General features: G+C 60.7%; 55 protein-coding genes and 4 pseudogenes. 47 read left to right on the plus strand and 12 right to left on the minus strand.

The features are described 5' to 3' along the window. Positions 1–783: 783 nt before the first annotated feature. The gene (gene rne, locus TU82_RS00005) at positions 784–3,936 is read right to left on the minus strand and encodes a ribonuclease E (protein ID WP_057721110.1); all 3,153 of its coding nucleotides are present in this window, start codon (positions 3,934–3,936) and stop codon (positions 784–786) included. Between the two features lie 758 nt (positions 3,937–4,694). Between rne and rluC the strand changes: the two genes are divergently transcribed. From rluC to TU82_RS00020, 3 genes are read left to right on the plus strand one after another with little or no spacing between them, the layout of a single operon-like run. Beyond that, positions 4,695–5,654: a 23S rRNA pseudouridine(955/2504/2580) synthase RluC gene (rluC, locus tag TU82_RS00010; protein WP_056861649.1), complete on the plus strand. Its 960-nt coding sequence runs from the start codon at positions 4,695–4,697 to the stop codon at positions 5,652–5,654. After that, positions 5,641–6,303 (plus strand): HAD-IA family hydrolase, encoded by a 663-nt coding sequence (locus tag TU82_RS00015; protein WP_057721111.1) that lies wholly within the window; start codon positions 5,641–5,643, stop codon positions 6,301–6,303. Before rluC ends, TU82_RS00015 begins: the two co-directional genes overlap by 14 nt. A 23-nt stretch (positions 6,304–6,326) precedes the next feature. Then, entirely contained in the window at positions 6,327–7,310 is a 984-nt protein-coding gene (locus tag TU82_RS00020; RefSeq protein ID WP_057721112.1) for a S49 family peptidase, read from the plus strand. A gap of 132 nt (positions 7,311–7,442) precedes the next feature. Here TU82_RS00020 and TU82_RS00025 read toward each other — a convergent pair. From TU82_RS00025 to TU82_RS00035, 3 genes and pseudogenes are all read right to left on the minus strand, one after another. Next, positions 7,443–7,700: pseudogene (locus tag TU82_RS00025) on the minus strand (Maf family protein); the annotation flags it as partial. Between the two features lie 174 nt (positions 7,701–7,874). Beyond that, a pseudogene (locus TU82_RS27405) lies at positions 7,875–8,132 on the minus strand (Maf family protein); the annotation flags it as partial. A 174-nt stretch (positions 8,133–8,306) separates the two neighbouring features. Beyond that, positions 8,307–8,885, minus strand: coding sequence for a Maf family protein (locus tag TU82_RS00035; protein ID WP_057721114.1), 579 nt, complete (start codon positions 8,883–8,885; stop codon positions 8,307–8,309). A 105-nt stretch (positions 8,886–8,990) separates the two neighbouring features. On the opposite strand from TU82_RS00035, the gene TU82_RS00040 reads away from it, so the two are divergent. From TU82_RS00040 to TU82_RS00135, 20 genes are all read left to right on the plus strand, one after another. After that, entirely contained in the window at positions 8,991–9,521 is a 531-nt protein-coding gene (locus TU82_RS00040) for a YceD family protein (protein WP_057721115.1), read from the plus strand. 13 nt (positions 9,522–9,534) lie between these two features. Continuing rightward, positions 9,535–9,717 carry a 50S ribosomal protein L32 gene (gene rpmF / locus TU82_RS00045; RefSeq protein ID WP_003179396.1) on the plus strand — a complete coding sequence of 61 codons (183 nt, stop codon included), beginning with the start codon at positions 9,535–9,537 and terminating at the stop codon, positions 9,715–9,717. 4 nt (positions 9,718–9,721) lie between these two features. Further along, positions 9,722–10,732 (plus strand): phosphate acyltransferase PlsX, encoded by a 1,011-nt coding sequence (plsX, locus tag TU82_RS00050; protein WP_082631937.1) that lies wholly within the window; start codon positions 9,722–9,724, stop codon positions 10,730–10,732. A gap of 126 nt (positions 10,733–10,858) precedes the next feature. After that, the gene (gene fabD / locus TU82_RS00055; protein WP_057721117.1) at positions 10,859–11,797 is read left to right on the plus strand and encodes an ACP S-malonyltransferase; all 939 of its coding nucleotides are present in this window, start codon (positions 10,859–10,861) and stop codon (positions 11,795–11,797) included. Positions 11,798–11,821: 24 nt separating this feature from the next. Next, positions 11,822–12,565, plus strand: coding sequence for a 3-oxoacyl-ACP reductase FabG (gene fabG / locus TU82_RS00060; protein WP_057721118.1), 744 nt, complete (start codon positions 11,822–11,824; stop codon positions 12,563–12,565). A gap of 191 nt (positions 12,566–12,756) precedes the next feature. Continuing rightward, positions 12,757–12,993: an acyl carrier protein gene (gene acpP, locus TU82_RS00065; protein ID WP_003175607.1), complete on the plus strand. Its 237-nt coding sequence runs from the start codon at positions 12,757–12,759 to the stop codon at positions 12,991–12,993. 128 nt (positions 12,994–13,121) lie between these two features. Then, on the plus strand, positions 13,122–14,366 hold the full coding sequence (gene fabF / locus TU82_RS00070; protein WP_057721119.1) for a beta-ketoacyl-ACP synthase II: 1,245 nt from the start codon (positions 13,122–13,124) through the stop codon (positions 14,364–14,366). Beyond that, complete coding sequence (pabC, locus tag TU82_RS00075; protein WP_057721120.1) at positions 14,366–15,181, plus strand: aminodeoxychorismate lyase; 816 nt, start codon at positions 14,366–14,368, stop codon at positions 15,179–15,181. Before fabF ends, pabC begins: the two co-directional genes overlap by 1 nt. Beyond that, positions 15,182–16,303 carry an endolytic transglycosylase MltG gene (gene mltG / locus TU82_RS00080; protein ID WP_057721121.1) on the plus strand — a complete coding sequence of 374 codons (1,122 nt, stop codon included), beginning with the start codon at positions 15,182–15,184 and terminating at the stop codon, positions 16,301–16,303. Positions 16,304–16,322: 19 nt separating this feature from the next. Further along, entirely contained in the window at positions 16,323–16,955 is a 633-nt protein-coding gene (tmk, locus tag TU82_RS00085; protein WP_057721122.1) for a dTMP kinase, read from the plus strand. Beyond that, positions 16,948–17,937 carry a DNA polymerase III subunit delta' gene (locus TU82_RS00090; RefSeq protein ID WP_057721123.1) on the plus strand — a complete coding sequence of 330 codons (990 nt, stop codon included), beginning with the start codon at positions 16,948–16,950 and terminating at the stop codon, positions 17,935–17,937. The genes tmk and TU82_RS00090 overlap by 8 nt, the downstream gene beginning before the upstream one ends. 56 nt (positions 17,938–17,993) lie before the next feature. After that, positions 17,994–18,797, plus strand: a complete 804-nt coding sequence (locus TU82_RS00095) for a TatD family hydrolase (protein WP_057721124.1) — start codon at positions 17,994–17,996, stop codon at positions 18,795–18,797. Positions 18,798–19,370: 573 nt separating this feature from the next. Then, complete coding sequence (locus tag TU82_RS00100; RefSeq protein ID WP_057721125.1) at positions 19,371–20,024, plus strand: TetR/AcrR family transcriptional regulator; 654 nt, start codon at positions 19,371–19,373, stop codon at positions 20,022–20,024. A 116-nt stretch (positions 20,025–20,140) separates the two neighbouring features. Beyond that, positions 20,141–21,109, plus strand: coding sequence for a GTP 3',8-cyclase MoaA (locus TU82_RS00105; protein ID WP_057721126.1), 969 nt, complete (start codon positions 20,141–20,143; stop codon positions 21,107–21,109). Between the two features lie 225 nt (positions 21,110–21,334). After that, complete coding sequence (locus TU82_RS00110; protein WP_057721127.1) at positions 21,335–21,940, plus strand: DUF4823 domain-containing protein; 606 nt, start codon at positions 21,335–21,337, stop codon at positions 21,938–21,940. A gap of 15 nt (positions 21,941–21,955) precedes the next feature. Beyond that, on the plus strand, positions 21,956–22,516 hold the full coding sequence (locus TU82_RS00115) for a DUF1285 domain-containing protein (RefSeq protein WP_057721128.1): 561 nt from the start codon (positions 21,956–21,958) through the stop codon (positions 22,514–22,516). 69 nt (positions 22,517–22,585) lie between these two features. Next, a complete protein-coding gene (locus tag TU82_RS00120; RefSeq protein WP_057721129.1) occupies positions 22,586–23,299 on the plus strand; it encodes a GntR family transcriptional regulator in 714 nt (237 codons plus the stop codon). Continuing rightward, complete coding sequence (locus TU82_RS00125; protein WP_057721130.1) at positions 23,296–24,309, plus strand: ADP-ribosylglycohydrolase family protein; 1,014 nt, start codon at positions 23,296–23,298, stop codon at positions 24,307–24,309. Before TU82_RS00120 ends, TU82_RS00125 begins: the two co-directional genes overlap by 4 nt. Positions 24,310–24,363: 54 nt before the next feature. After that, the gene (locus TU82_RS00130) at positions 24,364–25,830 is read left to right on the plus strand and encodes a purine-cytosine permease family protein (RefSeq protein ID WP_057721131.1); all 1,467 of its coding nucleotides are present in this window, start codon (positions 24,364–24,366) and stop codon (positions 25,828–25,830) included. Beyond that, entirely contained in the window at positions 25,823–26,740 is a 918-nt protein-coding gene (locus TU82_RS00135; RefSeq protein WP_057721877.1) for a PfkB family carbohydrate kinase, read from the plus strand. Before TU82_RS00130 ends, TU82_RS00135 begins: the two co-directional genes overlap by 8 nt. Before the next feature lie 54 nt (positions 26,741–26,794). Here the strand turns inward: TU82_RS00135 and TU82_RS00140 are convergent, their stop codons facing one another. Genes TU82_RS00140 through TU82_RS00150 form a run of 3 tightly spaced genes read right to left on the minus strand, consistent with a single transcriptional unit; the run spans position 26,795 to position 27,871 of the window. Next, the gene (locus TU82_RS00140) at positions 26,795–27,175 is read right to left on the minus strand and encodes a termination factor Rho (RefSeq protein ID WP_057721132.1); all 381 of its coding nucleotides are present in this window, start codon (positions 27,173–27,175) and stop codon (positions 26,795–26,797) included. A 48-nt stretch (positions 27,176–27,223) separates the two neighbouring features. Beyond that, the gene (locus TU82_RS00145; RefSeq protein ID WP_057721133.1) at positions 27,224–27,490 is read right to left on the minus strand and encodes a hypothetical protein; all 267 of its coding nucleotides are present in this window, start codon (positions 27,488–27,490) and stop codon (positions 27,224–27,226) included. Positions 27,491–27,532: 42 nt separating this feature from the next. Continuing rightward, positions 27,533–27,871 (minus strand): hypothetical protein, encoded by a 339-nt coding sequence (locus TU82_RS00150; protein ID WP_057721134.1) that lies wholly within the window; start codon positions 27,869–27,871, stop codon positions 27,533–27,535. A 191-nt stretch (positions 27,872–28,062) separates the two neighbouring features. Between TU82_RS00150 and TU82_RS00155 the strand changes: the two genes are divergently transcribed. The 6 genes from TU82_RS00155 to TU82_RS00180 all read left to right on the plus strand — a co-directional run bounded on the left by TU82_RS00155 (position 28,063) and on the right by TU82_RS00180 (position 33,998). After that, positions 28,063–28,542: a GNAT family N-acetyltransferase gene (locus TU82_RS00155; protein ID WP_057721135.1), complete on the plus strand. Its 480-nt coding sequence runs from the start codon at positions 28,063–28,065 to the stop codon at positions 28,540–28,542. A gap of 149 nt (positions 28,543–28,691) precedes the next feature. Continuing rightward, positions 28,692–29,513: an SDR family oxidoreductase gene (locus tag TU82_RS00160; protein ID WP_057721136.1), complete on the plus strand. Its 822-nt coding sequence runs from the start codon at positions 28,692–28,694 to the stop codon at positions 29,511–29,513. 32 nt (positions 29,514–29,545) lie between these two features. Next, positions 29,546–30,526, plus strand: coding sequence for a substrate-binding domain-containing protein (locus TU82_RS00165; RefSeq protein ID WP_156421621.1), 981 nt, complete (start codon positions 29,546–29,548; stop codon positions 30,524–30,526). Further along, complete coding sequence (araG, locus tag TU82_RS00170; RefSeq protein WP_057721138.1) at positions 30,523–32,022, plus strand: L-arabinose ABC transporter ATP-binding protein AraG; 1,500 nt, start codon at positions 30,523–30,525, stop codon at positions 32,020–32,022. The genes TU82_RS00165 and araG overlap by 4 nt, the downstream gene beginning before the upstream one ends. A gap of 19 nt (positions 32,023–32,041) precedes the next feature. Continuing rightward, complete coding sequence (gene araH, locus TU82_RS00175; RefSeq protein ID WP_057721139.1) at positions 32,042–33,007, plus strand: L-arabinose ABC transporter permease AraH; 966 nt, start codon at positions 32,042–32,044, stop codon at positions 33,005–33,007. Between the two features lie 187 nt (positions 33,008–33,194). Then, a complete protein-coding gene (locus TU82_RS00180; protein WP_057721140.1) occupies positions 33,195–33,998 on the plus strand; it encodes an IclR family transcriptional regulator in 804 nt (267 codons plus the stop codon). Here TU82_RS00180 and TU82_RS00185 read toward each other — a convergent pair whose 3' ends face one another. After that, positions 33,999–35,051, minus strand: a complete 1,053-nt coding sequence (locus tag TU82_RS00185) for an NAD(P)-dependent alcohol dehydrogenase (protein WP_057721878.1) — start codon at positions 35,049–35,051, stop codon at positions 33,999–34,001. Positions 35,052–35,232: 181 nt separating this feature from the next. Here TU82_RS00185 and TU82_RS00190 point away from each other — a divergent pair, with 181 nt between their 5' ends. Together TU82_RS00190 and TU82_RS00195 are read left to right on the plus strand one after the other, a co-directional pair. Beyond that, the gene (locus TU82_RS00190; protein ID WP_057721141.1) at positions 35,233–36,126 is read left to right on the plus strand and encodes an AraC family transcriptional regulator; all 894 of its coding nucleotides are present in this window, start codon (positions 35,233–35,235) and stop codon (positions 36,124–36,126) included. 38 nt (positions 36,127–36,164) lie between these two features. Beyond that, positions 36,165–38,681, plus strand: coding sequence for an OspG family effector kinase (locus TU82_RS00195; RefSeq protein ID WP_231982775.1), 2,517 nt, complete (start codon positions 36,165–36,167; stop codon positions 38,679–38,681). Positions 38,682–38,760: 79 nt separating this feature from the next. Here TU82_RS00195 and TU82_RS00200 read toward each other — a convergent pair whose 3' ends face one another. Continuing rightward, positions 38,761–40,425 carry an electron transfer flavoprotein-ubiquinone oxidoreductase gene (locus tag TU82_RS00200; RefSeq protein WP_057721142.1) on the minus strand — a complete coding sequence of 555 codons (1,665 nt, stop codon included), beginning with the start codon at positions 40,423–40,425 and terminating at the stop codon, positions 38,761–38,763. Between the two features lie 505 nt (positions 40,426–40,930). Between TU82_RS00200 and TU82_RS00205 the strand changes: the two genes are divergently transcribed. The 13 genes from TU82_RS00205 (at position 40,931) to TU82_RS00265 (ending at position 51,608) form a co-directional block, all read left to right on the plus strand. Next, complete coding sequence (locus TU82_RS00205; protein WP_024076934.1) at positions 40,931–41,680, plus strand: electron transfer flavoprotein subunit beta/FixA family protein; 750 nt, start codon at positions 40,931–40,933, stop codon at positions 41,678–41,680. A gap of 2 nt (positions 41,681–41,682) precedes the next feature. Beyond that, complete coding sequence (locus TU82_RS00210; RefSeq protein ID WP_057721143.1) at positions 41,683–42,612, plus strand: electron transfer flavoprotein subunit alpha/FixB family protein; 930 nt, start codon at positions 41,683–41,685, stop codon at positions 42,610–42,612. A gap of 72 nt (positions 42,613–42,684) precedes the next feature. Further along, positions 42,685–43,500, plus strand: a complete 816-nt coding sequence (locus TU82_RS00215) for a substrate-binding periplasmic protein (RefSeq protein WP_057721880.1) — start codon at positions 42,685–42,687, stop codon at positions 43,498–43,500. Between the two features lie 9 nt (positions 43,501–43,509). Further along, positions 43,510–43,872 carry a DUF4398 domain-containing protein gene (locus TU82_RS00220; RefSeq protein ID WP_057721144.1) on the plus strand — a complete coding sequence of 121 codons (363 nt, stop codon included), beginning with the start codon at positions 43,510–43,512 and terminating at the stop codon, positions 43,870–43,872. After that, positions 43,869–44,672: an OmpA family protein gene (locus tag TU82_RS00225; RefSeq protein WP_057721145.1), complete on the plus strand. Its 804-nt coding sequence runs from the start codon at positions 43,869–43,871 to the stop codon at positions 44,670–44,672. Before TU82_RS00220 ends, TU82_RS00225 begins: the two co-directional genes overlap by 4 nt. 252 nt (positions 44,673–44,924) lie before the next feature. Continuing rightward, the gene (locus tag TU82_RS00230) at positions 44,925–46,364 is read left to right on the plus strand and encodes an aminotransferase-like domain-containing protein (protein WP_057721146.1); all 1,440 of its coding nucleotides are present in this window, start codon (positions 44,925–44,927) and stop codon (positions 46,362–46,364) included. Positions 46,365–46,457: 93 nt separating this feature from the next. Further along, positions 46,458–46,949, plus strand: a complete 492-nt coding sequence (locus TU82_RS00235) for a hypothetical protein (RefSeq protein ID WP_057721147.1) — start codon at positions 46,458–46,460, stop codon at positions 46,947–46,949. A gap of 160 nt (positions 46,950–47,109) precedes the next feature. Beyond that, entirely contained in the window at positions 47,110–47,364 is a 255-nt protein-coding gene (locus TU82_RS00240; protein ID WP_057721148.1) for a YkgJ family cysteine cluster protein, read from the plus strand. Positions 47,365–47,405: 41 nt separating this feature from the next. Then, positions 47,406–48,011 (plus strand): START domain-containing protein, encoded by a 606-nt coding sequence (locus tag TU82_RS00245; protein WP_057721149.1) that lies wholly within the window; start codon positions 47,406–47,408, stop codon positions 48,009–48,011. 79 nt (positions 48,012–48,090) lie between these two features. Further along, positions 48,091–48,351, plus strand: a complete 261-nt coding sequence (locus TU82_RS00250) for a hypothetical protein (protein WP_057721150.1) — start codon at positions 48,091–48,093, stop codon at positions 48,349–48,351. A gap of 210 nt (positions 48,352–48,561) precedes the next feature. After that, complete coding sequence (locus TU82_RS00255; protein WP_057721151.1) at positions 48,562–48,903, plus strand: ribonuclease E inhibitor RraB; 342 nt, start codon at positions 48,562–48,564, stop codon at positions 48,901–48,903. Between the two features lie 453 nt (positions 48,904–49,356). Continuing rightward, on the plus strand, positions 49,357–50,766 hold the full coding sequence (locus TU82_RS00260) for a circularly permuted type 2 ATP-grasp protein (protein ID WP_057721152.1): 1,410 nt from the start codon (positions 49,357–49,359) through the stop codon (positions 50,764–50,766). A 38-nt stretch (positions 50,767–50,804) separates the two neighbouring features. Further along, entirely contained in the window at positions 50,805–51,608 is an 804-nt protein-coding gene (locus tag TU82_RS00265) for a transglutaminase family protein (RefSeq protein WP_057721153.1), read from the plus strand. A 201-nt stretch (positions 51,609–51,809) separates the two neighbouring features. Here the strand turns inward: TU82_RS00265 and TU82_RS00270 are convergent, their stop codons facing one another. Then, a complete protein-coding gene (locus TU82_RS00270; RefSeq protein ID WP_057721154.1) occupies positions 51,810–52,616 on the minus strand; it encodes a c-type cytochrome in 807 nt (268 codons plus the stop codon). A gap of 647 nt (positions 52,617–53,263) precedes the next feature. On the opposite strand from TU82_RS00270, the pseudogene TU82_RS29045 reads away from it, so the two are divergent. The 3 genes and pseudogenes from TU82_RS29045 to TU82_RS00275 all read left to right on the plus strand — a co-directional run. Next, positions 53,264–53,344, plus strand: a pseudogene (locus TU82_RS29045) (hypothetical protein); the annotation flags it as partial. After that, positions 53,335–53,636 (plus strand): annotated as a pseudogene (locus TU82_RS27410) (3-hydroxyacyl-CoA dehydrogenase); the annotation flags it as partial. The pseudogenes TU82_RS29045 and TU82_RS27410, both read left to right, overlap by 10 nt. 90 nt (positions 53,637–53,726) lie before the next feature. Continuing rightward, entirely contained in the window at positions 53,727–54,458 is a 732-nt protein-coding gene (locus TU82_RS00275) for an amidotransferase (protein ID WP_057721155.1), read from the plus strand. On the opposite strand, the gene TU82_RS00280 is transcribed toward TU82_RS00275, so the two are convergent. Together TU82_RS00280 and TU82_RS00285 are read right to left on the minus strand one after the other, a co-directional pair. Further along, a complete protein-coding gene (locus TU82_RS00280) occupies positions 54,436–55,407 on the minus strand; it encodes a magnesium and cobalt transport protein CorA (RefSeq protein ID WP_057721881.1) in 972 nt (323 codons plus the stop codon). The two genes, TU82_RS00275 and TU82_RS00280, sit on opposite strands and share 23 nt — an antisense overlap. 74 nt (positions 55,408–55,481) lie before the next feature. Further along, positions 55,482–56,204: a lysophospholipid acyltransferase family protein gene (locus TU82_RS00285; protein WP_057721156.1), complete on the minus strand. Its 723-nt coding sequence runs from the start codon at positions 56,202–56,204 to the stop codon at positions 55,482–55,484. Positions 56,205–56,303: the final 99 nt, after the last annotated feature.

Consider the following 56,303-nt stretch of genomic DNA (forward strand, 5'->3'; position numbering starts at 1 on the left):
ACGGTGTGCAACATCCCTCAAGCCAGCACTGCCTGCGCAATAGTCCTGCACCGCCGCGAGTTTTGCCTGTTCTGTATACTTAACCATGACACCCCCAAGTTGTGTCCAACCTTTGGGGGTCAGTTCAGAGCGTGGGAACGATCAATCATACGTCTGGGGCGAACACAGGGTTGTCAGCTACTGACATTGAACTCCACGCGCATGGCTGACAGCATCGCGCACGCCGTTGCGGCCAGTAGCGACGCTGAGGGTTGGTTGATAGTGCTGGGAGATATGATGTTGATGTGCCGGCTGGCCTGCAATGGGAGAGGGTACGCGTGCCTACGAGTTGAGGTGACGTCTTCCGATACTCAATTGCATGCGGTCTGATGGTTGCAATGCAGGGGCTCGCACTTAAATGAGGGCCTCTGGAATACGGCTCCAGAGCTCTTTCAATTGCAAGCACGGAGTACAAAGCCATGAAAGTCAATCCAGGCTCTTCACAACCCTTCATCCCTCCAGCGACTCAGTCCGCGTCTGCTTCCAGCACGTCGAATAATTCAAAACCCGAAGCCAAGGCAGAACCGAAAACTCAAGGGCATTCTTCGGAAAAAAGCAGGCCTATGATGCCGCTCAGTTCCGGGCAACGACTCCTTGAACAAGCGTCAAATCGTTACGATAAGATGTCGGGAGGCATGGGATGGTGAATGCGCATCGAATGTGATCACCCAGTTTTCCTTTTTTCGATTTGAATAAAAAGCCCCGCCTGATCACTCAGGCGGGGCTTTTTAATGGCTGATGGAATCAGACGAGGGGTTTAGGCTCGTGCTCTTCTTCCTGGGCCTTGTGCTCTAACGCAGCAGCAGCAGCGGCAGCCTCGGCTTCCTTGCGACGACGACGCACTTCACGTGGATCGTTCGGCGCACGGCCGTTTTCAGTCAGTGCGCTGGCAGGTGCAGTTTCAACCGCCGGGGCGGCGACTTCGTCTACCACGGGGGCTTCAACCACCGGCGCAGGCTCGATGACTGCCGTTGGTTCGATCACCGGGGCGGGCTCAACCACTGGGGCAGGCTCGGCAACCACGACTTCGGCAACCGGAGCCGGCGCTTCTTCGACCACCGGCGCTGGCGCTGGCGCTTCTACCGGTGCGGCAGGTTCGGCAGTCCACTGGAAGGCGGTCTGTTCTTCGCGAACTTCACGCACGGCCGGGGCGGCTTCTTCGACAGCCGGCGCTTCAACAACGGCTTCAACCACTGGCGCAGGCTCGACGACCGGTGCGACTTCAACGGCAACCACTTCGGCCACGGGTTGAGCGTCGCGAACCGGTGCCACTTCCACTTCCGGAACCACTGGGGTTTCGATTGGGGTAGTGGCTTCGACCGCCGGTGCTTCAACCACTGGGGTCTCGGCAGCGGGCGCTTCTACCGCGGCAGTCTCTTCGACAGCGGCGGTAGCGCGCTCGGCCTGTTCGTGAGCCTGGGCTTCAGCAGGGGCGCTGATGACCGAGCTGGCAACGGCAGCGGTCACGGCCAGGCCGGCAGCCAGGTCGGCACCGGTAGGCTCGTTGTTGGCAACTTCTGCGTTCTCGCCGGCTTCTTCCGAGCCTTCGATCACGTTGCCGTTGGCATCACGCTGACGCTCACGACGGTTGCTGCGACGACGCTGGCCACGGGAGCGGCGGCGTGGACGATCGCCTTCGGCGTTGTCCTGGCCTTCTTCCTGCAGTTGCTCTTCGCCGGTCAGCACTTCTTCTTCACTGGCGGCAGCGGCCTGTTCGGCGCGTGGTTGACGCTCTTCACGCGGGGCGCGTGGTTGACGCTCCTCGCGTGGTGCGCGCTCTTCACGCGGCTGGCGAGCCGGGCGTTCTTCGGTGGCAGCGGCTTCGGCTGCGGCGACGACAGGTGCCGCGTCCAGAGGCTCGCGCAGTTCACGTACACGCTCTTCACGTTCGCCGCGCGGCTTGCGATCTTCACGCGGGGCTCGTGGGGTGCGCGCACGCTCTTCGCGTGGTGCGCGTTCTTCACGGGCTACGGTCGGGGTTTCTTCACGGGCTTCGCGAGGTGCACGCTCTTCACGTGGCGCGCGCTCTTCACGCGGGGCACGTTCTTCGCGCGGCTTGCGCTCTTCGTCACGACGACCGTTGCGGTTACGGCTCTGCTGACGACCGTTGCGACGTTCTTCGTTACGCGCAGGGCGTTCGGCAACGGCTTTTTCAACCACAACCGGCGCGGCGGGCTCTTCCTTGGTGGCGAACAGGCTGACCAGCGACTTCACCAGGCCTTTGAACAGGCTTGGCTCAGGCATGGCGGCCGGCGCGGCAACCGGAGCAGCAGCTTCGGCCGGTACCGGTGCATTGGCGCGGGCCGGTGCGGTTTTCACGGCGGCTTCCTGGCGAACCAGGGTGCGGGTCGCGGCAGCTGGCTGGACTTCTTCGACTTCGGCAGCGGCAGCTGCGATTTCGTAGCTGGACTGGCCGCTGTGGGCTTCCGGGCTGTCATCACGCAGGCGCTGCACTTCAAAGTGCGGCGTCTCGAGGTGATCGTTCGGCAGGATGACGATACGGGCACGGGTGCGCAGTTCGATCTTGGTGATCGAGTTGCGTTTTTCGTTGAGCAGGAAGGCGGCGACCGGAATCGGCACTTGTGCGCGAACTTCGGCGGTGCGGTCCTTCAGGGCTTCTTCTTCGATCAGGCGCAGGATCGCGAGCGACAGCGATTCAACGTCACGGATGATGCCGGTGCCGTTGCAACGCGGGCAGACGATGCCGCTGCTCTCGCCCAGGGATGGACGCAGGCGCTGGCGGGACATTTCCAGCAGGCCGAAGCGCGAGATACGGCCCACTTGCACGCGGGCGCGGTCGGCTTCCAGGCATTCGCGGACTTTCTCTTCCACGGCGCGCTGGTTCTTGGCCGGGGTCATGTCGATGAAGTCGATCACGATCAGGCCGCCGATGTCACGCAGACGCAGCTGGCGGGCGATTTCTTCAGCCGCTTCCAGGTTGGTCTGCAGCGCGGTTTCTTCGATGTCGCTACCCTTCGTGGCGCGCGCCGAGTTGATGTCGATGGACACCAGGGCTTCGGTCGGGTCGATCACAATGGAGCCGCCGGAAGGCAGTTCGACCACACGCTGGAAGGCGGTCTCGATCTGGCTTTCGATCTGGAAACGGTTGAACAGCGGAACGCTGTCTTCGTACAGCTTGATCTTGCTGGCGTACTGCGGCATCACCTGGCGGATGAAGGTCAGGGCTTCGTCCTGGGCTTCAACGCTGTCGATCAGCACTTCGCCGATGTCCTGGCGCAGGTAATCGCGGATGGCGCGGATGATCACGTTGCTTTCCTGGTAGATCAGGAACGGCGCGGAACGGTCCAGGGACGCTTCCTTGATGGCGGTCCACAGCTGCAGCAGGTAGTCGAGGTCCCACTGCATTTCTTCGCTGCTGCGGCCAAGGCCGGCAGTGCGCACGATCAGGCCCATGTCGGCCGGTGCGATCAGTCCGTTCAGCGCTTCACGCAGTTCGTTGCGTTCTTCGCCTTCGATGCGACGGGAGATGCCGCCGGCACGCGGGTTGTTCGGCATCAGCACCAGATAACGGCCAGCCAGGCTGATGAAGGTGGTCAGGGCGGCGCCCTTGTTGCCACGTTCTTCTTTTTCGACCTGGACGATGACTTCCTGGCCTTCGCTCAGGACGTCCTTGATGTTCACGCGGCCTTCAGGGGCCTTCTTGAAGTACTCGCGGGAGATTTCCTTGAGGGGCAGGAAGCCGTGGCGCTCGGAGCCGAAATCGACAAAGGCAGCCTCAAGGCTTGGTTCGATGCGAGTAATACGGCCTTTATAGATGTTGGCCTTCTTTTGCTCGCGTGCACCGGACTCGATGTCCAGGTCGTAGAGGCGTTGGCCATCTACCAGTGCAACACGCAACTCTTCGGGTTGGGTTGCGTTAATCAGCATTCTTTTCATGTTGTACCGTCGGTTTCCGGGCTGCCGGAAACGGCGTTCGGCACACACGACTTCTCACGGTCGGTGTCAGGTGCGTCAAGAGTGGTTGGCCACTCCAGTGTCCAGCAAAACCTGCCAATTGGGCGGGTATCGCGACGGACGCGTCCTGCTTGTTAGCGGTGGTGACAAAGGCACCACTTCAACAAAAGCTAAGGTCAGGAGGAGGAATCAACCGGCGACTGTGGACGAGATGAAGCGTCTAAATATAAGCCTAGTGCTACACGGTCCGACGGTTGTGCATCTCCACCCTACACGTATCCCTGATAATTCGGGTGCTGCCGCGCGCAGAATCCGCAGCGGGTTGGCATTTACCGTGTTCTCCAAAGGGGAGTCCACGCTCATGGCTAAACAAGACTAGGTGTGGGCGACTGCGCTCTCACTCAGCTCTTAACAGGCGTTGTTTCCGAAGCATCCGCCATGGTCTGGCTCGAGACTGACTGCACTTTGTGAACTGGCCGTAAATATCGGCGCAAGACGCGAGTATTCACTCTGCGTACCGCGCTCGCTTCAGGCCTCATGTCACCTGCGCTTGTTACAATCCCAAGCCTTCCAGGGTGGCGAACGCCCCGTAGGACGGCCTCGCGTCCTGATGAATTGCGATGGTCAGGGCCGGCAGTTTGCCGCAAGTCCTCTGTCCAGGCCGCTTTTGGCGGCGTTCGCGACTATAGCAGCAATGATTAAGTGCTTCAAATCCATAAAAAATTGTTATCATCGCCGCCATGACCACTACCGCCCCCCAGACCCCCAGCGTCCAGCTGCTTGAGGTCTCGCCGGAATATGCCGGCCAACGCATCGATAATTTTCTCCTGGCCAGGCTCAAAGGCGTGCCCAAGACCTTGATCTACCGCATCTTGCGCAAAGGCGAGGTGCGGGTGAACAAGGGCCGGATCAAGCCCGAGTACAAGCTGCAGGCGGGCGATATCGTCCGTGTGCCGCCGGTGCGCGTGCCTGAGCGCGACGAGCCCGTGCCGCTGGCCCAGGGCCTGTTGCAGCGCCTGGAAGCGTCGATCGTGTTCGAAGATAACAAACTCATCGTGATCAACAAACCCTGCGGCATTGCCGTTCATGGCGGCAGCGGCCTGACGTTCGGTGTGATCGAAGCCTTCCGTCAGTTGCGCCCGGATGCCAAGGAGCTGGAGCTGGTCCATCGCCTGGACCGCGACACTTCCGGCCTGTTGATGATCGCCAAGAAGCGCAGCATGTTGCGCCACCTGCACACCGCCCTGCGTGGCGACGGTGTGGACAAGCGCTACATGGCGCTGGTGCGTGGCAACTGGGCCAGCTCGATCAAGAGCGTGCGTGCGCCGTTGCAGAAGAGCAACCTGCGCTCCGGTGAACGCATGGTGGAAGTGGACGAGGAGGGCAAGGAGGCCCTGACCCTGTTCAAGGTGCTGCGCCGCTTCGGCGACTTTGCCACGATGGTCGAGGCCAAGCCGGTCACCGGGCGCACCCACCAGATTCGCGTACACACCCTGCATGCCGGTCACTGCATTGCCGGTGACACCAAATACGGCGACGAGGACTTCTCCAGGGAGATCCGCGACCTGGGCGGCAAGCGCCTGTTCCTGCACGCCTACATGCTGACCGTGCCTCTGCCCGATGGTGGCGAGCTGAAGTTGCAGGCACCGGTCGATGAGATGTGGGCCAAGACCGTGGAGCGTTTGAGTGTCGCACCTTGATTACAAGCTGCTGATTTTCGACTGGGACGGCACCCTGGCCAACTCCATTGGCCGCATCGTTGAGTCGATGCACGTGGCGTCGACCCGCTCAGGCTTCGAGTTGCGCAGCGACCTGGCGGTCAAGGGCATTATCGGCCTGGGCTTGCCTGAAGCGATTCGCACGCTGTATCCGCAGATATCCGACACCGAGCTGGTCGCTTTCCGCGAGCACTATGCCGATCACTACATTGCGCTGGAGGCCGAACCTTCGCCGCTGTTTGAGGGTGTGGTGCAGTCGCTGGAAGCGTTTCGTGCCGAGGGTTATCACCTGGCCGTCGCCACGGGCAAGGCGCGTCGCGGGCTGGATCGGGTGCTCAAGGCCCACGGCTGGGAAGACTATTTCGACATCACCCGCGCTGCCGATGAAACTGCCAGCAAGCCACACCCTCTGATGCTGGAGCAGATCCTGGCGCATTGCGGCGTATCGCCGCGCCAGGCCTTGATGGTGGGGGATGCCTCCTTTGACCTGATGATGGCGCGCAATGCGGGCATGGACAGCGTGGCGGTCAGCTATGGCGCCCAGTCTGCGCAGGCCCTGCAGCCCTACGAGCCCAGGGTCACGATCGATCATTTTTCGCAATTGCAGGCCTGGCTCAGCCGGGCCCAATGAGACTTTGCTGGGGTTGATGGCACATGAGTGACGAGTGGAAAACGCCGGAAAAGGCTGAAAGCGGTGATGGCAAAAGCTGGAAGCTGCTGGAGAAAACCCTTCTGGCCAGCGTGCAGGAGCAGCGCCGCGCGCGACGCTGGGGAATTTTCTTCAAGCTGCTGACCTTTACTTACCTGTTGCTCATGCTGGCGCTGTTCAGCCCGTTGATGGACATGGAAAAGAGCGCCACCCGTGGCAGCCACTACACCGCCTTGATCGAGGTGCGCGGGGTGATCGCTGACAAGGAGCCCGCCAGCGCCGACAATATCGTCAGCAGCCTGCGCGCCGCGTTCGAAGACCCCAAGGTCAAAGGCGTGATCCTGCGTGTCAACAGCCCGGGCGGCAGTCCGGTACAGTCGGGTTATGTGTACGACGAGATTCGTCGCCTGCGCGCGCTACATCCTGATATCAAGCTTTACGCGGTAATCTCTGATCTGGGAGCTTCGGGCGCTTATTACATTGCCAGTGCTGCCGACCAGATTTACGCGGATAAGGCCAGTCTGGTGGGCTCCATTGGCGTGACGGCAGCCGGTTACGGTTTTGTCGGCACCATGGAGAAGCTGGGTGTGGAGCGCCGCACCTACACCTCGGGCGAGCACAAGGCGTTCCTCGATCCGTTCCAGCCGCAGAAGGCGGATGAGACCGCGTTCTGGCAGGGCGTGCTCGACACCACCCATCGCCAGTTCATTGCCAGCGTCAAGCAAGGGCGTGGCGATCGGCTCAAGGATAAGGAGCATCCGGAACTGTTCTCCGGGCTCGTATGGTCGGGCGAGCAGGCGCTGCCGCTGGGCTTGATCGACGGCCTGGGCAGTGCCAGTTCGGTGGCGCGGGATGTGGTTGGCGAGAAAGAGCTGGTGGACTTTACGGTTGAGGAATCGCCGTTTGACCGGTTTTCCAAGAAGCTCGGCGCCAGCGTTGCGGAAAAGTTAGCGTTGTACATGGGCTTCCAGGGCCCGAGCCTGCGCTGATATCTCAAGCCAGCTGTAGATCAAAATGTGGGAGGGGGCTTGCCCCCGATGACGGTGTGTCAGCTATAGATAAGCTGGCTGATCCACCGCTATCGGGGGCAAGCCCCCTCCCACATTTGATCCATGGTGTATTTAAGGGATTTGTACGCCTTCGACTCGCAGCATATCCACCAGTCGAATCATTGGCAGTCCTATCAAACTGGTGGCATCCGGCCCGTCAGTGCTCTGGAACAGGCTCACACCCAGCCCCTCGGCCTTGAAGCTGCCTGCGCAGTCATAGGGTTGCTCGATCCGCAGATAACGCTCGATGCATTCAGTGTCCAGTTCGCGCATGTGCACCGTGAAGGGAACGCAGTCGACCTGGCAGTGCCCCGTCTCGTTGCGGAAAAGTTAGCGTTGTACATGGGCTCCCAGGGCCCGAGCCTGCGCTGATATCTCAAGCCAGCTGTAGATCAAAATGTGGGAGGGGGCTTGCCCCCGATGACGGTGTGTCAGCTATAGATAAGCTGGCTGATCCACCGCTATCGGGGGCAAGCCCCCTCCCACATTTGATCCATGGTGTATTTAAGGGATTTGTACGCCTTCGACTCGCAGCATATCCACCAGTCGAATCATTGGCAGTCCTATCAAACTGGTGGCATCCGGCCCGTCAGTGCTCTGGAACAGGCTCACACCCAGCCCCTCGGCCTTGAAGCTGCCTGCGCAGTCATAGGGTTGCTCGATCCGCAGATAACGCTCGATGCATTCAGCGTCCAGTTCGCGCATGTGCACCGTGAAGGGAACGCAGTCGACCTGGCAGTGCCCCGTCTCGTTGCGGAAAAGTTAGCGTTGTACATGGGCTTCCAGGGCCCGAGCCTGCGCTGATATCTCAGGCCAGCTGTAGATCAAAATGTGGGAGGGGGCTTGCCCCCGATGACGGTGTGTCAGCTATAGATAAGCTGGCTGATCCACCGCTATCGGGGGCAAGCCCCCTCCCACATTTGATCCATGGTGTATTTAAGGGATTTGTACGCCTTCGACCCGCAGCATATCCACCAGTCGAATCAGTGGCAGTCCTATCAAGCTGGTGGCATCCGGCCCGTCAGCGCTCTGGAACAGGCTCACGCCCAGCCCCTCGGCCTTGAAGCTGCCTGCGCAGTCATAGGGTTGCTCGATCCGCAGATAACGCTCGATGCATTCAGCGTCCAGTTCGCGCATGTGCACCGTAAAAGGAACGCAGTCGACCTGGCAGTGCCCCGTCTCGCTATTGAGCAGTGCCAGGCCTGTGAGAAAGCTCACGCGCTTGCCGCTGGCCGCCAATAGTTGGTCGCGGGCGTTCTCGAACGTGTGAGGCTTGCCGATAATGCGGCCTTCCAGCGCGGCGACCTGATCCGAGCCGATGATCAGATGTCCCGGATGACTGGCCGCCAAGGCGCGCGCTTTCTGTTCGGCCAGGCGCTTGACCAGCTCCACGGCGGGTTCGTTGTCACGATGGCTTTCATCGATATCCGGCGAGCTGCAGGTGAACGGCAGGTGCAGGCGGCTCAGTAATTCCCGGCGATAAACCGAGCTGGACGCGAGTAATAAAGGCAGCATATACGTCTCCTCAAGACAGCCGCCGATTCTAGCGGCGTGACCGGCTGACGCACAGGGCTGAATTTCCTTTGACATGGCCGGGTGCATCCCTATAATGCTGCGCCTATGTTGAATGACCCGATTCCACCTCACGTTGACCCGCGCAAATTGGCTGATCGTGGCACTTCCCTTCAAGGTGAATTGCCGCTGGCCGATTTGGAGAGACTCTGCGACTCGCTTTCCGACACTGTCGGTGCGGTCCAGGCCAAATTCGTTTTTGAACGAGATGAACGTAAATCTGTGGTTATTCACAGCCTTATCGACACCGAAGTCAAAATGGTTTGCCAGCGTTGTCTTGAGCTGGTCACCCTGCCGATCCACAGCGAGTGCAGTTATGCCGTGGTGAAGGAGGGTGCGAATACCCAGTCGTTGCCGAAAGGTTATGACGTGCTGGAACTGGGCGAAGATCCTTTGGATCTGCATGCACTGATCGAGGAGGAGCTTTTGCTCGCCTTGCCCATTGTGCCTGCTCATCATCCGGAAGAATGCCAGCAGCCGGCGGGCCTCGATGACGAGCCCGAACCGAGCGAGGACGAGGTAACGCGGTCCAACCCGTTCAGTGTATTGGCGCAGTTAAAGCGTGACCCAAACGTTTAGGAGTTAATCAATTATGGCTGTTCAGCAGAACAAAAAATCCCGCTCCGCCCGTGACATGCGCCGTTCGCACGACGCTCTCGAGGCTAGCACCCTGTCCGTGGAAAAGACCACCGGTGAAGTTCACCTGCGTCACCACGTATCGCCAGAAGGCGTATACCGTGGCCGTAAAGTGATCGACAAGGGCGCTGACGAGTAATCACTTGTCTGCTCAAGTCATCGCGATTGACGCAATGGGCGGGGACTTCGGTCCCCGCAGCATTGTTCAGGCCTGCATTGCCAGCCTGTCTGCTACGCCCTCGCTACACCTGACCCTTGTCGGTCAACCCTCCTTACTTGAAGAACTGATTGCCAGCCATCCGGCGGTGGATCGCGCGCGCCTGACGGTTACCGCGGCCAGCGAAACCATCACCATGGACGAAAAACCGGCGGCGGCCCTGCGCGGCAAGCCTGACTCGTCCATGCGCGTGGCCCTGGAGCTGTTGCGCGACGCCAAGGTGCAGGCCTGTGTCAGCGCCGGCAATACCGGCGCCCTGATGGCCCTGTCGCGGCATGTGCTCAAGACCCTGCCGGGCATTGATCGGCCGGCGATGGTGGCGGCGATTCCCACGCAGCAAGGTTATTGCCAGTTGCTCGACCTGGGCGCGAACGTCGATTGCAGTGCAGAGCACCTGTTGCAGTTCGCCGTGATGGGCTCGGTGGCCGCCGAAGCGTTAGGGGTTGTGCGGCCAAGGGTGGCCCTGCTGAATATCGGCACCGAGGACATCAAGGGCAACCAGCAGGTCAAGCTGGCCGCCACCTTGCTGCAAGGTGCGCCGGGCTTGAACTACATCGGTTTTGTCGAGGGTGACGGGTTGTACCGGGGCGAAGCGGATGTGGTGGTATGTGACGGCTTCGTCGGTAATATCCTGCTCAAATCCAGCGAAGGCCTGGCGACCATGATCGCTGCGCGTATCGAAGCGTTGTTCAAGCAGAACCTGATGTCGCGTGCGGTCGGCGCCCTGGCGCTGCCGTTGATGCGCCGTCTGCAGGCCGACCTGGCCCCGGCGCGGCACAACGGCGCGAGTTTTCTGGGGTTGCAGGGCATTGTAGTGAAAAGCCATGGCTCGGCAGGTGTCGAGGGCTTTCAGAGCGCGATTGCGCGGGCCGTGATCGAGATCCAGGAAAACCTGCCGCACCGCTTGCGCGGCCGTCTTGAGGACCTGTTGCCTTAGGCGAATCGGCCCGGGAGTGCTTAAATGTGACCGGCCAGTTCAATTGACCATCCAATCTGTCAGTTTCGTGCGCGCCCACCGTAGGCACGCGCATTTTTGACGACCAGATCATTAGGGGCTTGTTACATGTCTACATCCCTCGCATTCGTCTTTCCAGGGCAGGGTTCGCAGTCCCTCGGCATGTTGGCCGAGCTGGGCGCGCAATACCCGCTGGTCCTGGATACCTTCAAGGAAGCTTCCGACGTCCTGGGTTATGACCTGTGGGCGCTGACCCAGCAGGGGCCGGAAGAGCAGCTCAATCAAACCGATAAGACCCAGCCGGCCATTCTGACCGCTTCGATCGCTCTGTGGCGCTTGTGGCTGGCCGAAGGCGGCGCGCGCCCGGCATTCGTCGCCGGTCACAGCCTGGGCGAATACAGCGCCCTGGTGGCGGCGGGCAGCCTGACCCTGGGTGAAGCGGTCAAGCTGGTCGAGCGTCGTGGCCAGTTGATGCAGGAGGCCGTTCCGGCCGGGCAGGGCGGCATGGCCGCTATCCTGGGCCTGGACGACGCCGTGGTGATCGAAGCCTGTGCCGAAGCGGCGCAGGGCGAAGTGGTCAGCGCGGTGAATTTCAACTCCCCCGGCCAGGTGGTCATCGCCGGTGCCAAGGCGGCGGTTGAACGCGCCATCGAAGGCTGCAAGGCCCGTGGTGCCAAGCGTGCGTTGCCGTTGCCGGTCAGCGTGCCGTCGCACTGCGAACTGATGCGCCCGGCGGCCGAGCGTTTTGCCGAGTCCATCGCCGCCATCAACTGGCAGGCGCCGCAGATCCCGCTGGTGCAGAACGTCAGCGCGGCGGTGGCCCCGGACCTGGAGACCCTCAAGCGCGACCTGCTGGAGCAACTCTACAAGCCGGTTCGCTGGGTTGAGTCGGTGCAGACCCTGGCCGCCAATGGCGCCATCGAACTGGTCGAGTGCGGCCCGGGCAAAGTCCTGGCCGGCCTCAACAAGCGCTGCGCCGATGGCGTATCGACCGCCAATCTCAATACCCCGGATGCCTTCGCTGCCGCCCGTGCGGCGCTGGCCTGATCCCCGAACTTAGGAGAAGCCTGCATGAGTCTGCAAGGTAAAGTTGCACTGGTTACCGGCGCAAGCCGTGGCATCGGCCAGGCCATCGCCCTGGAACTGGGCCGTCAGGGCGCCGTCGTGATCGGCACCGCCACCTCCGCCTCGGGTGCCGAGCGTATCGCCGCGACCCTCAAGGAAAACGGCGTGCAGGGCACGGGCCTGGAGCTGAACGTGACCAGTGACGAGTCCGTGGCGGCCGTGCTGGCCGCGATCACCGCTCAGTTCGGTGCGCCGGCGATTCTGGTGAACAATGCCGGTATCACCCGCGATAACCTGATGATGCGCATGAAAGACGACGAATGGTACGACGTGGTCGATACCAACCTGAACAGTCTGTTCCGCCTGTCCAAGGGCGTTTTGCGCGGCATGACCAAGGCGCGCTGGGGCCGAATTATCAATATTGGCTCCGTAGTGGGTGCCATGGGCAACGCCGGCCAAGTAAACTACGCTGCGGCCAAGGCCGGTCTGGAAGGTTTCAGCCGTGCACTGGCGCGTGAAGTCGGCTCGCGGTCGATTACGGTAAACTCGGTGGCCCCAGGGTTCATCGACACCGATATGACCCGCGAACTGCCCGAAGCACAGCGTGAAGCCTTGCTGACGCAGATTCCGCTGGGTCGTCTGGGCCAGGCTCAAGAGATCGCGAATGTGGTCACTTTTCTGGCATCCGACGGTGCGGCATACGTGACTGGGGCTACAATCCCGGTGAACGGCGGGATGTACATGAGTTAAATTGTGACGGATCGCTTCAAAAATATGTCATACGAGCTGTCTAAAATCCGTTATAAAGCTGCAACTTAATTTATAGGCAGGTGGTCGGGCGGGTACAGGGTGAAGCTTTCGGTTGAAAAACCGAAATGGCTTTCTATACACTTACCCACTGGCCAGCTGCCTGAATTTGTCCATTAGGAGTTAAACAAGGTATGAGCACCATCGAAGAGCGCGTCAAGAAAATCGTCGCCGAGCAACTGGGCGTTAAGGAAGAAGAAGTGGTCAACACGGCTTCCTTCGTAGAAGACCTGGGTGCCGATTCCCTTGACACCGTTGAGCTGGTGATGGCTCTGGAAGAGGAATTCGAGACCGAAATCCCGGACGAAGAAGCTGAAAAAATCACTACTGTTCAAGCTGCCATCGACTACGTTACTAGCCACCAGGCGTAATAGTTTGTAGTCGTCGCCTGCTGTCAGGGAAAAACCGCACTGCTGTAACGGCGTGCGGTTTTTTCTTTAAGCGGTGACGAAAAGTACGCTGCGAAGCAAAGTGTCGTCATTAGAAAAAGGAGAGTGCTGTGTCGCGTAGACGCGTCGTAGTCACCGGTATGGGTATGTTGTCGCCACTGGGCACGGATGTGCCAAGCAGTTGGCAGGGCATTCTGGCTGGCCACAGTGGTATCGGTCTGATCGAACACACGGACCTTTCTGCCTATTCCACCCGTTTTGGCGGCTCGGTAAAGGGTTTCAACGTCGAGCAATACCTCTCGCTCAAGGAATCGCGCAAGCTCGACCTGTTCATTCAATACGGCCTGGCAGCCGGTTTTCAGGCAGTGCGTAATGCCGGCCTGGAAGTCACCGACGCCAACCGTGAGCGTATCGGCGTGGCCATGGGTTCTGGGATTGGTGGTCTGACCAATATCGAAGAAACCAGCCGCACGCTGCACGATTCCGGCCCCCGTCGAATTTCACCGTTCTTCGTGCCGGGCTCGATCATCAATATGATTTCCGGTTTCCTGTCCATCCATCTGGGGGCACAGGGGCCTAACTACGCCATCGCAACGGCGTGCACCACGGGCACGCACTGCATCGGCATGGCGGCGCGCAATATCGCTTACGATGAAGCTGACGTGATGATCGCCGGTGGCGCCGAAATGGCGGCCTGCGGCCTGGGCATGGGCGGCTTCGGCGCGTCCCGTGCGCTGTCGACCCGCAACGATGAGCCGACCCGTGCCAGCCGTCCGTGGGACAAGGGCCGTGACGGTTTCGTGCTGTCCGACGGTGCCGGTGCCCTGGTACTGGAAGAGTTGGAGCATGCCAAGGCGCGCGGTGCCACCATCTATGCCGAGCTGATCGGTTTTGGCATGAGCGGCGACGCCTACCACATGACCTCGCCACCGTCCGACGGTGCCGGTGCTGCGCGCTGCATCACCAACGCCCTGCGCGATGCGAAGGTCAACGCAGACCAGGTGCAGTACATCAATGCCCATGGCACGTCGACGCCGACCGGCGACCTGGCGGAAGCCGAGGCCATCAAGTCGGTGTTCGGCGAGCACGCCTACAAGCTGGCGGTCAGCTCCACCAAATCCATGACCGGCCATCTGCTGGGCGCGGCGGGTGCGGTCGAGGCGATCTTCAGTGTGATGGCCATCAAGGACCAGGTCGCTCCGCCGACCATCAACCTCGATGAGCCGGACGAAGGCTGCGACCTGAACTTCGTGCCGCACGAAGCGCAACCGATGCCGATCGACGTGGTGATCTCCAACTCGTTCGGGTTTGGTGGCACCAACGGCTCATTGGTGTTCCGCCGGTTCGCCGAGTGATGCACAGCTGGGTCGACGGTCAGCCAGCGGACAGCGTGCCCCTGAAAGATCGTGGCCTGGCGTATGGCGACGGTGTGTTTGAAACCATCGCGGTCAAGGCCGGGCAGCCGCTGCTGCTCGACCGTCACCTGCAGCGCCTCGATGAGGGCTGCAGGCGCCTCGCATTGGTGGTGGATCACGCTCTGGTGCGCGGCGAAGTGCTGGCCTATGCCGCTGCCCTTGGCGATGGCGTGCTCAAGTTGATCCTGACCCGTGGCGACAGCCAGCGGGGTTACGGCATCAATCCCGATGCCGTTGTACGCCGTATCCTGCAGGGCGGTCCGCCCGCCACTTATCCCGACAGCCATGGAACCGACGGCATCCGCCTGTTCCCATGCGCCACCCGCCTGGCCGAACAACCGCTGCTGGCCGGCCTCAAACACCTGAACCGGCTTGAGCAGGTCATCGCCCGCGCCGAATGGCGGGATGCCGAGCATGCCGAAGGCTTGATGCTGGATAGGTCCGGGCGTGTCATCGAAGGCGTGTTCAGCAACCTGTTTCTGGTGCGCAACGGCGTGTTACTAACCGCTGATCTGACGCGTTGCGGCGTTGCCGGGGTGATGCGCGCCGAGATTCTGGCCCAGGCGCAAGCACTGGGCGTCCCGGTGGCCGTGGCCGACATCAGTCTTGAGCAGTTGCAACAGGCCGACGAAGTCTTCGTCTGCAACAGCATTTATGGCCTCTGGCCGGTATGCGAGTGCGCTGGGATGAGCTGGTCGGTTGGGCCGCTCACCCGTAAACTGCAGGGCATTGTTCGCGCACTATTGGATATCTGAGTGATACGAAAACTGGTTGTACTGCTGCTGATCGGTCTGTTCTCGGCGGCTTTGCTGTTGGGCTTTTGCGCCTGGAAATACAACGCTGCGCTGAAGCAGCCGTTGCATCTGACCCAGGAGCAGTTGCTCGATGTACCGGCAGGGGCGACGCCCACCGGCACCTTCAATCGTCTGGAAGCCGATGGCGTGCTCGACGGTGCCTTCTGGCTGCGTCTTTACTGGCGCTTGAACCTCGACGGCCAGCCGCTGCACAGCGGCGAATACCGCATGACCCCGGGCCTCACCGCCGAAGGCCTGATCGGCCTGTGGCAGCGTGGCGAAGTGGTGCAGTACAGCCTGACGCTGGTCGAAGGCTGGAACTTTCGCCAGGTACGCTCGGCCTTGGCCAAACACGAAAAGATCGTGCAGACCCTTGCCGGTCTCAGCGACAACGAAGTGATGGACAAGCTCGGCCACCCTGGCGTGTTCCCTGAAGGACGGTTCTTTCCGGACACCTACCGGTTTGTGCGTGGCATGACGGACGTCGAATTTCTGAAGAAAGCCTACAACCGCCTGGACGATGTGCTGGCCCAGGAGTGGAGCAGGCGCGCCGCTGATGTGCCTTACACCGAGCCTTATCAAGCGCTGATCATGGCCTCCCTGGTGGAAAAGGAGACCGGTGTGCCCGAAGAGCGCGGGCAAATTGCCGGTGTGTTCGTACGTCGCTTGAAGATGGGCATGATGTTGCAGACCGATCCCACGGTGATCTATGGCCTGGGTGAGCGCTACAACGGCAAGTTGACCCGCGCCCATCTCAAGGAGGCCAATCCTTACAACACTTACATGATCGCCGGCCTGCCGCCGACACCCATCGCCATGGTGGGCCGCGAGGCGATCCATGCCGCGCTCAATCCGGTGCCGGGCAGCAGCCTGTATTTCGTCGCCCGTGGCGATGGCAGCCATATTTTCTCGGATGACCTGGATGCGCATAATGCCGCCGTGCGCGAGTTTCAACTCAAGCGCCGCGCCGATTACCGTTCCAGCCCGGCACCGCAGGTCAAGCCGCTGGAAGGCACGGTGCCACCCGTTGACGTACCGGTAGAGCCCGCGCCGGACACCAGCGCCCCGCAAAGCCCGCAATGACTCTGACTAAGGACTGCCTGTGACTGGCTTGTTTATGACCCTGGAAGGCCCGGAAGGCGCCGGCAAAAGCACCAACCGCGACTACCTGGCCGAGCGCCTGCGCGCCGAGGGCATCGAAGTGGTGCTGACCCGTGAGCCCGGCGGTACGCCGCTGGCCGAGCGCATCCGTGAAGTATTGCTGGCGCCGGGTGACGAGCCGATGAATCCGGACACCGAGCTGCTGCTGGTGTTCGCCGCCCGTGCCCAGCATCTGGCCGAGGTGATTCGACCGGCCCTGACACGCGGTGCCGTGGTGATCTGCGACCGATTTACCGACTCCACCTACGCCTATCAGGGCGGTGGTCGTGGCTTGTGCCTGGAGCGTATCGCTGCCCTGGAAACCTTCGTACAGGGAGACCTGCGCCCCGACCTGACCCTGTTGTTCGACCTGCCGGTGGAAGTGGGCATGGCCCGCGCCAGCGCGCGCGGTCGCCTGGATCGCTTCGAGCTGGAAGGCCAGGCATTTTTCGACGCCGTGCGCACCGCGTTCCTCGAGCGGGCCAAGGCGGAGCCTGCGCGTTATCACCTGCTTGACGCAGCCCAGCCGCTGGCTCAAGTCCAGCAAGCCCTCGATGCGCTGTTGCCCACCCTGCTGGAGCGCGCCCGTGGCTGAAGCCTACCCGTGGCAGGACAGCCTCTGGCAGCAATTGGCCGGCCGTGCCCAGCATGCCCACGCCTATTTGTTGCACGGCCCGACAGGCATCGGCAAACGCGCCCTGGCCGAGCGTTTGATGGCCAGCCTGTTGTGCCAGCGCCCGGTTGACCTGCACGCCTGCGGCGCATGCAAATCCTGCCTGCTGCTCAAGGCCGGCAGCCACCCCGATAACTATGTGCTGGAACCTGAGGAAGCGGACAAAGCCATCAAGGTCGACCAGGTGCGCGACCTGGTCAGCTTCGTGGTGCAGACCGCGCAGATGGGCGGGCGCAAGGTGGTGCTGATCGAGCCGGTGGAGGCCATGAACATCAACGCCGCCAACGCCTTGCTCAAGAGTCTGGAAGAGCCGTCCGGCGACACCGTGCTGTTGCTGGTGAGCCATCAATCCAGCCGCTTGTTGCCGACCATTCGCAGCCGTTGCGTGCAACAGGCGTGTCCGTTGCCGAGCGAGGCCATGAGTCTGCAATGGCTGGCGCAGGCGCTGCCGGATTGCTCTGAGCAAGAACGGATCGAATTGCTGACGCTGGCCGCGGGCTCCCCGTTGACGGCAGTGAAGCTGCAGGCCCAAGGTGTGCGGGAGCAACGTGCGCTGGTCGTGGACGGAGTAAAGAAGCTGATCAAACAGGAACTGTCCGCCACGCAATTGGCCGAAAGTGCGTGGAAGGACATTCCCCTGCTGCTGCTGTTCGACTGGTTCTGCGACTGGTCCAGCCTGATCCTGCGCTACCAGTTGACCCAGGACGAAAACGGCCTGGGTTTGCCGGACATGCGCAAGGTGGTGCAGTACCTTGCGCAGAAAAGTGCCCAGGACAAGGTGCTGAGCATTCAGGACTGGATCCTCGCCCAGCGCCAGAAAGTGCTCGGCAAGGCCAACCTCAACCGCGTGCTGTTGCTTGAAGCATTGCTGGTCCAATGGGTCGGCTTGCTCGGCCGGCGTTAATTTCCTTGGCCTGCGGGTGTATCGTCGGCCAGACACTACTCAAGTTGTAATTGCCCATGCTAGTAGATTCCCATTGCCATCTCGACCGTCTTGATCTCGCCCAGCACAACGGCTCCCTGGACGCCGCCCTCGACGCTGCGCGCCAGCGCGGGGTAGGGCACTTCCTGTGCATCGGCGTAAGTGCCGAGAACGCCGCCGACGTCAAAGCCCTCGCTGATCGCTACGCCGACGTGGATTGTTCGGTGGGTATTCATCCGCTGGACCTCAAGCCCGGCGAAGCACCGGCCCTGGACTGGCTGCTCGGCGAACTCAATCACCCGCGCGTCGTCGCCATTGGCGAGACAGGCCTGGATTACCACTACGAACCCGAAGCCGCCGATCTGCAGCAGGCCTCATTCCGCCTGCACCTGCAGGCCGCGCAGCAGACAGGCAAGCCGGTGATTGTCCACACCCGTGGCGCCCGCGCCGATACCCTGGCGCTCTTGCGCGAAGCCGCGTTGCCGCAGGCCGGTGTGCTGCATTGCTTCACCGAAGATTGGGAGATGGCCAAGGCCGCCCTGGACCTGGGGTTCTATATTTCCTTGTCGGGCATCGTTACCTTCCGCAATGCCGACGCGTTGCGTGATGTGGCCCGCCAGGTGCCTGCCGACCGGCTGCTGGTGGAGACCGATTCGCCGTACCTGGCGCCGATCCCCCATCGTGGCAAGCCGAACCTGCCGGAATATGTGCGTGACGTTGCGGATTATCTGGCGATGCTGCGCGGTGAGTCCTACGAGCGCTTCGCCGAGCAGACGACCGAGAACTTCAAGCGTCTGTTTCCATTGGCCCATGTGGCCGGCGCTACTACGTCTGCGACGTAGCGCTGTCGCGCATCAAAGCGGCTTGCCTTGCACTGCAGGAGCGAGCTTGCTCGCGAAAAACGTCAACGATAACGCGTGCATCCTGGATAAACGCGGTGTCTATGAGTTCTTCGCGAGCAAGCTCGCTCCTACAGAAAATCGCAGGCAAAAAAAACCCGGGTTCTGGGGGGTGAATCCGGGCTAAGACCATTAGGAGTAAAACAAGGGCACACAGTCCGTCGGTACCCAGGTCGACGCTTCACTTGGGGGAGATGTCGCGCCGACAGTTGAAGTATTGATCACTCTCGGATTCAGTCCAGTCTCGATTGATCGTTTTTTAAACAAATTTGGAATACGCGCGCTTCCCTTGAGTTCTCATTGAACGGATGTGTGCGTTGGAATCTCGCGTATGGTTTATGACTGATATTCCATAAATCGTTGGCGTACTGAAAGTAAAGTGCATGCCGGGTTCACATAGGCGTTGCCCAACGACCGTTCAGTCGGGATAATCCCTCGCATCGGGTAAATCGTATCGCCACGTATCCGTGGCCTGCGCAACCCTTCCTATTTCCGACCTTTGCAGACCTCTTCCTCATGCATAAAGAACCCCGTAAGGTCCGTGAGTTTCGCCGCCGTGAGCAGGAAATTCTCGACACCGCACTCAAATTGTTCCTCGAACAAGGCGAAGACAGCGTCACCGTCGAGATGATCGCGGATGCCGTGGGTATCGGCAAAGGCACGATCTACAAGCACTTCAAGTCCAAGGCCGAGATTTACCTGCGCTTGATGCTCGACTATGAGCGTGACTTGAACGAGCTGCTGCATTCAGCCGATGTCGACAAGGACAAAGAGGCCCTGTCCCGCGCCTATTTCGAGTTCCGCATGCGCGATCCCCAGCGCTACCGCCTGTTTGACCGCCTGGAAGAAAAGGTCGTCAAGGGCCATCAGGTGCCGGAAATGGTCGAGGAACTGCACAAGATCCGTGCCTCCAACTTCGAACGCCTGACTTTGCTGATCAAGGGGCGTATCAGCGAAGGCAAGCTCGAAGATGTGCCTCCGTACTTCCACTACTGCGCCGCCTGGGCGCTGGTGCATGGCGCCGTGGCGCTGTATCACTCGCCGTTCTGGAGCAATGTGCTGGAAGACCAGGAAGGGTTCTTCCAGTTCCTGATGGACATTGGCGTGCGCATGGGCAACAAGCGCAAGCACAGTGCCGAGCCGCCGTCCGTGGAATCGCCGTCCACCTGATGATTGGCTGCCACGCGCAGTACCCCAGGAATATACTCAGGCAAGGACCCTTGCTAAAAGCTGATTTATCAGTCAGCTTTTAGCGCGCCCCGATTCATCCTCTGCCGGAGTGGTTCATGATCGTTGATCGTCAAGGCAGGCGATTTCGCAATTTGCGGATCAGCCTGACCTCAGCCTGCAATTACGCCTGTACCTATTGCGTGCCCAACGGCAAGCGGCTGGTGGCTGCCCAGGACGAACTCTCGGCCCAGGCCATGGCGCGAGGCGTGGCTTACCTGATCGAAGCGGCCGGCATCGAGCGCCTGCGGATTACCGGCGGTGAGCCGCTGGTGAGTCCCAAGCTGGAAGCCTTCATGGGCGCCGTAGGGCAGATGGGGCTCAGCGATATCAGCCTGACCACCAACGGCCAGTTGCTGGCGCGCAAGCTGCCGCTGCTGGTGGACGCCGGTATCCGGCGCATCAACGTGTCCCTCGACACCCTGGATGCCGACGCCTTCCGCAGTATCGCCCGCGGTGGCGACCTGGCCACCGTGCTCGAGGGCATGGACCAGGCCCGCGCGGCCGGGATCAAGATCAAGGTCAATATGGTGCCCTTGCGCGGCCAGAACCTGGACCAGGTGATGCCGCTGCTCGATTACTGCCTGGCCCGGGGCTACGAGCTGCGCTTTATCGAATTGATGCGCATGGGGCATCTGGCGAAAGACTCCAACGCCTTCCTGCAGCAGTTTGTGAGCCTGCAACAATTGCTCAGCCTGATCGGCGAACAGCATGAATACCTGCAAGCCAATGCGCCCGTCGACGCGACGGCGGTGCGCTATGAAGTGCCGGGCAAGGGTTTCTTTGGTGTGATCGCCAATGAAAGCGTGCCGTTCTGCCGCACCTGTTCACGGTTGCGGCTGTCGTCTACGGGGTGGTTGCATGGTTGCCTGTCTTCGAGCAATCGTCACTATGTCGGCGACCTGCTGGACCAGCCGCGCCATCAGGCACTGCCGGCGCTGCAAGGTCTGCTGATGAAGGCCCTGGGCGACAAGCAGGAAGTGGCCTTCTCGGGAGGCGCGACGGTGATGAAGATCATTGGCGGCTAACTTCTTTCAATGTGGATGGCGGTCTGTAGGAGCGAGCTTGCTCGCGAAAAACGTCAACGATGACGCGCGCCTTCTGAATGAGCGGTGCCTGTGGGTTTTCGCGAGCAAGCTCGCTCCTACAGGGCATCAGGGCTTGCTCCCTCCCACATTTAAATCAAGCTGGCGCAGATTCTGCATCTCACGCCCATTCGCCGGTTTTCCGTCACCGGCCTCTGGAGGAATAGGATGCGTAGTCTGGTTTTGTTGCTGGCGTCGTTGGCACTCAGTGGTTGCATGACCGTCAGCGATATGGCCGAAGGCACCCGCTATCAGATGAGCGACGCCGGCTTGCTCGACCACAGTGATACGCGCCGCACCGCTTCAATTCGTGTGCAGCCGGACTCCTTTATCTTTATTGCCCAGGGCGCTTTCGTGCCGCCTGGCAGCGCGTATCCGCGTCCGAACGTGGTGGCCGAGGAAGCCTTCAACGGCTTCGTTGAATATTTCCCCATGGTGCGCCGCGCCCGTCAGCCCGAAGGCCTCGAACAGGCCATGGCCGAAGCGCGCGCGGCGGGGGCTCATTACCTGCTGTATTGCCGTTTTGCGGCAGCCGATGACCGTATCGGCAACGCCGACGAGTGGACCGACCAGCAAGCCCTGGACCGCCTCGGCCTGGACAGCGGCGTGATCCAGATCATGTTGATCGAGACCAGTACCCAGTATTTGATTGATACTGCACGCATTCGCAGTCGTGGCGGTTTACTGACGTTCCACGACAACACGCCACAAGATCTGATTGCCCGGCCCCTGGCCCAGTACGCCCGAGGCTTGCTCGGCATGAGCAATCAGTAAGCCTGAGGAGACCCCATGACCGATACCGCCAAAGCCAATGATCTGTTGGCGCAACTGCCCAAAGGCAAAGGGCCGGCGCCGGTGCATCTATGGAACCCGGATTTCTGCGGCCATATCGACATGCGCATCGCCCGCGACGGCACCTGGTTCTATCAGGGCACGCCTATCGGGCGCAAACCCATGGTCAAGTTGTTCTCCAACATCATCCGCCGCGATGGCGATGATTATTTCCTGATCACACCGGTGGAAAAGGTCGGCATCACTGTGGATGACGCGCCGTTTGTCGCCGTCACGCTTGAGGTGCAAGGGCAGGGTGAGGGCCAGGTACTGCGGTTTACCACCAACGTCGACGAACAGATCGAGGCCGGCCCTGAGCATCCGCTGCGGGTGGTGATCGATCCGCTCACCGAGGAACCGGCGCCTTATCTGCGGGTGCGCAGCAATCTCGAAGCTCTGGTGCACCGCAACGCGTTTTACCAATTGGTCGAGCTGGCCGTGAGCCGTCCGATCAACGGTCAGAACTGGCTTGGCGTATGGAGCAGCGGGGAGTTTTTCCCGATTGGCCTGGAGCCCTGAGGCCTGGTTTTCGATCTCCCTGAATAATTCGCTTGCTGGAGACAGCGCCTTTCGGGTATCAATTTGTACATGATTAGACATGTTCGATTCGATAAGAAAAAACGCGTCGTCGACGAGCTCATCCGCCGTATCGAGGGTGGGGTGATGGCCGACGGTTTCCTGTTGCCGGGTGAGCATCAACTGGCCGAAGAGTTTGCGGTCAGTCGTGGCACGCTGCGCGAAGCGCTGGCCGAGCTCAAGCGGCGTAACTATATCGCCACCCAGAGCGGTGTCGGCTCAATCGTCACGTTTGACGGCATGGGGCTCGACCAGCGTCATGGTTGGGCCCAGGCCCTGGCGGACACCGGCGCGCAAGTCAGCACCGAGGTGCTGCGCTTCGAAGCGGTGACACGCCCGGACCTGTTCAGCCGTTTCGGCAGCGAGCAGTTCATTGCCCTCGATCGCCTGCGGCGCACCGCCGATGGGACGGCGGTGTCGCTGGAGCGCTCGCTGATGCCGGCCACCGGCGACTTGGAAAGCCTGCCGCGCATCGGCCTGATCGACCATTCCCTGACCATCACCCTGGCAGCCTACGGCTATGTGGGCGCCTCGGGTGATCAATGGATCGGCGCCGAGGCCCTGAGCGATGACGACGCCCAGTTACTCGGTCGTCCGGCCGGCACGGTATTTCTCAAGGCCTCGCGCACCACCTATGACCGTCGCGAGCGTTTCATGGAGCATGTTGAAAGCTTGCTTGACCCTGTGCACTTTCGTTTGCACCTGCAATTCGGGGCGTCCAAATGACTGCTGAAATCCGCGCGCTCGGCGCGTTTTATGGCCTGGCCCTGGGCGATGCGCTGGGCATGCCCACCCAATCCCTGAGCCGTGAGCAGGTCCGGCAGCGCTTCGGCGCCATCACCGCCCTGGAAGATGCCGGCCCCCACCAGCCCATCGCGCCAGATATGCCCGCCGGTTCCATCACCGATGACACCGAGCAGGCGATCCTGGTCGGTGAGTTGTTGGTGGAAGGCCGCGGCATGATCGAGCCCGGCGTACTCGCCCGACGCCTGATCGACTGGGAAGCGGCCATGCGCGCCAAGGGTTCCCAGGACCTGCTCGGGCCGTCCACCAAGCGGGCGATCGATATGATCCTGGCGGGGCACACCCCCGAAGAGTCCGGGCGCTATGGCACCACCAATGGCGCGGCCATGCGCATCACGCCGGTGGGCATCGCCGCCGATGTCAGCGACCCGGTACGGTTTATCCAGGCAGTGATCCAGGCCTGCCAGGTCACCCATAACACCAGCCTGGGCATTGCCAGCGCGGCGGCGGTCGCGGCGGTGGTCTCGGCCGGTATCAACGGCGTGGACCTGGGCGAAGCGCTGAACATCGGTACCCAGGTTGCGCAACAGGCCGAACATCACGGCCACTGGGTTGCCGGCGGACGCATGTCCACCCGCATCAGTTGGGCACGCACCCTGAGCGTCGGCAGCGGCGATACCGTCCTGTTCACCGACTTGCTCTATGAGTTGATTGGTACCTCTGTCGCTTCCCAGGAGTCGGTGGTGGTGTCGTTCGCCCTCGCCCAGCAGGTTGCGTCGGGCGATATGAACGCTTTCGAAGCGTTGTGCCTGGCCGCGAGCCTGGGCGGCGACACCGACACCATCGCCGCGATCCTCGGCGCCATGCTCGGCGCCTGTCTGGGGATGCAGTGCTGGCCCGGGCCGCTGATCGAGCAGGTCAAACAGGTCAACAGCCTGGATCTGCAAGGGCTGGTTCAGGACCTGCTCGCCTTGCGCCAGGCCTCACGTTGATCCGCATTGAAGCTTTGCCACAACCATAACAATACAGGCACCAGGAGCACCCTCATGAGCAGCACGTCTTCCGGCCAGAGCGCCGGGCAATTGGAAACGCGCGGCATCGAGCCGGTCCCGGAAGGCGAGTGCAACGGGCACCCGCTGCAGCTGTTCTGGGTCTGGTTCGCGGCCAATATCAGCATCCTCGGTTTGCCGCTGGGTGCCACGCTGGTTGCGTTTCGGGGCCTGGCCATCTGGCAGGCAATCATCGTCGCAATCCTCGGCGCGGCCGGTTCCTTCGCGGTGGTGGGCATTATTTCCATCGCCGGTCGCCGTGGCCGCGCGCCCAGCCTGACCTTGTCCCGCGCCATCTTCGGCGTGCGCGGCAATATCGGGCCGACCCTGGTGTCGCTGATGTCGCGCCTGGGCTGGGAAACGGTCAACACCACCACGGCCGCGTTCGTGTTGCTGTCGCTGTGCTCGATCCTGTTCGGTTCCCCGGTAGAGGCGAAAAGCGCACCGGTGCTCACCCTGATCTTCATTGCCCTCTTCGTGCTGCTGACCCTGGCCGTTTCCGGCCTGGGCCATGCCACCTTGCTGGTGATCCAGAAATGGGCCACCTACGTGTTCGGCGCGCTGAACATCCTGGTGGGCGGCTTTCTCTGCGCCACCATCGACTGGAGCGCGGTATTCAACGCCACCCCGGCGCCGCTGAGCGCCATGATCATCGGCGTCGGCACCATGGCGGCCGGTACCGGTATCGGCTGGGCCAATGCCGGTGCCGATATGTCGCGTTACCAGCACCGCAGCGTCACGGCAGTGCGCCTGGTGGCTTCCGCCGCGTTCGGCGCGGGCATACCGCTGGTGTTGCTGATCACCCTCGGTGGCCTGCTGTCGGTGGGTAACAACGACCTGGCCTCGGCCACGGATCCGATCATTGCGATCCGCGACATGCTGCCGACCTGGATGGCGGTGCCGTACCTGATCACCGCGTTCGGCGGGCTGCTGTTGTCGAACAACCTGTCGGTGTATTCAGCCGGCCTCACCACCCTGACCCTGGGCTTGAAGGTCAAGCGCGTGCACGCGGTGATCGTCGATATCGTGGCGATTTTTGCCGGCTCCATTTACTTCATGCTGATCGCCGACAGTTTCTACGGTCCGTTCATTACCTTCATCTCCTTGCTGGCAGTACCGATTACCGCCTGGGTGGGGATTTTCGTGGTCGACCTGATCCACCGTCATTACTACAGCCCCACGGATTTGCTGGATGTCAGCCCGAGCAGCGCCTATTGGTATCGCGGCGGTGTGGAATGGCGCGCCTTTGGCGCCTGGGCGCTGGCCATTGTGCTGGGGTTCAGCTTCACCACCATCGGCACCACCGCCGACAACATCTGGTTTGCCGGGCCGTTGTCCGATTCCTGGCTGGGCCATAACGGCCTCGGCTGGATTGTCACTTTCCTGGTGGCCGGCGGCGTATATGCCGTACTGGGCGGCGCTGCCGATCGACGTTCGGCGCCAGTCGAGCGCGCCAATGTCTAGATTGCTGCACACCGGCCAGGTCATCGTCGACCTGGTCATGGCTCTCGATAGCTTGCCGGCGAGCGGGGGCGATGTGTTGGCCAGGTCCGCCAGTTTCGAAGCCGGCGGTGGCTTCAACGTGATGGCCGCTGCACGGCGCAATGGCCTGCCGGTGGTCTACCTGGGGCGTCACGGCAGCGGCCGCTTTGGTGACCTGGCCCGCGCGGCGATGCAGGCAGAAGGTATTGAAATGGCACTGCCGGCCAGCGGCGGCCAGGACACCGGTGTGTGCGTGTCCCTGACCGAAGCCACCACGGAGCGCACGTTCATTTCCCATCTCGGCGCCGAGGGAGAGCTGAGTGCCGAGGACTTGGCCCACGCAGTGCCGCGCAGCGATGACTTTGTATATGTCAGCGGTTACAGCCTGCTGCTTGAGGGCAAGGCGCAGGCGTTGATCGACTGGTTGCTGGCGCTGCCGCGCGAGATCGTGGTGGTGTTCGATCCAGGCCCGCTGGTCAAGGCGCCGGACTCGGCCTTGATGCGCGCGCTGTTGCCGCGTATCGATATCTGGACCAGCAATGGTCCTGAAGCGCTGGCGTTTACCGGTGCACCGGACATCGCCGCTGCGCTGCCCGCGTTGAGTCGGCACCTGCCCGCCAACACGCTGTTGGTGGTGCGCGATGGGCCGAATGGATGCTGGGTGGGGCGTGTGGGGAGCATTGAGCACGTGCCGGGCTTCAAGGTGCAGGCGGTGGACAGCAATGGCGCGGGGGATGCGCATGCAGGGGTATTTATCGCCGGACTGGCGAACGGCTTGAACCCCGCCGAGGCGGCGCGTCGAGCGAATGCAGCGGCGGCATTGGCGGTGACACACTGGGGACCGGCGACTTCCCCTGGCACTGCTGAAGTCGATGCACTGCTCGCTGAATAAACACCAATCAAAATGTGGAAGGGAGCAAGCCCCCTCCCACATTTGGAACTCTATTCAGCCGGCCTTGCGCAGCGCCTGGATTAGCTCATCCTTGCGCATGCTCGAACGCCCGGGAATATTCCTGGCCCGCGCTTCCTTCATCAGGCTTTCCTTGGCTTGCGTTCCAAGCGACGCACGACTGCCGCGAGGATGCCCCTCACGGCTGGCGGCTGCGCGCTTGGCCGAATCCTGCCGGTCCTGGGTTTTCTTTGCCGGCGCCTTGCGCTGACCGGACCCGCCGGCTTTTTCGCCGCCGCCGGACTGCTTGTTGACGGTGGCCCAAGCACGGGCTTCGGCTTCGTCCTTGGACACGCCCTTGTGCTCATAACTGTCTTCGATATGAGCGGCCTTGCGTTTCTGTTCAGGGGTGTATTTGGCTTTGCTTCCACGAGGCATCGCTAAAACTCCTTCTGGCCCCGGTCGCAGGGCCAGACCAGAAATGAATCACTGCGCGCCTTGACCTTCAAGCTTGCGCGCTTCATCCACACCCGACGCGGTCAATTTGATCGGCAGGTTCAACGAGTATTCACCGGCGTCGTCGGTGGCCACATTCCCGTCCCTGATCAGCCCACGGTCCTGCAGGAACGCCAAGACACTGGCGACTTCTTTTTCACCGCGGTAGTTATCCAGCACCTCCTTGCCCAAACCTTGCGGATGAGCGTGCAGCAGGCGGGTGAGGACTTCCTTTTCAAGGTCTCTATCGACGTTCATGTGTACCTCTTCACTGGGAAATGATCGGGTGTCGAGCGTGCATCAAGGTGCAGGTTGTTTCGGTGCACCCGGCAGGTTCGAATCGTCGCCCTTATTGACCTTCGGCTCATTGACCGATGGGCCCATTTTGCCGTTGCCGACTGCAGCCGGCGCCTGGCGCTGGGTATCGTGGCCCTGGGTGTGCGGATCGGCGGCGTTGGTGTTGTCGATGATCGCGCCGCCGTTGGTGTCGAGGCCGGTGCCCATGGACTTCTGCGATTCGGTGGTCGCGTCAGGCGTCGGATCGGTTGGACCGGTCGACGAGGTGGCGGCAAACGCGCTCAGCGACGCGGCAGACAGCAGGCCAGTGAGGGCCAGGGCAGCAAACTTGGAATTTTTCATGAGGGTGTCTCCATATGATTAATGTCCTTACCCTTGATTGGTCAGCCGCACTTTGCTGTTTGTGCCTTGATGGCGACGAACGGTCTTACGCGGTCTGTAAGATTTTATGTAGTCGCGAGGAGGAAATTGCGCTGCAATCAGTCATCAAAGCGTCTTAGTATGTGGGCTTTGAACTTGCCCAAGGCGCGCCCATGACCATCGAGATTCGCCCCGCCGTCCCCAGCGATGCTACGCAGATCCTGACTTTCATCACTGAACTGGCCGAGTATGAAAAAGCCCGGCACGAAGTGATCGCCAGCGTGGCGGATATCGAACGCAGTCTGTTCAGCGAGGGCGCCACCGCCCACGGCCTGATCTGTTCGCGCGATGGCGTGCCGATTGGCTTTGCGGTGTTCTTTTTCAGTTATTCCACGTGGTTGGGCAGTAACTGCCTGTATCTGGAAGACCTCTATATCAACCCGGAACAGCGCGGCGGCGGGGCGGGCAAGAAGTTGCTGCGCCACCTCGCCAGTATCGCCTGCGACAACGGCTGCGGGCGCTTCGAGTGGAGCGTGCTGGACTGGAACGAGCCGGCAATTGCCTTCTACAAATCCATCGGCGCGCAGCCCCAGGAAGAGTGGGTGCGCTACCGCATGGAAGGCAATGCGCTGAGGGATTTTGCCCAAGGCTGATAGGCAGTTGGAACCGGCCCTATGCGGCCGGTTTTTTTATGGGTTCTCTCACATTGTGGGATGTAAATTTATATATTGAGATGTTTCAGGCTCCGGGTTTATAGTCGCCAGCATCAGCACTCACTACCAAAAATAAAACAGGTGAAGCGATGCAGGCACAACCGTTGTCCTTACCCGCCGTGCCCGAGCCCACTTACGGTGAGCGACTCAAGCACAAGGTGGTGATCATTACCGGCGCTGCGCAGGGCATTGGCGAGGCGATCGTGGCGTGCTTCCAGGCGCAGCAGGCACGGTTGGTGATCGCGGACATTCAAGGCGACAAGGTCGAGAAAGTTGCGGCCCATTGGCGCGAACGCGGCGCCGAGATTGTCGCGCAAGCCGTCGATATCACTTCCAAAGATCAATGGCAGGCCCTGGTCGATGTGGCCATCAAGCGCTTCGGCCGCGTGGACGTGCTGGTCAACTGCGCCGGGGTCAATGTGTTTCGCGACCCCCTGGAAATGACCGACGAGGACTGGCGCCGCTGCTTCGCCATCGATCTTGACGGCGCCTGGTACGGTTGCCGCGCGGTGCTGCCGCACATGATCGAGCAGGGCATCGGCAACATCATCAACATTGCGTCCACCCATTCCAGCCACATCATTCCCGGCTGCTTTCCCTATCCCGTCGCCAAGCACGGCCTGCTCGGCCTCACCCGCGCCCTTGGTATCGAATACGCATCCAAGGGCATCCGCGTGAATGCCATCGCCCCGGGCTATATCGAAACCCAGCTCAACGTCGACTACTGGAACGCTTTCCCCGATCCCCACGCGGAGCGTCAGCGGGCGTTCGACCTGCACCCGCCCAAGCGCATCGGCCAGCCCATCGAGGTGGCGATGACCGCGCTGTTCCTGGCGACCGACGAGGCGCCCTTTATCAATGCCACCTGCCTGATGATCGATGGTGGGCGGTCTGTGATGTACCACGACTGAATCGTTTTCCAATAACAACAATGAGGTGGTCCATGTTCAAGAAGACACTCGGCGCTGTGGCGCTTGCGTTGGCGTTCAGTGGGTTCGCATCCGCTGAAGAAGTGAAGATCGGTTTCCTGGTCAAGCAGGCCGAGGAACCGTGGTTCCAGACTGAATGGGCCTTCGCCGAAAAAGCCGGCAAGGAACACGGTTTCACCGTGATCAAGATCGCCGTACCCGACGGCGAGAAAACCCTTTCAGCCATCGACAGCCTGGCGGCCAACGGCGCCAAGGGCTTTGTTATCTGCCCTCCGGACGTGTCCCTGGGCCCGGCAATTGTCGCCAAGGCCAAGGCCAATGGCCTCAAAGTGATCGCCGTGGATGACCGTTTCGTCGACGCCAAAGGCGCCTTTATGGAAGACGTGCCGTACCTGGGCATGGCCGCGTTCGAAGTCGGCCAGAAGCAGGGCGCCGCCATGGCCGCTGAAGCGAAGAAACGCGGCTGGGACTGGAAGGACACCTACGCGGTGATCAACACCTTCAACGAACTCGACACCGGCAAGAAACGCACCGACGGCTCGATCAAATCCCTGGAAGAAGCCGGCATTCCCAAGGACCACATCCTTACCGCCGCGCTTAAAACCCTCGACGTGCCCGGCAGCATGGACGCCACCAACTCGGCCCTGGTCAAGTTGCCCAGCGGTGCGAAAAACCTGATCATCGGCGGCATGAACGACAACACCGTGCTCGGCGGCGTACGCGCCACTGAAAGCGCCGGCTTCAAGGCCGCCAACGTGATCGGCATCGGCATCAATGGCACCGACGCCATTGGTGAGCTCAAGAAGAAAGAAAGCGGCTTCTTCGGCTCCATGCTGCCCAGCCCGCATATCGAGGGTTACAACACCGCGCTGGCGATGTACGAGTGGGTCACCACCGGCAAGGAACCGGCCAAATACACCGCCATGGACGAAGTGACCTTGATCACCCGCGCCAACTTCCAGGAAGAACTGACCAAGATCGGCCTGTGGAAATGAGCGGCGCGGCCTTGCGTTTCAACGGCATCGGCAAGGAGTTTCCCGGTGTGAAAGCCCTGGCGCAGATCAGCTTTGAAGCGCGGCCGCACTCGGTACATGCGCTGATGGGCGAGAACGGCGCGGGCAAGTCGACGCTGTTGAAGATCCTCGGCGGCGCCTACATCCCCAGCAGCGGCACGGTGCAGATCGGCGAGCAGACCATGGCCTTCAAATGCGCTGCCGACAGCATTGCCAGCGGCGTCGCGGTGATTCACCAGGAGCTGCACCTGGTACCGGAAATGACCGTGGCCGAGAACCTGTTTCTCGGGCATATGCCGTCGCGCTTTGGTGTGGTCAACGCCGGTTTGCTGCGTCAGCAGGCGCTGGCATGTCTCAAGGGCCTGGCCGATGAAATCGATCCCCAGGAAAAGCTTGGCCGCCTGTCCCTGGGCCAGCGTCAATTGGTGGAAATCGCCAAGGCGCTGTCCCGTGGCGCCCATGTGATCGCCTTCGATGAGCCGACCAGCAGTTTGTCCGCCCGCGAAATCGATCGCTTGATGGCGATCATCACGCGCCTGCGCGATGAGGGCAAAGTGGTGCTCTACGTATCGCACCGCATGGAGGAGGTGTTCCGCATCTGCGACGCGGTGACGGTATTCAAGGACGGCCGCTTTGTGCGCACCTTCGAGGACATGAGTGCGCTGACCCACGATCAGTTGGTGACCTGCATGGTCGGCCGCGATATCCAGGACATCTACGATTACCGCCCGCGTGAGCAGGGCGAAGTCGCCCTGAAGGTCGACGGCCTGCTCGGCCCCGGCCTGCGCGAACCGATCAGTTTCAATGTGCGCAAAGGCGAAATCCTCGGGCTGTTCGGATTGGTAGGGGCAGGGCGCACGGAGCTGTTCCGGCTGCTCAGCGGCCTGGAGCGTGCCAGTGCCGGCAAGCTGCAACTGTGCGGTGAGTCGCTGCACCTGCGCACCCCGCGCGATGCCATCGCGGCCGGTGTGCTGCTGTGCCCCGAGGACCGCAAGAAGGAGGGCATCCTGCCGCTCGCCAGCGTCGCGGAAAACATCAATATCAGTGCCCGTGGCGCACATTCGGCGTTCGGCTGGCTGTTGCGCGATCGCTGGGAGAAGGGTAACGCCGACACACAGATCAAGGCGCTCAAAGTGAAAACGCCGAATGCCGGACAGAAGATCATGTACCTGTCCGGCGGCAACCAACAGAAAGCCATTCTGGGCCGCTGGCTGTCGATGCCGATGAAGGTGCTGCTGCTGGACGAACCCACGCGCGGCATCGACATCGGTGCCAAGTCGGAGATCTATCAGATCATTCACAACCTCGCCGCGCAGGGGATTGCCGTGATCGTGGTGTCCAGCGACCTGATGGAAGTCATGGGCATCTGTGACCGCATCCTGGTGATGAGCGAAGGCACCCTCACGGGCGAGCTACCCCGCGAACAGGCGGATGAAGCACGGCTGTTGCAACTGGCACTCCCGCGCACGCGGGCTTGAACAACAAGAGGGCACCGGTATGTCTCAGGTAAAAACGGCAAAAGGCTTCTGGCCAGGGTTCAACCAACGCAAGTTTCTCGATGACTGGGTGATGTTGTTGGCCGCCTTGGGCATCTTCGTGCTCAGCGCGTTGTTCATCGACAATTTCCTTTCACCCCTGAACATGCGCGGGCTGGGCCTGGCGATTTCCACCGTGGGCATCGCCGCGTGCACCATGCTGTTCTGCCTGGCGTCGGGGCACTTCGACTTGTCGGTGGGCTCGGTGATCGCCTGTGCCGGCGTGGTCGCGGGCATCGTGATCCGCGACACCGACAGCGTGATGCTCGGGGTGTCGGCGGCCCTGGCCATGGGCCTGGTGGTGGGATTGATCAATGGCATCGTCATCGCCAAGCTGCGCATCAACGCGCTGATCGCGACCCTGGCGACCATGCAGATCGTACGCGGCCTGGCCTACATCTTCTCCAACGGCAAGGCGGTGGGGGTGATGGATGAAGGCTTTTTCGTGTTCGGCAACGGCCAACTGCTGGGCGTGCCGGTGCCGATCATCATTACCGTGTTGTGCTTTATGTTCTTTGGCTGGCTGCTCAACTACACCACCTATGGGCGCAACACCATGGCCATTGGCGGTAACCAGGAAGCGGCGCTGCTGGCGGGGGTCAACGTTGATCGCACCAAGATCATCATCTTTGCCGTACACGGTCTGATCGGCGCGCTGGCCGGGGTGATCCTGGCCTCGCGCATGACCTCCGGCCAGCCGATGATCGGCCAGGGCTTCGAGCTGACTGTGATATCGGCGTGCGTGCTGGGCGGCGTGTCGTTGAGCGGCGGTATCGGCATGATCCGCCATGTGATTGCCGGGGTGTTGATTCTGGCGATCATCGAGAACGCGATGAACCTGAAGAACATCGACACGTTTTACCAGTACGTGATTCGCGGCTCGATCCTGTTGCTGGCGGTCATCATCGACCGCATGAAGCAACGCTGATCCCAAGCCATATGAGGATCAAAATGTGGGAGGGGGCTTGCCCCCGATAGCGGTCTATCAGTAGACAGATGTGCAAGCTGACCCACCGCTATCGGGGGCAAGCCCCCTCCCACAGTGGATCTCCTCTGTTCAGAAGGGCAGCTTTTGCCATAATGGCGCCGTTTTCGTACTTCCCAAAAGGCCCGATATGCAGGAAAACGCTCACTCTCCCGTCAAAGACGCAGCCCCCACCGGCACCCAGACCCTGCTGCGTGGCCTGGGCGTGGTGCAGGCGGTGGCGGCCGGTGCGCGGGATCTGAAAGAGATCGCCCGGCGTATCGGCACTACCCGCAGCACCACCCATCGCCTGGCCAGTTGCCTGGTGGAGGAGCGTTATCTGCGCGTGGTGCCGCAGGTCGGTTACCTGCTGGGGCCCAAGCTGATCGAGCTGGGGTTCCAGGCGCGCGAAGAGCTGCCGCTGGTCAACCTGGCGGTGCCTTATCTGGACGAGTTGTCAGCCCTCACCGGCGACACCATTCACCTGGCGATTCGCGAATATGACGAGGTGCTCTACCTGCACAAGAATCCCGGCCGCAATGGTCCGGAAATGCGCTCGCGGGTGGGTCACCGCATGCCGCTGGCGCGCACCGGTATCGGCAAGGCATTGATGCTCGACGACAGCGTGGAGGAATGGCAGCGCCTGTATCAGGTCAGCCTGCCGGCGGGGGGCAAGAACCTGCAATGGCCGCAGCACCCCGAACAGTCCTGGGCGCAGTTCGAGCAGCGCATGCATGAATACGTGGTGGGCGGGTATGCGTTCGATCTGGAAGACAACGAACCGTCGATCCGTTGCGTCGCGGCACCGGTGCGCGATGCCAGCCGGCGGATCGTCGCCGGCATCAGCATCGCCAGTACCTTGCCCTACATGCCGCTGGAGAAAATGGCCGAGCTGATCCCTGTGATCAAACAGGTCGCGGCCCGGCTCTCGGCGCAACTGGGCGCGAAGGCCTGATCAGGCCTTCAGGGTCGCCATGTCGATGACGAAGCGATACTTCACGTCTCCGGCGATCATGCGGGTGTAGGCCTCGTTGATCTGGCGGATGTCGAGCATCTCGATGTCGCAGGTAATGCCATGCTCGGCGCAGAAATCCAGGACTTCCTGGGTTTCGGCAATGCCGCCGATCAGCGAGCCGGCCAGCACTTTACGGCCCAATACCAGTTTGGCGGCGTTGACGGGTGGGTCCACAGGCTCGATCAGGCCGACCAGGATATGCACGCCGTCAAAGCGCAGCACGTCGAGGTAAGGGTTCAGGTCATGCTGCACCGGGATGGTGTCGAGCAGGAAGTCGAAGTGCCCGGCGGCGGCTTTCATCTGCTCGGCATCGGTGGACACGATCACATGGTCGGCGCCCTGGCGGCGGCCTTCTTCAGCCTTGCTCGCCGAGCGGGTGAACAGCGTCACTTCGGCGCCCATGGCCTTGGCGAACTTGATGCCCATATGGCCCAGGCCGCCCATGCCGAGAATCCCGACCTTGTCGCCGGCCTTCACGCCGTAGTGCTTGAGCGGCGAGTAGGTGGTGATGCCCGCGCAGAGAATCGGCGCGGCGCTGGCCAGGTCGAGCCTGGCCGGGATCTTCACCACGAAGTGTTCGCTGACCACGATGCTGTCGGAATAACCGCCCATGGTGTTGCTGCCGTCCACGCGGTCCGGGGTGGCGTAGGTCATGGTCGGGCCTTCGAGGCAGTATTGCTCCAGATCCGATTGGCAGGCGTCGCAGTGGCGGCACGAATCGACCATGCAGCCCACGCCGACCAGGTCACCGACCTTGTGCGCAGTAACACTGGCGCCGACGGCCGTGACCTTGCCGACGATTTCATGGCCGGGCATCAGCGGGTAGACCGCGATGCCCCATTCATTGCGCGCCTGGTGGATGTCGGAGTGGCACACGCCGCAGTAGAGAATCTCGATGGCCACGTCATCGGCGCGCGGGCTGCGGCGTTCAAACGACATGGGGGCGAGGGGAGTGGTGGCCGACTGGGCGGCGTAACCGATAGCGGTGTACATAGGGAAACCTCGCAACTGCATTGAAAAGTGAGGCGGGCCATTCTCCTCATCGACCTTGCGTGCGGCCATGGCGATTGCTCCGAGTCTTATGCCTATTCGTCCGGCAGTGCCCCCTGTTTGGATGCATGTGTCGCCAGACCTGCGATGATGTTCTTATCCCTTTTTCGCGAAGTTTTTTGCCATGCTGTTGACCCGCCATCTCGACGCCAACGCCACCCTGGTTTCCCTGATCGAGGGGCTTGCGTCCCGCGACGGCTTTTCGCCGACTCATCTGCCGGGCGTCAAGGTATTGCGCGCCAGCTGCGATGTGGCGCGTGGGCCGCAGATCTACGAGCCGAGCCTGATGTTCGTGGCCCAGGGCAGCAAGGTCGCCTACCTGGGCCCGCGTACGCTGGAGTACGGCGCCGGGCACTACCTGATCCAGGCCATGCCGGTGCCGTTCGAATGCGAGACGTTTGCCATGGCCCCCGGGGCGCCGTTGCTCGGCGTGACGGTCGGCATTGATCGGGTGGTGCTGGGTGAGTTGGTCATGGCCATGGGCATGCAAGCCGGACCACCGCCGGCGGCGCAGACCCTGGAGTCGATGAGTTCGGTGGTGCTCGATGACGCCATGCGCGGGTGCGTCGAACGGTTGTTGCAGTGCCTGCACGATCCGCTGGAGAGCCGGATCATGGGCCCGGCGCGGGTCCGCGAATTGTTATTCACCGCGTTACGCGGGCCACAGGCCGATGTGCTGCGTGCATTGGTGGAGCAGCAAGGGCAGTTTTCGCGGATTGCCACGTCCCTTAACCACCTGCATGCCCATTACGCCGAACCGCTGAATATCGAGACGCTGGCCGGTTTCGCGCACATGAGTGCGTCGACCTTTCACGAACACTTCAAGCGCTGCACGCTGTTGTCGCCGGTGCAGTATCTCAAGCGCCTGCGATTACTCAAGGCCCAGCAGCTGTTGCTGGTCGACGGCATGGGCGTGGCGCAGGCGGCGCATAGCGTGGGGTATCAGAGTACGTCGCAGTTCAGCCGGGAATATAAGCGTTACTTTCTGCGTAATCCTGGTGAAGAGCGAGCGGCCTGAATCTGCCGGGTAAGCCCGCCAAGTGAGCTTTATCGGCCATGCGGCTCGGTGTGATTGCAATACCTGATGACGGCTGCGGCACGGTGGTGGTGGAACTGCCCTCGCTCGTTTTGCACTCACGATTGCATCAGGCGAATAAACGTCCTGGGACTCAGGAAGTCTTCCACGTGAAAGTCCAGCCCCTCACTCATGCGGTTCTTGTAAGCACTCAACAAGCCGTTCCTTCGTCCCCGGCACGCACTGTCACCGCGGGTGAGGTTAACGGTGCGGTGGGCACGAGAGGGGATGTCGTAAAAAGCACGACATCCCTTCCTGACCCGAATCACGAACTTGATTTCTCCAAGCATGTGATTTACGGCTCGCTCGATGTAACGCCGCCCGGCGCGAGGTACACATTCGGCGAGCGCGAACAGCGAATCGATGCCTATGCCGGGCGCGTCGTCGCGCAGATCAAAACGATAGAAACGGGTGACGAAGGCCAGAGCAATATCAGGTTCCAGCACATTCGCCCGTTTCTGGAACCCGCAGGCTATTTCAGCGGTGGATTGCTGGCGGCGGGGTATGACCCTCATCAAACAATCACGGTGACGTTCAACGCGTATGTCAAGGAGCTCAATGGCGCCTCTCACTTGACTGATCAGGATGAGCGCACCTACTTCGCATGGCAAATCGCGGCCGGTGTCTTGAAGCACGATAAAGTAGCGCCGGGGGGACCGTTGAACGCCCAGGGCATGCAGATCAAGGCGCAAGATAGAAATACGATCAACGATCTCGAGTCGCTGGGCAGCAAACTTCAAAGTCATTGGGAGCAGGAAATATCCAGGCCGATGCGCGATTCCGATGGAGCTCTCGCAGCACGCTCGGGGAAAGCGGACGCCTATGTGGTCAAAGGAACATTGCAAAGCCTGCGTGACGACGAGGGCGTCTTTAGCCAGCTCACACCAGCAGGACAGAAAGCCGTCATTCGTACACTTGAAGAAAATGGAAACGTCGTTATCCCCAATATATACGGCTACCCTTTCGCCGGTTATGCCTTCGTTCCTTATGAAAATTATCACGGTGACTATGACCATCGGCCGCATGAAGGTTTGATGGTCGACCTCAAGCGCGGCACGGTCAGTGAACTGCACGGGGATGATGACTTTGCCAAATGGGCAGAAAGAAACCGCGCCAATGTAGTCAATGGCTTCAACGCCAGTGACAGGCAGGGCGGCAAAGACGCGCATTGGCCAAGGGCGGACTATGTCCTTGATACGCTGATCCACGGTAATGGCGCCACGTTCCCAGGCAGAAAGAATTTCTTCGCGGACAAGGCCTTGCCCGTTCGCGAGACATTCAATTACACGCAATCGAGAGACGACAATTATTACTTGAGATTTGGCGATCTGAAGAGCGGCATCGCCTCTCATTTCCAGGCGGTTAATGCAAAAAACGCGATGTGGGCCGACCAGACTGAGGTCTTTGGTGCGTCGCAACAGAACTGGAAGGCTGCCAAAGAGTTTTGGGGCAATACGTTCGGTTACCTGCCCGTCATCGGGAATACCGGCAACATTGTCTTTGGAGTCCATGACGCCATTAATGGCATGACACAAAACGATCGAGTGGGCGGCAGCGCCGCTGCGGTGATATCAGGCCTGCAACTGGTCCATGAAATTGCGACCGCGAAGGCAGACGCAGGGCTGGGAGAACCCTCGTTAGCCAATAGCGCTCCCGTTCAACACTACCGCTGGACATTTAACCCACAGACAAGCGACCTGGAGTTGCTGAGGGCATCCACTCCTGGCGCGTCCTTTCCAGGCATGCGGGAAATCGAGTTGGGTGGCAAAACCTATTACGCCGCCGATGCACCTGATGCCGGCGACGGCATGCACTACGTTTTGCGTGTAGTCGATCCGCACGATCCCGACAAGTTGGCCAGTAGCGCCATTGTTGCCAAGCCTGACGCGCAGGGCATCTGGCAGCGAAGAAGTGTCGTGGGCGGCGGGCTGGATGAACTCGAGGGCCGATTGAAGGACCCCGTCGGGTTTGGCTCCCGCGCGATGGTCTATGCAGACCCGGACGATGCCGACTATGTGATTAAAGTCACGTTCCCCCTGCCGGCTGCCGAGCGTGTGGCTGCAATGAAAAATGAGGTGGCGTTGTTCAACCGATATTATGGAGGGGAGCGTGCCACGTTCCTCGGCAGTAATGCAGCCGACACCGTTTCCTATATGCGTATGCCTAAAGTGCCGGGAGAATCGCTTGAGCAACTGATGGCGGGAGGGAAAGACTTGCCTGAGGGCTTGTCGGCCAGCGTGTTGAATATGCTGGTGGAGTTGGAAAGCGCAGGTATCGCTCACAATGATCTGGCAGCAAGGAATATCCTTTACGACGCCAACACTCAGCAGTGTTTTCCGGTGGATTTTGGTTCTGCCAGGGCCGCAGGGGGCAACTTGGCGCAGTCCGATGACCGCTACAGTATTTGGAATCTGAGGGAGGACATTCAACCGGATAACCAATCTTTTGAGGAGATGGTTGAGTTGTTGGAGGCGTTGAAGACGAATGCCGTCAGTTGAGCCGGCCGAATCGAAGAGGCTATCGATTCGGCCGGGGCACGTGGGTTCTGCAACCGCAGTGGGACTGTTACTGGCGGCTTTACATATTCGGGTAAGTCGGCCCGCCCGCACCTTCCGGCGTTACCCAGGTAATGTTCTGCGAAGGGTCCTTGATGTCACAGGTCTTGCAGTGCACGCAGTTCTGGGCGTTGATCTGGAAGCGCTTCTCGCCATCTTCTTTAGTCACCACTTCATACACGCCGGCCGGGCAGTAACGCTGCGCCGGCTCATCGTAGAGCGGCAGGTTGGTGCCGATCGGGATGCTCGGGTCTTTGAGCTTCAGGTGGCACGGCTGCTCTTCTTCGTGGTTGGTACCGGAGATGAACACCGAGCTCAGCTTGTCGAAGCTCAGCTTGCCGTCGGGTTTGGGGTAATCGATCTTCTGGCTGTCCTTGGCCAGCTTGAGGCAGGCGTAGTCAGGCTTGGTGTCGTGCAGGGTGAAAGGAATCCTGCCGCCAAAAATGTTCTGGTCGAGCCAGTTGAAGCCGCCGCCGATGATGGCGCCGAATTTGTGCACGGCCGGGCCGAAATTGCGGCTGGCGAAGAGTTCTTCGTACAGCCAGCTGGCCTTGAAGCTGTCGACATACGCGGTCAGTTCATCGCCGCCTTCGGATTCGGCAAACAGGCGGTCGGCTACCGCGTCGGCGGCGAGCATGCCGGACTTCATCGCGGTATGGCTGCCCTTGATCTTGGCGAAGTTCAGGGTGCCGAGGTCACAACCGATCAGCGCGCCACCCTTGAATACCATCTTGGGCAGCGAGTTCAGGCCGCCTTTGCAGATCGCACGGGCGCCGTAGCTGACGCGCTTGCCGCCTTCCAGGTATTGGGCCAGTACCGGGTGATGCTTGAGGCGCTGGAATTCATCGAACGGTGACAGGAAGGTGTTGCTGTAGGACAGGTCCACGATCAGGCCGACCACCACCTGGTTGTTTTCCAGGTGATACAGGAACGAGCCGCCGGTGTTCTCGTTACCCATGATGTCCAGCGGCCAGCCGGCGGTGTGCACCACCAGGCCCGGCTGATGCTTGGCCGGATCGATTTCCCAGATTTCCTTGAGGCCGATGCCGTAGTGCTGGGCATCGGCGTCGCTGTCCAGGTTGAAGCGCTGGATCAGTTGCTTGCCGATATGCCCGCGGCAGCCTTCGGCGAACAGGGTGTATTTGCCGCGCAACTCCATGCCCGGGGTGTACAGGCCCTCTTTGGGCTTGCCTTCGCGGTCGACACCCAGGTCGCCGGTGATGATGCCGCGCACCACGCCGTTTTCATCGAACAGCGCTTCCTGGGCGGCGAAGCCTGGGTAGATTTCCACGCCCAGGTTCTCGGCCTGCTGGGCCAGCCAGCGGCACAGATTGCCCAGGGAGATAATGTAGTTGCCTTCGTTGTGCATGGTCTTGGGCACAAAGAAGTCGGGAACCTTGGTGGAGGTATCGCTGCTGCGCAGTACATAGATGTCGTCGCGCATCACCTGCGTGTTGAGCGGGGCGCCCAGTGCTTTCCAGTCCGGGAACAGTTCGTTCAGGGCGCGTGGTTCGAACACGGCACCGGAGAGGATGTGTGCGCCGACTTCGGAGCCTTTCTCGACCACGCAGACGCTGATTTCCTTACCGGCTTCGGCGGCCTTCTGCTTCAGTCGGCAGGCGGCGGACAGGCCAGCCGGGCCGGCGCCGACGATGACCACGTCGAATTCCATGTATTCGCGTTCCACAGGCTATCTCCTACTCAAGGCTCAACAGGCTTTTTTTCTAATGGGTGGAGGTTCGGTGTCGGCATGCTGCAACGGCACGACCCACCTTTCTCTCTAGGTGGCGCATTATATCTACACCACTGGCAGCGTCCAATACAAACGTTTGTTTGAATTGCCCGCAGGCTAGGTAAATCAAAGCAACGCGGCTTATGACTGACCATTTTGCCGTATTGACCAGAATAGGCGTTCCGGTCAATATACGGTCGGTTTTGCGCTGACCGTAGGCAGACTGCTGGTTTCAAGAGCACGTCCAAAAGCAAGACAGGTGACGCGCGCGCAGCTATGGCGCGCAGTTTACACGCTGCGATTAAGAATGACTTCTCGGTCACCCCTGACGAACGGTCATTACTTCTCCATCGCTGGGTCATCCGCCGACCGTTTTGGAGGTGCCCTTGTGTGCCGATGAGCATCAACCGCCAGGTTCGCCTAGGCGACTTTCTTTTCACCGGAGAGTAACGAGGAATCCATGAAGGTTCTTGTAGCTGTCAAACGCGTTGTCGATTACAACGTGAAAGTTCGCGTCAAGGCGGACAATTCCGGCGTCGACCTTGCTAACGTCAAGATGTCGATGAACCCATTCTGTGAAATCGCCGTGGAAGAAGCCGTACGCCTGAAAGAGAAAGGCGTGGCGACCGAGATCGTCGTGGTTTCCATCGGCCCGACCACTGCCCAGGAGCAATTGCGTACCGCCCTGGCACTGGGCGCCGACCGCGCCATCCTGGTCGAGTCCGCTGAAGAGCTGACCTCCCTGGCCGTGGCCAAGTTGCTCAAGGCCGTTGTCGACAAGGAACAGCCGCAACTGGTGATCCTCGGCAAGCAAGCCATCGACAGCGACAACAACCAGACTGGCCAGATGCTGGCTGCACTGACCGGTTACGGTCAGGGCACCTTCGCTTCCAAAGTCGAAGTGAGCGGCGACAGCGTTGCGGTCACCCGTGAAATCGACGGCGGCGCGCAGACGGTTTCGCTGAAACTGCCGGCCATCGTCACCACCGACCTGCGTTTGAACGAGCCGCGCTATGCGTCCCTGCCGAACATCATGAAAGCCAAGAAGAAGCCGCTTGAAGTGCTGACTCCGGATGCTTTGGGCGTTTCCACCGCCTCCACCAACAAGACCGTCAAGGTTGAAGCACCGGCTGCACGCAGCGCGGGCATCAAGGTCAAGTCGGTGGCTGAACTGGTCGAGAAACTGAAAAACGAAGCGAAGGTGATCTGAACATGACTATCCTCGTAATCGCCGAACACGACAACAAGGTGCTGGCCCCGGCCACCCTGAATACCGTGGCCGCTGCCGCTAAAATCGGTGGCGACATCCACGTGCTGGTAGCAGGTCAGGGCGCTGGCCCGGTCGCTGAAGCCGCCGCGAAAATCGCTGGCGTGAGCAAAGTGCTCAACGCTGACAACGCCGCTTACGCGCACCAACTGCCGGAAAACGTTGCGCCGCTGGTTGCAGAGTTGGGCAAGAGCTACAGCCACATCCTGGCTGCCGCCACTTCCAACGGCAAAAACATCCTGCCACGCGTCGCCGCGCAGCTGGACGTTGACCAGATCTCCGAGATCATCTCGGTCGAAAGCGCCGACACCTTCAAGCGCCCGATCTACGCCGGTAACGCCATTGCCACCGTGCAATCCAACGCCTCGGTCAAGGTCATCACCGTACGCGCCACCGGTTTCGACCCGGTGGCCGCCGAAGGGGGTTCGGCTACCGTTGAGGCCGTCGCTGCCGCCCACGACGCCGGTACATCCAGCTTTGTCGGCGAAGAGCTGGCCAAGTCGGATCGCCCGGAGCTGACCGCTGCCAAGATCGTCGTTTCCGGCGGGCGTGGTATGCAGAACGGTGACAACTTCAAGCACCTGTACGCCCTGGCCGACAAGCTGGGCGCGGCGGTCGGCGCTTCCCGCGCGGCGGTCGACGCAGGCTTCGTACCCAACGACATGCAGGTCGGCCAGACCGGCAAGATCGTTGCGCCACAGCTGTACATTGCCGTCGGTATCTCCGGTGCGATCCAGCATCTGGCCGGTATGAAAGACTCCAAGGTGATCGTTGCGATCAACAAGGATGAAGAAGCACCGATCTTCCAAGTGGCTGATTATGGCCTGGTCGCGGACTTGTTCGAAGCCGTCCCTGAGTTGGAGAAGCTGGTCTAATCCAGTCGCTTCACTTATAAAGAGCCCGGTCTTGTGACCGGGCTTTTTTTTGACGTGTTGGAGCACCTCGCCATGCAACTGCGTTCCCTGATCCCGCTGCTGGGCCTTACGCTGCTGCCGACCTTGTCGCTGGCGGCCGGCAAATGCGAGCGTCTGGTCATTACCGGCAGCCCGGATGCGCCGCCGTTGCTGTGGCGCGACCCGCAGGACCCGACTCACCTGATCGGCGCCACCGCCGATGTGCTGCAACAAGTCGCCACGGACCTGGGCCTGAAAATCGACCTGCTGTACGGCGGCAAGCGCTCCCTGGCCCTGGATGAAGTGCGCAGCGGACGCATGGATATCCTCGCCGATGCGCCGTTGAATCTGGGCGAGCTGGAAACCCTCGACTACATACATCCGGCATTGATGCAGATCGATTACCTGGTGTGGACGCGCAAGGACTCGCCCCTGGTCTACACCACCGCTGCCGACTTGCACGGCCATAAGGGCGCCGCCTCCGAGCGCGCGCGCCTGAGTGCCGGGTTCGACACCTTTGCCCGCGAGCAATTGACCCTGCAGCGTCTGCCCAGCCTGACGCCAGCGTTCCAGAAGCTGTTGCTGGGGGAGGTTGACTATGTGCTCGCCAGCCGCTATTCCGGCATGGCCATGGCCCAGACCCTGGGCATGAACAACGACCTGGTCGCCCGCGAAGTACCCATCGACCAGCCCGGCCTGTACCTGGCCCTATCCCACAATTCGGCGTGCAATGATCCGTGGCTGCGCGGACAGCTGGCTAAAAAGATGACAGAATTGCCCGCGTCCGGTGTGGCGGAAACCGCGTTGCAGCGCAATCTCGAGCGCTGGAAGGCGCAATTGCAACAACCCGTCGGCACCTCAACAAAGTAGGGATTTTCAGTGACTCTTCGACCTCTTTACGCGGCCCTGGCCGTTGTCGCTCTGGCGGGATGTGCCACCGATCCTGCGCCAACTGAACAACTGCGCCTGACCCAGCAAGCCCTGGAGCAAGCCAACGCGGTCGGCGCCAATACCGATGAATCCCCCGAGCTGAAACTGGCCGAAGACAAATTTGCCAGGGCCAAAGGCAACATGGCCGACCAGTCCTACAAACACGCACGCATGCGCGCCGAACAGGCTGAGCTGGATGCGCGTCTGGCCGAGGCCAAGGTGCTGACCGGCAAGAGCCAGGAACAATTGAACGTGGTCAACACCCGCATCGCGCGCCTGCGCAAGCAGTTGCAGTTGGGAGAAGCCCAATGATCCGCGGTTTGAGTATTGCATTGCTGCTCAGCAGCGTGGCGCTGGGCGGCTGTGCCAGCCAACCCAGTAGCGAGCAGGCATTGCAGCAGGCCGGCAGTGACTTTCAGTTGGTCAAGGAAGACGCCAATGTATTGCGTTTCGCGCCCAAGGATGTGATCCGCGCCGGGGAATCCCTGGCGCGTGCCGATCGCCTGTCCAGCTATTGGGGCAGCGGCGCCGACGTGGTGCATTACGCCTACCTGAGCCAGCGCTACAGTGCCATCGCCCGTGAGCACACCGAGCAGGGGCTGAACGCTGAGCGTCTGGCCAAACTCGAGCTGGAACGCCAGCGCCTGCAATTGGCGCTGCGTGAAAGCAAGTTGGCCAGCGTGCAGCAGCAAGGCAAGTGGGTCGAACAGCAAATCGCCAGCCTGACCACCCAGACCGACCGTGGCCTGGTGATGACCCTGGGCGACGTACTGTTCGATACCGGCGAAGCCGAGCTGCAGAATTCAGCGAACCGTACAGTGTTGAAGGTCGTGCAGTTCCTGCAACTGAACCCCAAACGCAAGGTGCGCATCGAGGGCTACACCGATGATACCGGGGGCGAACACGACAACCTGAACCTGTCCCATGACCGTGCTCAGTCGGTGGCCGATGTGCTGGTCGACCTGGGCATCGACGAGAAGCGCATTCAGGTCGAGGGGTATGGCGACAGGTACCCGGTGGAGGCCAATGCCTCCGAACGTGGCCGTGCGCAGAACCGCCGGGTAGAAATTGTGTTCTCCGACGAAAAAGGCCAACTGGGCGCCGCTCGCTAAGAACCAGACACGGATCAAAATGTGGGAGGGGGCTTGCCCCCGATAGCGGTGGCTCAGTTGGAACATTTTTGACTGACACGCTGCTATCGGGGGCAAGCCCCCTCCCACATTTCGTCAGGCGTACGCCCTTACAGTTTTTTCTGTCACTGCGGCCCGTGCTCGACTATTGTGGCAACTGTCCCCGTACACTTCTAAACTGTGCCGGTATGTTTCACACAAAAATAAAATGCCCGTGAAATCGAGTGCTGCGTCATGACCAATCTGTTGCTCTACCAACGTATTGCCCAGCAACTGGCTGAGGACATCCGACGTGGTGTCTATCAGCCGGGGGAGCGCGTGCCCTCGGTGCGCAAGATGAGCTCCCAGCTCAATGTGAGCCATGCCACGGTATTGCAGGCCTATGCCAACCTGGAAGACCAGGGGCTGATCCGGGCGCGGCCGCAATCGGGCTATTACGTGCACCAGACACCGGCACTCACGGCGCCAACACCGGACATCGCGCGGGTTGAACGCCCGGGCCTGGTCACTCGCAGCAGCATCATCCAGCAAGTGCTGGTCGAATCGCGCCGTGAAGGCGTGTTTCCCTTGGGCGCGGCGGTGCCGAGTGTGGATTACCTGCCGGTACGGGCGTTGCACCAGCAACTGGCCAAGGTCACGCGCTTCCAGAGCCCGCGCGCTTTCAGCTACATGTTCAGCCCGGGGTTTGAACCGCTGCGTCGTCAGGTGGCGATTCGCATGCGCGATGCCGGCGTGGTGGTGGACCCCTCCGAAGTGGTGATCACCCACGGCTGCGTCGACGCGTTGCAGATGTCTCTGCGCGTGCTGACCCGCCCCGGCGACCTGATCGCCGCCGAGTCACCGACCTATTACGGTTTGCTGCAACTGGCCGACCTGCTGGGCCTCAAGGTCATCGAAATTCCCAGCGACCCGGCCACCGGCATGAGCCTGGAAGCCCTGCAACTGGCTGCCAACCAGTGGTCGATCAAGGCGCTGGTGCTGACCACGCGCCTGAGTAATCCGTTGGGCGGCACCATGCCCGAAGAGCGGCAGAAACAGTTGCTGCGCCTGGCCTCGGATTTCGATATCCAGATCGTCGAGGACGATATCTACGGCGAGCTGATGTTCGAACTGGGTCGTACCAAGGCCCTGAAAGCCTATGACCGGCTTGACCGGGTCATCTATTGCTCGAGTTTTTCCAAGACCTTGTCCCCCGGCGTGCGCATCGGCTGGATGATCGCCGGCAAATACCAGCAGGAAATCCAGCGCCTGCAGATGTTCAGCACCCACTCGGCGTGCAGCGTCACCCAGATGGGCGTTGCCGCTTACCTGGAGAACGGCGGTTACGACCGGCACCTGCGTTACATTCGCCAGGAATACCGCAAGAACCTCAGCGCCTTCCAACTGGCAGTGCAGCAGCATTTCCCCGAAGGCACCCAGATGACCCGCCCCACCGGCGGCTTTATTTTGTGGGTCAGTTTGCCGGGAAGGGTCAATACCCAGGAACTGCACGTGCGCGCCCTGCAACAGGGCATCAGTATCGCGCCGGGGCTGATTTTCAGTAATACGGAACAGTTCAACCACTGTATCCGGCTCAATTGCGGCACCCCGTGGAACCGCGAGGCAGAGCGTGCGCTGATGACCCTGGGCATGCTTGCCAGCCAGTTGTGCCAGGAGACGGCGTCGGGCTTTTGAGCGGGGCAATGGGGACAAGATTGATCTGCGTGCTTGTCATGCCGCGCACAACAAGCGAGCATATGGCCTTCTGCCGTTAATGCTGTTGGCGATATGACCTCTATTTTTCGCGCTGTCTGGATGGTTGGCTTGTTAAGCCTGTGCAACGTTGGCACTGCGCTGGCGGCATCGCCCGTCACGCAATCCCCGCCTGCCGCAAGCACCGAGCAGAACAGCGCTGCGCAAAAGCCGGCCGCGGTAAAGAAAGCGCCGCAGACGAAGAAAAAAACCGCCAAATCCAAAAAGCGCGCACCGATAGCGAGCAAATCCAAGTCCGCCCGCGAAGTCGCCCAGACCAAGCTGCCACCGGCACAGTTGGACCTGTCTTTGCCATCGGACATGGTCAGGCTGTTGCAACCCATCGGCACCATGCCCAAGCCCAAGAGCGTGCCGCTATTGCCACCGATGTTCAGTGAAAGACCTTCCGACAACAGCGCATTCCAGATCAATGGCCGCTTGCTTAGCAACGAGATGAAGCTGCAATTGCGTAACGAAGAGCGGCGTGACGTGGAAGGTGCTGCGCTGGATTTCGAATTCAAGCAATAAACGTCTGACTCTCAGTGACTCACGCTCCCGACCATCTGTCGCAGACTGGTCGGTCACTTGTGTTTTGTACGAAAAACCCCTGTTGGACCATTTTAAAACGGCTGTTTAAGGGCGTACTCTAGCCCGGCCATCCCATTGAGTCGTCGAGGACCTGCTGGTCATGAAATGCCGTGAAGGCTGTGGCGCCTGCTGCATCGCTCCCTCCATCAGTTCGCCGCTGCCGGGAATGCCCCAGGGCAAACCTGCGGGAGAACGCTGCCTGCACTTGTCGGTCGAACACCTGTGCCAACTGTTCGGTCAACCTGAGCGGCCGGCGGTGTGCAGCGATTTCAAGGCAGATATCGACGTCTGCGGCAATGATCAGGCCGATGCCATCCGCTTGATCGGCTGGTGGGAGCAGATGACGGCGGCTTGATGGGCTTTACTATCGGAACTTCAACAATAAGGAATACATCGATGGGTTCGCTGAAACGAATGGCTGTGGTATGCGGTTTTACAATGATGTTCGCGGGCGCTGCCCAGGCCGAGGATTGGCAAGTGGCCAAGGACGAGGACGGGATCAAGGTGTCCCTGAGCGAAGTGGCCGGTTCCAAGTACAAGGCCTATCGCGGGGTGACGGTGATCAAGGCGCCAGTGGCGAAGATCGTTGCGCTGCAGGAGGACGTAGCGGGTGCCTGCAAGTGGATTCATGAGTGCAAATCCCAAAAGCTCGTCGACAAGAAAGGCGATGAGGCCTGGACCTATACCCAGTTCAAGGCGCCGTTCCCGGTGACGGACCGTGATTCCTACATCCATGTGACCACCACCAAGTCCGCTGACGGCACCGTGACGCGCAAACTGGTGGGTGTGCCGGCCTACAAGCCTGAGGAAAAAGGCTATGTGCGGGTTGCCCAGGTGGAAGGTGCCTGGACGCTGGTGCCCAAGGGCGCCAACGAGACCGAAGTGACCTATCAGGTGCACACCGAGCCAGGCGGCAGCGTGCCGTCATGGTTGGCCAACAAGTTTGTGGTGGACGCGCCGTTCAACACTTTGAAAGCCCTGAAGGAACACGCCGAGAAGTAAATGCGGCTGATCCTGTGCCTCCTGCCTTGAGTGGAACGTTTGGTGAAGCCTTAAGGTCCAGATAGATGTGAGCCCACACATGGGTTTTATCGAGGAGGCACCGATGCCGAAGTGGAACATTTCTTTCATCAATGACCGTGGTGAGCCGGTAGTCGAGCAATTTGACTGCGATCATGAGCCGACGCTGGAAGAAGCTGCACAGATGGTGCGCGTGCGCGTGTCACCGGTATTGGAAAAGCTGGACCTCAACGATCTTGCCGATCGTGTCCCCGATCCGACGGTCAAGAGCTTGCACGACCAAAATGGCATCAAAGACCTCAGGGTCGAACCCGCCGCCTGAATATTCCTATACGCCATTCTTGCACCTCTGGTGCAGGCGATTGCTTCGCGCTACTCTGCAATCGAGATCAGCGAATGATTCGCTAAGGTCTGGTCTTGTCAGCTACATGCTTGTTTTCCTGCGGTGGTCATTGCCGTGGTACCCGCGCCAGCTGCGCGCGGGCTTCAGGAAGCACGGAAAGTCTATCCATCAGTCTGAGGAGGACGTTTCATGAGCACAGCCTATCAAGAAGACATAAGCACCAACGTTCTGCGCCGCATGAAAGAAGGCGGCTTCGACTTCTCACGTTTTCACCCCATCGAGTTCTACGCCATTTTTCCTGATGAAGAACGGGCGCGCAGGGCGGCGGGTCGATTTCGTGGAGAATCGCTGAACGCCCAGGTCAGCGCCCGCGACGATGGCGCCTGGTACCTGGAACTGAGCAAAATCATGTCCGCCACCTACGACGGTATAGGAGACTTCGAGCAGGACTTTGAGGCAGTGGTAGAGCCGCTTGGCGGGATCATCGAAGGCTGGGGCGTCAAGCAGGAGGTGCGTGGGTTACCCATGTAGCGTTTATGAGCAACACAGCGTATCGGCTGACCTTTGGGTCGGCCGATTTTGTTTGGGCTCCCCGCAAGTGTTCGGCATGTGCATCGCGCTTTTTGGGCACCCAAAAAAAAGCCACCCGAGTAGGGTGGCTGAAAGGGAAGATCAAGGAGCAGATCAGTACACGAGTTGACACAGTACTGGCTGTGCAAAGGGTTTAGCTGTAGGACATGTCCTGTTCAGCTGATGGGGACGATTATCCGCAGGTGTAGGCAGGCAGTGAAATCAACTCTGACTATGCTGTTGATAGTCAGAGGCCGCATTGCCATGAAGCGTGCGGCGAGTCGTCGGTCATTTCGCGCACCAGGACGGTGCGATGAGAATTCCCGAGCTGTCCAGCCGTTTGATTTTAAAGTGTTTATGCCGCTGGCACGGGCCTTGCGAAGGTCCTTGCGTCCGGGTGACAAGGAGTAAGGCATGATCCGCACTTATTACGATGAAATGTACGATGGCGCAGGGCAGGTCAGGCCCCATTACCGCCAGTTCGCCCGTTGGCTGGCCGACACCCCGGCTGAATTGCTGGCCCAGCGTCGGCGCGAGGCCGACTTGCTGTTCCACCGTGCAGGGATCACCTTCACGCTTTACGGGGACGAGCAAGGCACTGAGCGCTTGATTCCCTTCGACACCATTCCCCGCAGCATCCCGGCAAGTGAATGGCGAACGGTCGAGCGCGGCTGTATCCAGCGGGTCAAGGCGCTGAACATGTTCCTCGCCGATCTGTACCACGAACAACGCATCATCAAGGCCGGGATCATTCCGGCCGAACAGGTACTGGCCAACGAGCAATACCAGTTGGCGATGCAGGGCCTGGACCTGCACCGTGATCTGTATTCCCACATCTCCGGGGTCGATCTGGTTCGCGATGGCGATGGCACTTACTACGTACTCGAGGACAACTTGCGTACGCCGAGCGGTGTCAGCTACATGCTCGAAGACCGCAAGATGATGATGCGCCTGTTCCCCGAGCTGTTTGCGGCCCAGCGCATTGCGCCGATTGATCATTACCCCAACCTCTTGCTCGACACCCTGAAAAGCGCCAGCCCTCTGGATAATCCCAGCGTGGTGGTGCTGACTCCGGGGCGCTTCAACAGTGCGTTTTTCGAGCATGCCTTCCTCGCCCGGGAAATGGGCGTGGAGCTGGTGGAGGGCGCCGATTTGTTCGTGCGCGATGATCGCGTATTCATGCGCACCACCGACGGTCCCAAAGCGGTGGACGTGATCTATCGGCGTCTCGACGATGCGTATCTCGACCCGCTGGCCTTCAACCCGGCCTCGATGCTCGGTGTACCGGGCCTGCTGGCCGCCTACCGCTCGGGCAATGTGGTGCTGGCCAATGCCATCGGCACCGGGGTGGCGGACGACAAATCGGTCTACCCCTTCGTCACCGAGATGATCCGTTTTTACCTGGATGAAGAACCGATCCTGCAGAACGTTCCGACCTTTCAATGCCGTAAGCCCGACGAACTGTCCCACGTACTGGCCAACTTGCCCGAGTTGGTGGTCAAGGAAACCCAAGGCTCCGGCGGCTACGGCATGCTGGTGGGCCCGGCGTCCACAACGGCGCAAATCGAGTCCTTCCGCGCACGCATCAAGGCCAAGCCCCACGCCTACATCGCCCAACCCACCCTGTGTCTGTCCACCTGCCCGACGTTTGTTGAAAACGGCATCGCCCCGCGGCATATCGACCTGCGCCCGTTCGTGCTGTCCGGCAAGGACACTCGCGTGGTGCCCGGTGGCCTGACCCGCGTGGCGCTGCTCGAAGGTTCGCTGGTGGTCAACTCGTCCCAGGGCGGTGGTACCAAAGACACCTGGGTGGTCGAGGACTGACCTATGTCGATTGAAAACTGTTCCTACATGGAGGCGGCATGAGACTTTCCATCAGCCACGAAACCACCTACCGCTACGAAGACCAGGTGCGCGCCAGCATCCAGTATCTGCGCCTGACGCCCCACGACAGCGAGCGCCAGCAGGTGATCAGCTGGCAGCTCGACCTGCCGCGCCCCGTGCGGGCGCAAGTGGACCCGTTCGGCAACATCCTGCATGTGTTGACCCTGGACGAACCTCACGACTGCATCATCATCGGTGCCCGTGGCCAGGTGGATATCGACGAGCTGCGTGAGGCCGAGCACGAGACCCAGTCGGCCTTTCCGTTCCTGCGCTGCACGCGCCTGACCGAGCCCGACGAAGCCTTGCGCGGTTTTGCCCGGCAGCATTGCCACCAGCGGCGTGACCGCACGGCCCTGATCGACCTGATGCAGGCCTTGAACCAATCGATGCGCTACACGCCGGGCGCCACCCAAGTCGACACCTGCGCGGCCGAAGCCTTCGCCGGCCATGCGGGCGTGTGCCAGGACCATACCCATGCGTTCCTGGCCTGTGCGCGCAGCCTGGGGATTCCGGCGCGCTATGTATCAGGTTATTTGTACACCGAAGACACTACGCACCTGGCCAGCCATGCCTGGGCCGAAGCCTGGCTGGATGACGCCTGGTACAGTTTTGATGTGACCAACCAGTTGGCCCGGCCGGAGCGGCACCTGAAGCTGGCCGTGGGCCTGGACTATCTGGATGCCTGCCCGGTACGCGGCATGCGCCGTGGGGGCGGGCATGAGCAGATGCATGCCAAGGTGTTCGTGGCGCCGACCCCGGTGATTTCGGTCCAACAGCAATAATCTGAAGACCAAATGCAGTTCAAAAATGTGGGAGGGGGCTTGCCCTAATGTAGTCTGTAGGAGCGAGCTTGCTCGCGAAAAACGTCAACAATAACGCATGCTTTCTGAATGAGCGCGGTGCCTGTGAGTTTTTCGCGAGCAAGCTCGCTCCTACAACGGGTAGTAGGGCAAGCCCCCTCCCACATTGGATCTACGCGAGCCTCAAGGTTTCTGCTTGCGCCCCGCCATATGCTGCAAGTACCCCACCAGCAGATCCAACTCATTGTCCGGCAACACGCTGGCCGCAAACGCCGGCATCTTCGCCTGCGGCCAACGCCGCAGGCTCTGCGGGTCACGGATGTAACGCTTGAGGAAATCGCCGCTGAAATACTCGGTGGGGTTGTAGGGAATATTCAGATCCGGCCCCACCTGTGCATCACCGGCACCATTAAGGCGATGGCAGGCCAGGCAGTTCTTCTGAAACAACGCAAAGCCTTGATTGACCGGGCCGTCCGCCGGCAACTTGGGGTCGGGTAACAAGGCGGGGAAACGTTCGGCAACCGTCTGCAACTGCTTGATGCTGGAGATCTGGAACGGCCACTGCTCAGGGCTGATGTGCCCTGCCTGCGGGTGGGTCCACACCAGATAGAACGGCCCGGCGCTCGGTTTGCCTTGCGCCAGGGCGGGCCAGGGATGGGCCGGGTCTTCCACCGCCAGCCAGGCGCGGGCGCCGGTTTTTTCCAACAGCGGCGCGGCGGCGAGTTCGGCGGCGAAACCGTCCAGGGCAACGGCTTGCAGGTGGCTTGCCGGTTTCAGGCCCGGTAGGAGGACCGCCAAGGGCACCGCACGATAGGTCATGCTGCGTTTGTAGGAAACATCATCGACGATCTGCACCGTCTGCGCGTCGGGGTGCTTGAGCAGGTCCGAGGTCTGCCAGGTCTTGCTGGCGTGGTCCAGTTCAACGGTCAGTTGCGCCGCCCAGGCGGGCAGGGCCAGCAACAGGGCAACAAAGGCGAGGATCAATTTCAAAGGAGAGCCCGGGTTCGAAGTGGCGGGAAAGGCACGATAGCGCAAATCCGCACGCAAAAAGACAGCCCCCGCAACGGGACCGCTATTGGCAATATCCCGGCAGGTGCTGCCAAAAGCTGCAGTCCCGATGCTGTGGGGGCACGCAACAGGTCGCTCGCGTGGTCACCCGATAACCTTGGTTAAATTGGGCAAGATCAGAATCAGTGTGGTGGCGAACAGAATAAGTCCCGCCTGACGTACTTTCGAATGCTTGAACATGGCTGACTGCCTTTTGTTGTTATTCCTGAGCGTCAAATGCGTGCCGGTTAATCCAGTATCGCGATCTGGCGTGACACTTTTCTTACAACCGCTCCAGCAAAACCCGGCAGCAGTCTCTTACAGATTCAACCTTAGAGCCCTCGTTCTTCGGCGCATAGATCCATTTCATATCAACTCAGCACGTTTTCTGCTTAAAACGGCATGAGGCTTAGTGCCATCTTGGCGCCAACCCCAAGGCTAGACAGCTAAAACGATTAACCCGGGGTTTCCCATAGCTGCCTACCGTTCGTCCGAGCGAGGGGGTCAAAAGCATTGAGCGCATCCGTCATTGAAACCGTGTCAATCGGGCCTAAGGTAAGGGCATACGCCCATTGTGGTTCGAAGACATCATGACCCAAGCTTTGATCTTTGACGCGATACGCACACCCCGTGGCAAGGGCAAGGCCGACGGCGCCCTGTACAGCGTCAAGATAAACAGATTTCGCCCCAGAACGTGCGCGACCGCTTGTTGTTTATCCAGGCCATCGAAACCGTGCGCTGTGTGGAGGAGGGCGTGTTGATGTCCACAGCCGACGCCAATATTGGATCGATCTTCGGCATTGGCTTTGCGGCGTGGAGTGGCGGGGCGCTGCAATTTATCAACCAGTACGGCCTGAACGATTTTGTCGCCCGAGCCCGCTATCTGGCTGAGAATACGGGGAGCGCTTCGCGCCACCGGTGTTGTTGCTGGAGAAAGCGGCACAGGGCGAGATGTTCAGCTGATCGAAATGTGGGAGGGCGCTTGCCTTGAAGGTGTATTTCAAGGCACGCTCTGGCTGTTCAATATTCCCATCGCCGTGTCAGGTATTTTTTATGTCGCTACGCGTGTGCATCCTGGAAACCGATATCCTGCGTCCGGGCCTGATTGATCAGTACCAAGGCTACGGGCAGATGTTCAAGCGCCTGTTCGCCAAGCAGCCGATTGCCGCCGAGTTTGTGGTGTACAACGTGGTGCAGGGTGAATACCCGCCGGATGACGAAGTGTTTGACGCGTACCTGATCACCGGCAGCAAGGCCGACTCGTTCGGCACCGACCCGTGGATCCAAACCCTCAAGGCCTACGTGCTCCAGCGCTATGAACGCGGCGACAAGCTGCTGGGTATCTGCTTCGGCCATCAGTTACTGGCGCTGCTGCTCGGCGGCAAGACCGAACGCGCCAGCCAGGGTTGGGGCATGGGCATCCACGATTACAAGCTCAATGCCAAGGCACCGTGGATGAGCCCTGAAGTACCGCAGCTGACGCTGTTGATCAGCCATCAGGACCAGGTCACCACCTTGCCGGACAATGCCACGGTCATCGCCTCCAGTGAGTTTTGCCCCATCGCGGCGTATCACATCGGTGACCAGGTGCTGTGCTTCCAGGGCCATCCGGAATTTGTTCAGGACTATTCCCGCGAACTGCTGGAGATTCTTCAGACAACCCTGGGCGAAAAGGTCTACACCAACGGCGTGGCCAGCCTTGAGCGCGACCACCACGGTGCGACCGTGGCGCAATGGATGATGCGCTTTGTGGCGCACAATTCTAAAGCCACCCCGACCGTTTGAAACTCGCCCACAGGCTGGTGCAGCCCACCGCAATAAACCCGAGCACTGCAAAGTAGCCGTAGTGCCATTGCAGCTCGGGCATGTTCTGGAAATTCATCCCATAAATCCCCGCCACCGCCGTGGGGAACGCGAGGATCGCCGCCCAGGCGGCGAACTTGCGCTGCACCACACTCTGGCGCGAAGCCTCCAGCAGCACGCCGATCTCGATGGTCTGGCTGGCAATGTCGCGCAGGGTCGTCAGGTCTTCCATCTGCCGCGTGACGTGGATCTGCACGTCACGGAAATACGGGCGCATGTTCTTGTCGATAAACGGGAAGCTCAGCTTCTGCAACTCCTGGCTGATCTCCACCATCGGCGCCACATAACGCTTGAGCCGCAGCACATCGCGGCGCAGCCCGTGAAGGTTCTGGATGTCGCGCTCGCTCAGGGAACTGCACAGCACATTGCGCTCCAGTTCATCGATCTCGGCGTGGATCGCTTCGCTGACCGGCTGGTAGTTTTCGGTGACGAAATCCAGCAGGGCATAGAGTACGAAATCTTCCCCATGCTCCAGCAACAACGGACGCGCCTCACAGCGCTGGCGCACAAAACCGTAGGACGCCGAATGCCCGTTGCGGGCGGTGATGATGTAGCCATTGCCGGCGAAGATATGGGTCTCGATAAACTCCAGCTTGCCGTTCTCGCGCACCGGTGAGTACGTGACGATAAACAGCGCGTCGCCGAAGGTTTCCAGCTTCGGGCGGCTGTGCTTTTCCATGGCGTCTTCGATCGCCAGTTCATGCAGGTTGAACTGGCGTTGCAGGTTGTTCAGTTCCTGAGCGCTGGGCTCTTCCAGGCCGATCCATACGAAGTGGCCGGGTTTGGCGGCCCAGGCCGCACCTTCGTCGAGGGTGATATCCGTGACTTTCTTTCCGGCGCTGTAGACGGCGGCCGCAACGACTCTACCCATGGTGCTGATCACTTCTTATCAAGAGGACAGATGTTGGGCAGCTTAGCGTGAATGGCGTTCCCTGGAGTGATCGTTCAAGCGCTTTGCAGCGCGCGATCCATTTGCGCAATGCACGCGTCCATCTGCGCCTGACATGCCTTCATCAGCGTCGGAACGTCGTCCGCCGTCATCCCCACAGTAGGAATTGGCGCCAACGAACGTATGAGCACCTCCCCACTGTTCCAGCGATCAAGGCGCATATGCGTGACGTAGTTACTGACACACACCTGCACGATCGGCACACCCGCCGCAATCGCCATATGGAACGCGCCCTTTTTGAACGGCAACAGACCTTTGCCCAGGTTGCGCGTACCTTCCGGAAATACCCAGATGGAGGTGTCTTCATGCTGCAGGGTCCGGGTGGTGGTGAGCATGGCCCGGCGTGCCTTGTGCGCATTGCCGCGGTCGATCAACACATTGCCGGCCAGCCAGAACAACTGGCCGAACAACGGCACCCATTTCAGGCTTTTCTTGGCGATGCACACCGTGCGGTGCGGCACCACGGTGCCGAGCACAAACAGATCGTAGTTGGACTGATGGTTGGCGATCACCACGCAGGCGCCAGGCTTGTTGCGCAGCGAGTCGATATCCGTCCTTAACTTCAGGCGCAGTATCCACATGGCGGGCAGTGCATAGAGGCGGGCGCAAAGGCGACTGTTGTCCGGATTGAACGGCCGGCACACCCCTACGAGCACGCCCAATACCCCAGCGAGCATAAAGTGCAGGCCCATCAACAACATACGTAACAGAAAAAGCATCGAAACAGCCTGTCGGGACAAAAGGTGGCGCAGTGTACGGATGTGCACTGTATTCGGCAATTGCCCCTACAGACGTAGGAGATAGGCGATGTTTAAGCG

The organism is Pseudomonas orientalis (assembly GCF_001439815.1).
GTDB classification, from domain to species: domain Bacteria; phylum Pseudomonadota; class Gammaproteobacteria; order Pseudomonadales; family Pseudomonadaceae; genus Aquipseudomonas; species Aquipseudomonas orientalis.

What these genes read in the sequence shown, in the direction of transcription:
- rne (WP_057721110.1), bottom strand. Translation starts at nt 3,936, where the DNA reads ATGAAAAGAATGCTGATTAACGCAACCCAACCCGAAGAGTTGCGTGTT.
- rluC (WP_056861649.1), top strand. Translation starts at nt 4,695, where the DNA reads ATGACCACTACCGCCCCCCAGACCCCCAGCGTCCAGCTGCTTGAGGTC.
- TU82_RS00020 (WP_057721112.1), top strand. Translation starts at nt 6,327, where the DNA reads ATGAGTGACGAGTGGAAAACGCCGGAAAAGGCTGAAAGCGGTGATGGC.
- TU82_RS00035 (WP_057721114.1), bottom strand. Translation starts at nt 8,885, where the DNA reads ATGCTGCCTTTATTACTCGCGTCCAGCTCGGTTTATCGCCGGGAATTA.
- TU82_RS00040 (WP_057721115.1), top strand. Translation starts at nt 8,991, where the DNA reads ATGTTGAATGACCCGATTCCACCTCACGTTGACCCGCGCAAATTGGCT.
- rpmF (WP_003179396.1), top strand. Translation starts at nt 9,535, where the DNA reads ATGGCTGTTCAGCAGAACAAAAAATCCCGCTCCGCCCGTGACATGCGC.
- fabD (WP_057721117.1), top strand. Translation starts at nt 10,859, where the DNA reads ATGTCTACATCCCTCGCATTCGTCTTTCCAGGGCAGGGTTCGCAGTCC.
- fabG (WP_057721118.1), top strand. Translation starts at nt 11,822, where the DNA reads ATGAGTCTGCAAGGTAAAGTTGCACTGGTTACCGGCGCAAGCCGTGGC.
- acpP (WP_003175607.1), top strand. Translation starts at nt 12,757, where the DNA reads ATGAGCACCATCGAAGAGCGCGTCAAGAAAATCGTCGCCGAGCAACTG.
- pabC (WP_057721120.1), top strand. Translation starts at nt 14,366, where the DNA reads ATGCACAGCTGGGTCGACGGTCAGCCAGCGGACAGCGTGCCCCTGAAA.
- TU82_RS00095 (WP_057721124.1), top strand. Translation starts at nt 17,994, where the DNA reads ATGCTAGTAGATTCCCATTGCCATCTCGACCGTCTTGATCTCGCCCAG.
- TU82_RS00100 (WP_057721125.1), top strand. Translation starts at nt 19,371, where the DNA reads ATGCATAAAGAACCCCGTAAGGTCCGTGAGTTTCGCCGCCGTGAGCAG.
- TU82_RS00105 (WP_057721126.1), top strand. Translation starts at nt 20,141, where the DNA reads ATGATCGTTGATCGTCAAGGCAGGCGATTTCGCAATTTGCGGATCAGC.
- TU82_RS00110 (WP_057721127.1), top strand. Translation starts at nt 21,335, where the DNA reads ATGCGTAGTCTGGTTTTGTTGCTGGCGTCGTTGGCACTCAGTGGTTGC.
- TU82_RS00115 (WP_057721128.1), top strand. Translation starts at nt 21,956, where the DNA reads ATGACCGATACCGCCAAAGCCAATGATCTGTTGGCGCAACTGCCCAAA.
- TU82_RS00120 (WP_057721129.1), top strand. Translation starts at nt 22,586, where the DNA reads ATGATTAGACATGTTCGATTCGATAAGAAAAAACGCGTCGTCGACGAG.
- TU82_RS00125 (WP_057721130.1), top strand. Translation starts at nt 23,296, where the DNA reads ATGACTGCTGAAATCCGCGCGCTCGGCGCGTTTTATGGCCTGGCCCTG.
- TU82_RS00130 (WP_057721131.1), top strand. Translation starts at nt 24,364, where the DNA reads ATGAGCAGCACGTCTTCCGGCCAGAGCGCCGGGCAATTGGAAACGCGC.
- TU82_RS00135 (WP_057721877.1), top strand. Translation starts at nt 25,823, where the DNA reads ATGTCTAGATTGCTGCACACCGGCCAGGTCATCGTCGACCTGGTCATG.
- TU82_RS00140 (WP_057721132.1), bottom strand. Translation starts at nt 27,175, where the DNA reads ATGCCTCGTGGAAGCAAAGCCAAATACACCCCTGAACAGAAACGCAAG.
- TU82_RS00145 (WP_057721133.1), bottom strand. Translation starts at nt 27,490, where the DNA reads ATGAACGTCGATAGAGACCTTGAAAAGGAAGTCCTCACCCGCCTGCTG.
- TU82_RS00150 (WP_057721134.1), bottom strand. Translation starts at nt 27,871, where the DNA reads ATGAAAAATTCCAAGTTTGCTGCCCTGGCCCTCACTGGCCTGCTGTCT.
- TU82_RS00155 (WP_057721135.1), top strand. Translation starts at nt 28,063, where the DNA reads ATGACCATCGAGATTCGCCCCGCCGTCCCCAGCGATGCTACGCAGATC.
- TU82_RS00160 (WP_057721136.1), top strand. Translation starts at nt 28,692, where the DNA reads ATGCAGGCACAACCGTTGTCCTTACCCGCCGTGCCCGAGCCCACTTAC.
- TU82_RS00165 (WP_156421621.1), top strand. Translation starts at nt 29,546, where the DNA reads ATGTTCAAGAAGACACTCGGCGCTGTGGCGCTTGCGTTGGCGTTCAGT.
- araG (WP_057721138.1), top strand. Translation starts at nt 30,523, where the DNA reads ATGAGCGGCGCGGCCTTGCGTTTCAACGGCATCGGCAAGGAGTTTCCC.
- araH (WP_057721139.1), top strand. Translation starts at nt 32,042, where the DNA reads ATGTCTCAGGTAAAAACGGCAAAAGGCTTCTGGCCAGGGTTCAACCAA.
- TU82_RS00180 (WP_057721140.1), top strand. Translation starts at nt 33,195, where the DNA reads ATGCAGGAAAACGCTCACTCTCCCGTCAAAGACGCAGCCCCCACCGGC.
- TU82_RS00185 (WP_057721878.1), bottom strand. Translation starts at nt 35,051, where the DNA reads ATGTACACCGCTATCGGTTACGCCGCCCAGTCGGCCACCACTCCCCTC.
- TU82_RS00190 (WP_057721141.1), top strand. Translation starts at nt 35,233, where the DNA reads ATGCTGTTGACCCGCCATCTCGACGCCAACGCCACCCTGGTTTCCCTG.
- TU82_RS00195 (WP_231982775.1), top strand. Translation starts at nt 36,165, where the DNA reads ATGCGGCTCGGTGTGATTGCAATACCTGATGACGGCTGCGGCACGGTG.
- TU82_RS00205 (WP_024076934.1), top strand. Translation starts at nt 40,931, where the DNA reads ATGAAGGTTCTTGTAGCTGTCAAACGCGTTGTCGATTACAACGTGAAA.
- TU82_RS00210 (WP_057721143.1), top strand. Translation starts at nt 41,683, where the DNA reads ATGACTATCCTCGTAATCGCCGAACACGACAACAAGGTGCTGGCCCCG.
- TU82_RS00215 (WP_057721880.1), top strand. Translation starts at nt 42,685, where the DNA reads ATGCAACTGCGTTCCCTGATCCCGCTGCTGGGCCTTACGCTGCTGCCG.
- TU82_RS00225 (WP_057721145.1), top strand. Translation starts at nt 43,869, where the DNA reads ATGATCCGCGGTTTGAGTATTGCATTGCTGCTCAGCAGCGTGGCGCTG.
- TU82_RS00230 (WP_057721146.1), top strand. Translation starts at nt 44,925, where the DNA reads ATGACCAATCTGTTGCTCTACCAACGTATTGCCCAGCAACTGGCTGAG.
- TU82_RS00235 (WP_057721147.1), top strand. Translation starts at nt 46,458, where the DNA reads ATGACCTCTATTTTTCGCGCTGTCTGGATGGTTGGCTTGTTAAGCCTG.
- TU82_RS00240 (WP_057721148.1), top strand. Translation starts at nt 47,110, where the DNA reads ATGAAATGCCGTGAAGGCTGTGGCGCCTGCTGCATCGCTCCCTCCATC.
- TU82_RS00245 (WP_057721149.1), top strand. Translation starts at nt 47,406, where the DNA reads ATGGGTTCGCTGAAACGAATGGCTGTGGTATGCGGTTTTACAATGATG.
- TU82_RS00250 (WP_057721150.1), top strand. Translation starts at nt 48,091, where the DNA reads ATGGGTTTTATCGAGGAGGCACCGATGCCGAAGTGGAACATTTCTTTC.
- TU82_RS00255 (WP_057721151.1), top strand. Translation starts at nt 48,562, where the DNA reads ATGAGCACAGCCTATCAAGAAGACATAAGCACCAACGTTCTGCGCCGC.
- TU82_RS00260 (WP_057721152.1), top strand. Translation starts at nt 49,357, where the DNA reads ATGATCCGCACTTATTACGATGAAATGTACGATGGCGCAGGGCAGGTC.
- TU82_RS00265 (WP_057721153.1), top strand. Translation starts at nt 50,805, where the DNA reads ATGAGACTTTCCATCAGCCACGAAACCACCTACCGCTACGAAGACCAG.
- TU82_RS00275 (WP_057721155.1), top strand. Translation starts at nt 53,727, where the DNA reads ATGTCGCTACGCGTGTGCATCCTGGAAACCGATATCCTGCGTCCGGGC.
- TU82_RS00280 (WP_057721881.1), bottom strand. Translation starts at nt 55,407, where the DNA reads ATGGGTAGAGTCGTTGCGGCCGCCGTCTACAGCGCCGGAAAGAAAGTC.
- TU82_RS00285 (WP_057721156.1), bottom strand. Translation starts at nt 56,204, where the DNA reads ATGCTTTTTCTGTTACGTATGTTGTTGATGGGCCTGCACTTTATGCTC.